Genomic DNA, 56,344 nt, shown 5'->3' on the forward strand with positions numbered 1-56,344 from the left:
TCAACATATCTGGCGTTGACTTTTGGCACGCTGTTGAGTTCTCAAGGAACGGACACTTCCTTCGAGTCACTCTCGTGAACTCTCCGGGCGCTTCGCTCTTTCGTGTTTCCAGCTTATCAGATCCGCGCCCGCCGGTTTGACCGGCGTTTGTTTCTCCGAATTCCCACTGGGGGGATTTCCTTCAACTTCGCTCCGAAGCCTATCAGAGGTTTCGGTGTGCTCAGTTCCGGGATTTACCTCTCGGGAAAGGCATTCGTAAATGCACACTGTCCCGATTCGGCGGTGTCGTAGACACTAACGCCCGAGCCAGACCGTTGTCCAGTCCGACTCAACCGTTTAAACCTACTAGTCCTGGCTCACCAAGTCAATGGTTTGCCCCGACTTCGAGAAGAGTAGCAGGTCAGGGGCTTGATCAGCACATCGCGGTCAGGCCGCCACCGGCTGGAGGTCCGCTCGATCGGGTGAATCGACGTCGCCCACCTCGCCCGCCAGGACCGCGCGGCGGCCGAGGACGAAGGCGTACGTGAGGAAGAGGCCCTCCGCCACCACGCCGATGCCGATACGCGCCCAGGTGGGCAGACCGGAGGGCGTCACAAAGGCCTCCAGGGCGCCGGCCACCATGAGCACCACCGCCAGCCCCGGTGCCATACCGATCACGGCCCGGCCCTCCTCCGCCAGTGCGGTGGAGCGGGTGCGGTGGCCGGGGTCGATGACCGTCCAGCCCAGGCGCAGGCCGAGACCGCCGGCCACGAAGATCGTGGTGAGCTCCAGCAGGCCGTGCGGGATGAGCAGGCCGAGGAAGAGATCCAGCCGTCCGGCGGAGGCCATCAGGCCCAGCCCGACACCGAGGTTGAGCACATTGCTGAAGAGCACCCAGAGCACCGGGAGGCCCAGCGCCACGCCGAACATCAGGCACTGCGCCGCGATCCACGCGTTGTTGGTCCACACCTGGGCCGCGAAGGAGCTGGCAGGTCGGTCGGAGTAGTAGCTCTCATAACTGCCGCCCGGCCTCGTCATCTCCCGGATCTGCTCCGGCGCGGCCAGGCTGTCACGGACCTCGGGGTGAGCGGCCAGCCACCAGGCGATCAGCGCGGCGCCCAGCAGGGAGAGCAGCGCGATCGGGATCCACCAGCGGCGGGAACGGTAGAGCGCGGCCGGGAAGCTGACGACGAAGTACCGGCCGAAGTCGCGCCAGCCGGTGTTCCGGCTGCCCGTCACCGCGTCCCGGCCGCGGGCGACCAGCCTGGTCAGCCGGCCCTCCAGGGTGGGATCGGGCGCGGCGGCCTGGACCTTGGCCAGGTGGCCGGTGGCCCGCTGGTAGAGGAGGACCAGCTCGTCGGCCTCCTCGCCGGTGAGCCGGCGTCGCCTGGTCAGGGCGTCCAGTCTGGCCCACTCCGCCTGGTGGGTGGAGACGAAGACGTCCAGGTCCATACGGCACGCTCCATGGTCTGCGGCAGCAAGTGGGTGGGAGAGACGGTGGAAGGCGGGAACGGAAGTGCGGGCGGGGGCTAGCTTGCCAGAGGCCGTACGGGAGTTCGCCCGTGACGGTGGACCGCACTTCCGGTGCGGGTGCGCCTCACCGTATGTTGGCGGCTGCGGACAGTGCGATCGCGGGGGGCGGTCCGCCGGGCACCCTCCACTTGGCAGGCCATGAACGGGAACGGGCGGGTGTTGTGAGCGACCTGGTGACGGGTGAGGCGGTCGTCCTCGGACTGCGGGCGGCGAAACTTCCCAGCCGGGCGTTGGCGCTCGCGTTGGACCTGGCCGTCGAGGTCGGCGCCTTCCTCCTGACGATCTTCATCTTCGCCATGACGGCGAGCAGCATCGACAGCGCGGCCCTGGCCGCCACGGTGCTCGGGATGATGGTCTTCTTCCTCGTCGCGGTGCCGGTGATGGTCGAGACGCTGTCCCGTGGGCGTTCGATCGGCAAGGCCGCCTTCGGGCTCCGGGTGGTGCGCAGTGACGGCGGGCCGGTGCGGTTCCGGCACACGCTGGTGCGGGCCCTGGTCGGCTTCTTCGAGATCGTGATGCTCAGCGGGGTCCCGGCGGCGATCTGCTCGCTGGTCTCCCCCGAGGGCAAGCGGCTCGGCGACATCTTCGCCGGCACGCTGGTGGTACGTGAGCGGGTGCCGGGCTCGGGGGGCAGCGCGGCTCCGCTGCCGCCGCTGCCGCCGCAGCTGATGCACGCGCTGAGCGGCGAGCTCACCGCGCTGGACCTGTCGGCGGTGCCGGACGGGCTGTGGCTCGCGGTCCGGCAGTTCCTCGGGCGGCTCGGGCAGCTGGACCCCGAGGTGGCGCAGGGCATGGCCGTCCGGCTGGCGGGGGATGTCGCCGCACGTACCGGCCACCCCGCCCCTGCCTCGGTGCATCCGGCGGCGTACCTCGGGGCGGTGCTCGCCGAGCGCCAGCGGCGCGAGTGGGCCCGGACGGCCGGCGCCCACCCGCAGCAGGCCGGTCAGCACGCCGCGCCGTGGGGTTCGCCGATCCCGGCGCAGGCCGGTCCGCACCCGGTCGCGCACCCGGTCGCGCACCCGGAGCCGGCAGCGGCCCCGCAGGGGCAGGCCGCCCCCGCGCGCGTCCACGCCGGCTGGGCCGCCCAGGCCGCGGCGGCCGCACCGTCCGCGCCTGCCGCACCGACCCCGATGCCTGCCGCGGCCCTGCCCGAGCAGCCCGGCCCGGCCACGCCTCCCGCCCCGGCCGCGAAGGCTCCGGACACCGGCTTCGCCCCGCCCGCCTGAACCCGCCCGCCCGAGTGCCGGGCTCCTGAGCACCGGGCGCTCGGCCCGCTCAGCCCCCGTACGACGCCGGCCACTGGTTCGGCGGCGAGGCGAGCTCCTCCAGCTCGATGCCGGCCGCGGCCAGCACCACGTCCCCGGCCAGGTGCACCACCTGCTGCTCGCCGGTCTCCAGGTCGGCCACCTGGTACCGCTCGACCAGCAGCGGGCCGGAGTCCGTCTCGTGCGTCTCGACGCTCTCCAGCAGCCAGCCCTGGTCGAAGGTGCGCGGTGCCAGCACCGGTTCGGTGAAGGCCACCAGCCGCACCCGTGCGCTCGCCCCCTGCTCCAGGCGCAGCAGCCGCGCCGTGGCCACCAGGAAGGCCGGGGAGCGTCCGGTGAAGCCGTGTGCTTGGTCGTGGCCCTCGATCGTGTGCTCGCCACCCGGGTCGGCGGCGTCCGTGCGCACCCAGGCGACCCCGTCGACCGCGCCGCCGCGCACCTGCCACCCGCCGGCCCGCAGTTCGAGGCGCAGCGGGCGGCTGCGCGAGTCCAGGGTGAGGTCGGTGGTGCCGAGCGTCTCGCCGTCCGGCCCGTACGTCTTGGAGACGTAGCGCCAGCCCGCCGGGCCGGGGGCGCAGCTGAAGCGTTCCTCCCCGAGGAGGAGGCGGTCGTGGGTGTCGTGGAGCGAGTAGCGGCCATTGGGCATGGCCCGAAGCCTACGTGGGGCGGTCGCCGGCCGAGGGCATGCAACCTTTCGCCCTGGTGCCCGCATTAGGGAGTCGGCAGGTGCGCTTGGGCACCGCCGAGACGAGGGGAGGGGGGCCATCGATGGCGAAGCAGACACGCGACGCCGAGTTCACCGAGTACGTGAGCTCCCGGGCGGGGTGGCTGCGCAAGGTGGCCTATCTGCTCTGTGCGGACTGGCACCGCGCGGACGATCTGGTCCAGGAGAGCATCACGAAGCTCTATGTGAACTGGCCGAGGGCCGGCCGGGTCGAGAACGTGGACGGCTATGCCCGAAAGGTGCTGGTCAACACGTTCCTGGCCGAGCAGCGCTCGCCGTGGTGGCGGTGGGCGGGGCGCGGCCGGGGCGGCGAGGACGCGACTCTGGACGTTGCGTCGCTGAGCGTTGATCTGGACGCCTCGCTGGACCTGCGGCAGGCACTGGGCACCCTTCCGCCGCGCCAGCGGGCGACGGTGGTACTGCGCTACTACTGCGACCTGACGGTCGACCAGACGGCCGAGGCCATGGGTTGCTCCCCGGGCAACGTCAAGAGCCAGACCTCGCGCGGGCTCGATGCCCTGCGACAGACCCTCGTCGTCCGCCCCATCGTCGCTGAGAGGACGCCATGACCAGCGAGGAGTACCCCGAATTGACCACTCGGCTCAGCGACCTGGCCGACGAGCCGGCGCCTCCGGCGGGCATCGACATCATGGGAGCTCTGCTGCGGGGCCGCTCCCGGGTCCGCCGCCGGCGGCTCGCGACGGCCGGAGCCGCGACCGCGCTGGCGCTGGTGGCGGTGGGCGGTTCGCTGGCGTTGCAGGCGTCGGGCGCGGGGGTCGGGCACACCGTCGCTCCCCCTGCGGCCACCGGCAGCGCGACGCCCGGCCCGTCGGCGTCCGCTTCACCGCCCGCCTCCCCCACTGCGACCCGCACCCCCCGCCGTGGTGACGCCGACCCGCTGACCACCGAGGTCCGGTTCGGCTGGCTGCCGGACTGGGCGGGCGGCCGGGCGGGCGTCGGGTACGAGCTCGGCTACCACGGCAACGACGCCCAGGCGCGGGGCACGGGGGAGCGGGCACCCCGGATGATTCTCAGCCTGTTCCCGGCCGGCACGGAGCCGCAGGTCGGGGATCCGAGCGGCGGCCGCACCGCCCACCGGGTCGAGGCTCCGCCCGTCGACGGGCGGACGGCGTACTGGGTGGTCTCAGACAACGCCGACGAGGCCGCCCTGGGGACACCCACGCTGCGCTGGATGACCGCCTCGGGGCGGTGGGCACAGCTGGTCTCCGAGACGGCGCTGGACGCGGGGTCGAAGGACGTCGCACTGCGGGTCGCCGCCGACGTCCGGTTCGGGAAGGCGGACGTGCCGCTCCCGGTGAAGTTCGTCGGGCTGCCGGGCACCTTCACGGCCACGGACGTGTCGCTCGACCGGCCGGCCCCCGATGAGCTCCCCTGGGACCTGTGGATGCTGCTCTCCGTGGAGGGCAAGGTCGTCTCGGTGAACGTGAACCCCGTCAGGCCCGATCCGACCGCCTCGCCGACGGGCACCGACGGCTCGCCGTACACCGACCCCAACCCGCCGCTCTGCAAGATCGACAACGGGATGCAGATCTGCGTCTCGACGCCGCAGGGCAGCACCGGGGCGGTCGAACAGCTGGGCGGCCTGCCCGGCCTGCTGACCAGGATCAAGGCACTGGGCGTGGACGACAGCACCTGGACCACCCAGGTGCTCGGCTAGGACGGGTGCTCGGCCCACCGCCGCCGGACCGGCGGCGGGTGGGCCGCCTGGAACGCCGTACGGCCGGTGCCGCGGGGGCACCGGCCGTACGGTTTCGAGCGCTGTCCTACCTCGGGGCAGGATCAGTAGCGGTACTGGTCCGCCTTGTACGGGCCCTCGACCGGGACGCCGATGTAGTCGGCCTGCTCCTGGCTCAGGACGGTGAGCTTGACGCCCAGCGCGTCCAGGTGGAGGCGGGCGACCTTCTCGTCCAGGTGCTTCGGCAGCACGTACACGCCGACCGGGTACTGCGCGGTCTTGGTGAAGAGCTCGATCTGCGCGATGGTCTGGTTCGCGAAGGAGTTGGACATCACGAACGACGGGTGACCGGTCGCGTTGCCCAGGTTCAGCAGGCGGCCCTCGGACAGCATGATGATGGTGTGGCCGTCCGCGAAGCGCCACTCGTGGACCTGCGGCTTGATCTCGGTCTTGACGACGCCGGGCAGCTTGGCCAGGCCCGCGATGTCGATCTCGTTGTCGAAGTGGCCGATGTTGCCGACGATCGCCTGGTGCTTCATCTGCTCCATGTGCGAGGCAAGGATGATGTCCTTGTTGCCCGTGGTGGTGATGAAGATGTCGGCGATCGAGACGACCTCGTCCAGGGTGGTGACCTGGTAGCCGTCCATGGCGGCCTGGAGGGCGCAGATCGGGTCGATCTCGGTGACGATGACCCGGGCGCCCTGGCCGCGCAGCGACTCGGCGCAGCCCTTGCCCACGTCGCCGTAGCCGGCGACGACCGCGACCTTGCCGCCGATCAGCACGTCGGTGGCGCGGTTGATGCCGTCGATGAGGGAGTGGCGGCAGCCGTACTTGTTGTCGAACTTCGACTTGGTGACGGCGTCGTTGACGTTGATGGCCGGGAACAGCAGCTTGCCGTCGCGGTGCATCTCGTACAGGCGGTGGACGCCGGTGGTGGTCTCCTCGGTCACGCCCTTGATGGTCGCGGCGACGTCGGTCCACTTGCTGGGGGACTCGCTCAGGGTGCGGTTGAGCAGCTCCAGGATGATCCGGAACTCGTCGTTGTCCGCGGTGGACGGGTCCGGGGCGGAGCCGGCCTTCTCGAACTCGACGCCCTTGTGGATCAGCAGGGTGGCGTCACCGCCGTCGTCCAGGATCATGTTCGGGGTCTGGCCGTCGGGCCAGGTGAGCGCCTGCTCGGTGCACCACCAGTACTCCTCCAGCGTCTCGCCCTTCCAGGCGAACACCGGGACACCGGTGGGGTTCTCGGGGGTGCCCTCGGGGCCGACGGCGATGGCGGCGGCCGCGTGGTCCTGGGTCGAGAAGATGTTGCAGGAGCACCAGCGGACCTCGGCACCGAGCGCGGTGAGGGTCTCGATCAGGACGGCGGTCTGCACGGTCATGTGCAGCGAGCCGGTGATCCGGGCGCCGGCCAGCGGCTGCTCGGCGGCGTACTCCTTGCGGATGGCCATCAGGCCGGGCATCTCGTGCTCGGCCAGCTGGATCTCCTTGCGGCCGAACGGCGCCAGGGAGAGGTCGGCGACCTTGAAGTCACCGGTGATGTTCGACGGCATGCGTCTTGCTCCTCGCTGCGTGGATGGGGCGGGCCAAGGTCCGGTGTGCGTCGCAGCACGGCGGGGCCACGGGTGCGCGGCGACGCCAGGGCTGCCGGCGGACCGGCTCCCTGCTGCACGGCACAATCCGTCGGAGGACCTCTCTCCCTCGACCGGTACGGGCGGCAGGACCGCCCGGGACCGATCGACCGCCATCAGCAGCGACGTTTGGCTCTGCGACGAATCTACACCGACGGCCCGCTCCCGAGGGCTGGGACGGACCGGATCCGGCCGCCCGATGCCGGGCGCCGAAGCCCGTCCGGACCAGGGGAGGCGGGCCGCACGCCTCAGTGCGCCGAGCCCGGACCCGGACCGCCCGGGGTGGCCCGCGGGTCGGCGCCGGCGGCCGCCTTCTCCGCGGTGTAGACGTCCGGCTCCAGGTAGATGACCCGGGCGATCGGCACGGACCGGCGGACCCTGACCTCGGCGGCGTCGATGGCACGCGCCACGTCCGCCGCGCTGTCCTCCGCGTTGACCCCGATCTTGGCGGCGACCAGCAGCTCCTCGGGCCCGAGGTGCAGCGTGCGCATGTGGATCACACCGGTGACGGCGTCGTGGTCCACCAGCGCCTCGCGGATCTGCCTGATCACCTCCGGCGCGGCGGACTCGCCGAGCAGCAGCGACTTGGTCTCCAGCGCCAGCACGACGGCGATGACCACCAGCAGCAGGCCGATGCAGAGGGTGCCGATGCCGTCCCAGACGCCGTCGCCGGTGACGACGGTGAGCGAGACGCCGATCAGCGCGAGGAAGAGGCCGACCAGCGCGCCGGTGTCCTCCAGCAACACGACGGGCAGCTCGGGCGCCTTGGCCCGGCGGATGAACTGCACCCAGCCGACGTCACCCTTGGCCTTGTTGGACTCGCTGATGGCCGTCCAGAACGACCAGCCCTCCATCAGAATGGCGAAGACCAGCACCCCGACCGCCCAGTACCAGCCGTGCAGCTCGTGCGGGTCGTGGATCTTCTCGTAGCCCTCGTAGATCGCGAACAGGCCACCGACGGTGAACAGCACGATGGAGACCAGGAAGGCGTAGATGTAGCGCTCGCGGCCGTAGCCGAACGGGTGCTCCTCGTCCGCCTTGCGCGTGGAGCGCTTGCCGCCGACCAGCAGCAGGACCTGGTTCCCGGAGTCGGCCACCGAGTGCACGCCCTCCGCGAGCATCGAGGACGAGCCGGTGAACGCGAAGGCCGTGAACTTGGCCACCGCGATCGCCAGGTTCGCGGACAGGGCCGCGACTAGTGCCTTGGTGCCGCCTTCGGTACTCATGCTGGGGTCGGTTTCCCTCCGCCGGGGCCGTGCTGCTGCGGCCGCGCTGTGCTGTGCTCTGCTTGCTTACCGGCGCATACGGTATCCCGCCCGCCCCGCACGCTCCGGCTCCGGTCACGCCTCGGGCGGGCGCCGCGCCCCCCGTTCGCCGCCGGTCAGGAGCGGTCGGCCGCCAGCCCCAGGTAGACGGCGGCGAAGTCGGTCAGGCCGACCAGTTCCGCCAGCGCGTGCAGCGGATCGGCCCGGACGCCGGCGTACTCGGTGAGCCGGACCTCGTGCGCGGCGGCCAACCGGTGGGCGCGCAGCACGCTGAAGCTGCGCGCGCCCTCGTCGTCGGCCGCCACCTCCGCCGGGCCCTGCGCTTCGCCGGGGCGGCCCGGGGTGTGGCGCAGCAGCAGCACCTGGAGCAGCAGCGGGTCCGGCTCGTCGACCCGGTCACGGAAGAAGTCGTCCGGGTCGGCGCCCGCGCCGAGGCGGCCGGTGAACATGCCGCGGTGCGCGGTGAGTGCCTGCGGCAGCAGGCCGGCCAGGGCGGGACGCCCGGCGCGGTCGGCGAGCAGCGCGGCGAAGCGGGCGGCGACGACGCCGGCGACCGGGCCCTCGGCCCAGAGCAGCGGGACGGTGCCGGCCAGCCGTCCGGCCAGGCTCTTGGCGGGGTTGGTGTACGCGGCGGCGTCGGGGCGGCAGCGGACCGCCGTCTCGTCGAGGCGGTCGGCGGTGGCGGGCAGCGAGCCCGCCGGGAGCTGGGTGACGCCGGTCTTCTCGGTGAGCGCGAGCAGCGGGGCGAGGAAGGCCCACAGCGCGCCCGGGTCCTCGGCGGGCAGGTCGGGCTCCGCGGGCAGGTCGCCGGACTCGTCCCGGTCGGGCAGCGCCGGGAGGACGTACGGCAGCGGCAGGGCGCGGACCTGGAGGGCGGCCTCGGCCAGGCGGCTGCCGGTCGGGGCGATCACCGCGATCGCGCAGCCGCGCGCGTACGCCTGCTCGGCGAGGGTGACCAGGCCCTGCTCGCCGCCGTCACCGGAGGCGATCACCAGCAGGTCGAGCGGGCCGGCCCAGCCGGGCAGCTGCCAGACGAGCCCTGCGGTGAAGGCGGGCGGCCGGACGTCCCGCCCGGCTCTGGGGACGGGGTTCGCGTCGGTGGGCGGCAGCGTGGCGATCAGGCAGCCGGTGCCGGCCAGCGCGCCGAGCATCTCGCCGGCGGCCACCGCGCTGCCGTGCCCGGCGACCAGCACACCGCGCGGGCGGCCGTCGGGCCGCAGCGCGGCGAGGCCTGCCGCGTCGGCGAGCCGCAGGGCCGTCCGCACCCGGGCGCCGGCGCCGGCCAGGGCGAGCAGCGCGTGGTCGCGGTCGGCGCGCTGGAGGGCGGCCGGGTCGTCGAGCAGGGTGTCGTCGAGCATGCGGCTGGCCTCCGACTGAGAGGTGGAGCTACCGACGGGGTGGGGTGGTCCGGGCGGCGCGCACCGCTCCGGCCGGGCAAGGTCAGGACCCGGGCCCCGGCCGGAGCCCGGCAAGGTCAGGACGGGCGGCGGGCCTCGTCGACGAGCAGCACCGGGATGCCGTCGCGGACGGGATACGCCAGTCCGCAGGTCTCACCGGTGCAGAGGAGCTCGGGCTGCTCCTCGGAACCGCCCTCGGTGAGCGCGGCCCGGCACTGGGGGCAGACCAGGATCTCCAGCAGGAAGGGTTCCAGCTTCATTGGGCGTCAGGCTCCAGATCTCGCGGGTGGGGCGGCACGGCGGTGCCCCGGCCAGTAGGAGGTTACTCGCTCGTGTCCCTGCGGGCGCTGTTGGTCCGGTGCCTCTCGGCTCGGCGCGTCCTCCGGGTGCACGGCGGCCCACCGGCCGGGGCACTGCGGGTTCGTCGGGTGGTGCGCCGCCGGGTGCGGCGCGGGGTTCGGTACGGGATTCGGTGCCGGGTGTCAGCCGCGCACGATGGCGAGCACGCCGTCGCGCAGCTCGGCCATCCGGGCCGGGTCCTTGGCCTCGACGTTGAGGCGCAGCAGCGGCTCGGTGTTGGAGGCGCGCAGGTTGAACCACCAGTCCTGGCCGGCGACGGTCAGGCCGTCCAGCTCGTCGACGGTGGTGCCCGCCAGCTCGCCGTACGCGGCCCGGACGGCGGCGGAGCGGCCGGCCTGGTCCTCGACGGTGCTGTTGATCTCGCCCGAGGCCGCGTACCGGTCGTACTCGGCGGTGAGCGCCGAGAGCGTGCCCTCCTGCCCGCCGAGGGCGGCCAGCACGTGCAGGGCCGCCAGCATGCCGGTGTCGGCGCGCCAGAAGTCCCGGAAGTAGTAGTGCGCGGAGTGCTCGCCGCCGAACACGGCGTCGGTGACGGCCATCTCCTGCTTGATGAAGGAGTGGCCGACCCGGGTGCGGACGGGCTTGCCACCGAGCTCGCGGACCACCTCGGGGACGGTCCAGGAGGTGATCAGGTTGTGGATGACGGTCGGCTCGTCCTCGCCGGCCGCCCTGGCGCGGGCGATCTCGCGGGCGGCCACCAGCGCCGTGATGGCGGACGGCGAGACCGGCTCGCCGCGCTCGTCGACGACGAAGCAGCGGTCGGCGTCACCGTCGAAGGCGAGGCCGATGTCGGCGCCCACCTCGCGGACCTTGGCCTGCAGGTCGACGATGTTCGCCGGGTCGAGCGGGTTGGCCTCGTGGTTGGGGAAGGTGCCGTCCAGCTCGAAGTACATCGGGACGAGTTCGAGCGGCAGACCGTCGAAGACGGTGGGGACGGTGTGGCCGCCCATGCCGTTGCCCGCGTCCACCACGACCTTGAGCGGGCGGATGGCGGTGAGGTCGACCAGGCCGAGCAGGTGGTCGGCGTAACCGCGCAGGGTGTCCTGGCCGGAGAGCGAACCGGGCGCCACATCGACGGCCGGGACGGTGACGCTGTCGTCCTCGTCCGTCCAGGACTCGACGAGCTCGCGGATCTCGGACAGGCCGGTGTCCTGGCCGACCGGCGCCGCGCCGGCGCGGCACATCTTGATGCCGTTGTACTGCGCCGGGTTGTGGCTGGCCGTGAACATCGCGCCGGGCAGGTCGAGCTTGCCGCTGGCGTAGTAGAGCTGGTCGGTCGAGCAGAGCCCGATCTCGACGACGTCGGCGCCGTACGCGGCCGCACCCTCGGCGAAGGCCCGGCTCAGCGAGGGCGAGGAGGGGCGCATGTCGTGGCCGACCACGATCGCGGTCGCCTCGGTGACCTTGACGAACGCGGCGCCGAAGGCACGGGCCAGCCTCTCGTCCCACTGGTCGGGCACGACGCCCCGGACGTCGTACGCCTTCACGAGCTGCTTGAGGTCGCGCACTACGGCTCCACCCTGATGATCTGATCGGAGGGCTGGTTGCCCCTGGTCACGATACGTCCCGGCACAGCACCGTTGGGTACCCGGACAGGTGGGAAGCGTACCGGGGCCCCGCCAGCCCCCCACCCGGCCGGGTACGGACAGCACACGCGGGCGGCGACCGAGCTCCGGAAGTACCGCGCGCGAGCCCCAGCAACCAGGCGAGCCGAGCTTCGGAAGTACCGCGAGCCGAGCCCTAATTGTCGGGCGACCGCAGCACCCGCAGGTGTCCGCGGCGGCCCGCCTCGGCCGGATCGCCCTCGGGGCCGCGGACCTGACGCGGCGCCTGGGGGCGGGCGGCCTCGCGGACGGCGTTGGCGAGGGCTTCGAGGTCGTCACTGCTGCGGCGCAGCGGCCCGGCCTCCGCGGCGAGGCGGACGACCTCCCAGCCGCGCGGGGCGGTGAGGCGCTCGGCGTGCTCGGCGCACAGGTCGTAGCAGTGCGGCTCGGCGTAGGTGGCGAGCGGTCCGAGGACGGCGGTGGAGTCCGCGTAGACGTACGTCAGCGTCGCGACGGCCGGCCGGCCGCACGCGGTCCGCGAACAACGACGTACAGAGCTCACGAGGGTGGACGGTACCGCACTCCCCGCCGGGTGGCGAAGACCCGCCCCCCGGTGAGTGCGCCCGTGTCGCGTCCCGTGCGCCCCCCGGCGCCCGCCGCTCTTGGGCCGGGGTGGTCCACTTCCGACCCTCCAAGGACTACGCTCGACGGTGATATGGACAGCTCCGCACCGCAGTCATCAACGGGACCGTCGCGCCGCCCCCGGCACCGCGACCGGCATGGCAGGGGCCTGCGCGGCCCGCTGGCCCCGCCTCAGGTACCGATCTCGCTCACCCGCTCCGAGCTGTTCGACGACTACGTACGAGAGTCCGTGGAGCGTCTGGAGCGGCGTTGGCCGCAGCTGATCGAGGTGGAGTTCGCCGTTCAGGAGGTGCCGCTGCCCGGGCAGGGCGAGGAGGATCCGGACGGCGGGGTGCCGCTGGGCCGGGTGATGCCGGCCAAGCAGGGGCGAAAGAGCCAGGTCGTGGTCTACCGGCGGCCGGTGGAGATCAGGGCGAAGTCGCGGGAGGACCGCGCGGCACTGGTGCACGAGATCCTGATCGAGCAGGTGGCGGAGCTGCTGGGGCTCTCCCCCGACGCCATCGACCCGCGCTACGACGAGGACTGACCCGCCGGCGGCCGGCCCGCCGCGGGCGGGCCGGCCGCCGAGGTCAGCGGACCACCACTGCCGGGTCCTGCACGGCGTGCGGGACCTTGACGGTGCTGCGGTCGTCGTGCAGCGACTGGACGGTGAACATCGGGACGTCCTTGGTGGTCACCGCGATCATCCGGGCGGCCATCACGGGGCCGCCGGACAGCGTCTCCACGGTGATCGCGAAGGTGCCGTTCAGCCCCTGCGGCTCGGGCGCCGGCAGGCCGACCGTGGCGCCCGCAGCGATCTGCACCTCCTTGGTGGCCGGGGTGCCACCGCCGGTGCCGGCGGAGGCGGTGACCCGGACGGTGCCGGCCTCGCCCGCAGAGGTCAGGTAGAGCGTGGACGCCCCGCCGCCCCGGTTGTCGGCGATGCTCGCGCGGGCGCCCACGGGAGCGGCGCCGGAGAGCCAGGCTGCGTCCGACTTGCCGTTCTGGGTGGCGCGGTCGACCCGCAGCGCGGCCACGATCGGGGTGGGGTGGTTGTCGTCGGTGGGTGACAGCCGCAGCCCGGCGACCTCGTCCCGGGTGATCTTCCCCAGGTCGACGGCGGCGACCATGCCGGCCTTGACGTGGATCGTCTCGTTGCCGGCCGGGGTGAACCAGCCGTTCTTGCCGGAGAGCTGGATCTTCAGGTCCGCGTCGTCCCGCGGGTCGGCGGCCACCACCAGGCGGGCCGAGGCGGTGTCGGCGGGCAGACCGGGCAGTACCTGGGTGGGTGCGGGATCGGCCGAGACGGGCACCCAGTCGGCGCCCTTGTTTCCGTCGGCGGCGTGCAGGGCGGCGCCGATCCGGCCGCTGCGGGCGACCACGTGCACGGCGAGGTCGGTGATCTTGTCCTTGACCAGGGTGGAGAGCAGCACGGCCTGCGAGGTGCCGGGGGCGAGGGTGATGCCGTTCGCGGCGTCGTTCTCGATCGGGCCCTTGTCGCCGCTCAGCTTGAGGTCGACCACGGCGGCGGTCGACTCGGCGTTGGTCAGGCTGACGTAGTCCGTACGGTCCCCGGCGGTGCTGGCCCCGGCGAACCAGAAGCTCGTACCGGCGGTGGCGCAGGTGACGCCGGACATGCCGAGGCCGCGCTGGTCGGTGACGGTGGTGGTCTGGCTGACGGTGAAGCCGGGCGCGTAGCCGCCGCTGGCGACGGCGGCCGAGCCAGGCGCGTTGTCGCCGTTGGCGGCGGGGGCGGTCGCCGGGACGCCGGGCTTGGTCAGCGACAGCCGGGCGTCGGCGGGCGGCGCGGCCGGGTCGGGGGCGGTGGCCGAGGGGGCCGGCGCCGCCGCGGCGCCGGCCGGTGCCGAGGGAGCCGTGGTGGGGGCGGCCGGCGGCGGGATGACGTCGCTGACCGAGCCGGTGCCGCCGGCGGCCTTGGCACCGGGCGGGGCGAAGGCGGTCAGCGCGGTGGAACCGGTCAGCCCCTGGATCGGCTGGGGGCAGACCAGAGCCGTGCGCTCGACCTCGGCCGTGGTGGCGGCGCCGGCCGCGTCCACGCCCGGGGCGGTGGCCGGCGGGCGCAGCTCGGCGATGCCGAGGACGGCGGCGAGTACGACGGCGGCGGCCAGCAGCGACTGGGTGGTCCTGGTGCCGGTCCGGCCCCCGGACGCCGGGTCGGTGGCGGCGGAGGCGGGCTTCTTGAAGGTGGGCTTCTTCATCGCGGGTCAGCTCCCCGATCCGTGGTGGTGCGGGTACTGGCCCGGCCTGTTCGGGTCGTCAGGGTGGTCCTCGTAGTACGGCTCGCCCTGCGGAGCGCCGGGCGGGTAGGGCGGCGGCTGCTGCTGCTCGCCGGCGGCGTACGGGTCGTAGCCGTACTGCGGCGGCTGCTGGTACGGCTGCTCGTAGCCGCCCTGCTCGTACCCGGCCTGCTCGTACCCGGCCTGCTGGTACTGCTGGCCGTAGCCGTCCTGGCCGCCGTAGGGGGCGGCGGCGGGCTGCTGCTGGGCCGCGTAGGGATCCCAGCCGTACGGGTCGGCCTGCTGGAAGGACTGGTCCTGGTAGGCGACGGCGTACGGCTCGGCGGCGGGCACCGGGCCCGCGCCACGCCCGGGGTCGGCCGGGGCCTCGGTGGGCTGTTGCGGGATCGCACCCGGCCGTACGCCCTCGTACACGCCGCCCTCCTCGCCGGCCTCGTCGGCGCCCTCCCCGCGCTCGGCCATCCGGCGGGCCCGGCGGCTGCCGGGGGCGGGGGCCTGCGCCTGGGCGGCGGCGGCCAGCGCGGCGGCGGCGACCACCTCCTCCGGCAGGTCGTCGTCCTTGTGGCTGCGCCGCCCGGGCAGGGCGAGCACCAGGACGGTCACGCCGAGCAGCAGCTGGGCCCAGATCCAGCCGGTGTGGGCCAGGCCGCTCTCGCGCACGACGCTGAGCTTGCCGCCGCCGGCCGGGAGCTTGAAGCCCTGCGCCCAGCCGTCCACGGTGGTCGGCTCCAGGGCGGTGCCGTCCAGGGCGGCCTGCCACTGGGGGCCGGCCTGCTCGGCCAGGCGCAGCACCCGGCCCTCGGGGCCGGCCGGGACGGTGGTGTCGAGGTCGCGCTCGCCGGAGCGGACGGCCACCGGGCGGGTGCCCGGGGCGGTGATCACCGCCCGGGTCGCCGGGACGCCGCTGACCTGCCAGAGGGCGGTGCCGCCGTCCTGGCTGACCTTGGTCAGGCCGGGGGTGGTGTCCAGGACGTCCTTGACCTTGTCGATCATCGGCTGCTCGACCAGCACGTACGCGACGCCGTACGCGGCCAGCGCGCTGGCCTGGTCGGCGCCGGAGCCGGCCAGCAGGCTGCCGACCTGGGCGGTCAGGCCGCCGGCGGCGGCGCCGGAGTCGACGGTGCCCTCGGTCTGGCCGAGGGTCAGGCCGGCGCCGCGCACCAGGGCGTACCGGATGGCGGTGGCGTTCGCGTCGCCGGTGAGGACGAGGGTGCGGGAGCGGTCGGTGCTGCCGGCCTCCTCCGCGATGAAGGCGGGGACCTGGGCGGCGGCGGTGCGCCGCAGCGGGCCGTCAGCTCCGCTGACGGCCCACCAGACGGCGGTGCCCAGCGGCGCGAGCACCGCGGAGGCCACCACCAGGGCGGCGACGGGCTGGCGCCAGCCGAAGGCGATGCCGGCCACGCGGGCGTTGGCGCCGTCGGCGCCGATCGCGGCGGCGGCCAGCAGCGCGATGCCGGTCAGCAGGGTGGCGGGGCCGGCCCAGGCGGGAACGGCGCTGCCGCCGGAGGCGGGGGTGACGCTGGTGCCGGCCACGGCGACGGCGAAGAGCATGCCTGCGCCGGCGGCGCCCCACGCGGCGAGTACGGCGCGGCGGCGGTCGGCGCGCAGCAGGGCCGCGAGCGCGGCGAGCACCACACCGGCCGAGAGCCAGACGGGCGGGACGCCGGAGCCGCCGGGGTTCACCAGGAGCAGGCCGAGCGGGCTCGCCGAAGGCCCGTTGAAGCCGGGCAGGCCGGCCTCCAGCAGCAGCCGCGAGGGGTGCGCGAGCACGTGCAGCGACCACGGCGCGAGCACCAGGACGGGTACGCCGAGCACGACCAGCACCCGCAGGCCGAGCAGCCGCAGGGCCTCCAGGCCGGAGCCGAAGGCGCCGCCACGCAGCACCGCGACGGCCAGCATGGCCAGGCAGAGCGGGACGGCCAGGGCCCAGGCCAGCGGCACGAAGGCGGTGGTGAGGGTGAGCAGCAGGACGGTCATCCAGGCGCTGCGCCAACCTGGCCGGGCGCCCTTGGCGGCGGTCTCGGCGCGGATGCCGAGGCCGGCGGTGATGGCGGCGGCGCGGGCCAGCGGCGGCAGCAGGACGGCGAGGACGGCGGTGCCGATCCGGCCCTGGGCCAGCGCGCCGGTGGCGGCGGGCAGCAGGGCGTAGGTGGCGCTGGCCCAGGCGCGGACGATCTTCGAGTCCAGCAGCGGACGTGAGACCAGGTAGGCGCTGACGGCGGCGAGCGGGATGGCGAGGACGACCAGCAGGGTGACGGCGAGGTCGGCGTGGTCGAACAGCAGCCAGGACAGCACCGAGAGCACCGCGAGGTACGGCGGTGCGGTGGCGGTCGAGCCGGTCCCGACGGGGTGCCAGGCGTCGGCGTACATGCCCCACAGGCCTGACGCGCCGTCGGCGGCGGGCAGCAGCGCGCCGCCGAGCAGGTCGCCGGAGCCGAACAGGGAGCGGCAGGCGAGGAGCGCGAAGACCAGCAGGGCGGCGAAGAGCACCGGCGCGGGGCGCCGGGCGAGCTTCTTGATCAGCGCGAACTGCTCGACGACCAGGTCCTCGGAGTCCTCGTCACCGGGCCCGGCCTCGACCGAGCCGTGCCGGCCGGCGCCGGAGTCGTCGGTACCGCCGATGCCGAGTGAGCTGATCGCACCCTCGACGGCGAGGCGGGCGGTGGCGCCGGGCGCGGGGAAGAGCGTGCGGTCGTCGAGCGGGTCGACGGACCTGGTCCTGGCGCGGCGCTTGCGCGCGAGGAGCAGTCTGGGCAGCCGGATCAGCTCGTGGCCCAGGCCCGCCAGCTCGTCGAAGGCCTGCTTGGGGTCCTTGCCGACGAGGTTGGTGAGCACCCGCAGCAGGGTGCCGAGGATGAGCCGGAGCAGGACGTACGGGAGGACCAGGCCCTTGGAGTTGGCGAGCAGGGTGTAGACGGCCCCCGCCTTGTCGACCCGGTGCGGGTGGGCCGAGGCGCAGTCGATGGCGCGGCGTTCGCGGCTGGCGGCCTCGGCGTGCCGCAGTACGGCGTCCGGGGCGATCACCACGCGGTGGCCGGCCGCGTTGACGCGCCAGCAGAAGTCGGTGTCGTCGCGCATCAGCGGCAGCGCGCGGTCGAAGCCGCCGAGCTCCTCGAAGACGTCGCGGCGCACCAGCATGCCGGCGCTGGAGACGGCGAGGACGGGGCGGACCTGGTCGCGCTGGCCCTGGTCCTGCTCGCGGCGGTCCAGGCCGGTCCAGCGGCGCCCGGAGCGGGCGATGCTGACGCCGACCTCCAGCAGCTGGCGCCGGTCGTACCAGCTGCGCAGCTTGGGGCCGATGACGGCGGCGGAGGGGGTGGAGTCGGCGACCTGGATCAGCCGGCGCAGGGCGTCGGTCTGCGGCTCGCAGTCGTCGTGCAGCAGCCAGAGCCACTCCACGGGCTGGGTCTCGCGCGGTCCGCCGCGGCCGAGTTCGTCCTCGGCGCCGAGCGGGTCCCCGAAGTCGTCCCAGCCGCCGGTGACGGGGTCGTACCCGGAGGGGTCCAGGCTGTAGGGGAGGTCGGCGGGGCGCAGCAGTGGGCTGTTGAAGACGGCCTCGGCGACGGCGGTACCGAAGCCGGCGCGGCGGCCGAGCACGATCGGGCCGCTCTCGGGCAGCCAGTCGGCAAGGGTGTCGGCGAGCAGCTGGGGCGAGGTGTCGGTGGAGCCCGTGTCGACGGCGAGGATGCGCTGTACCTGGCGGTCCTGGCCGAGCAGTCCGGCCAGGGCCTGCGGCAGCCAGCGGGCGCCGTCGTGGGAGACGATCACCGCGGTGACCAGGTGACGCGGGTACGCGGGAGGCCTGGCAGCGGAGAAGCCGCTCTGGTGGCTGTAGACAGTCATCGAGTGCGCGGGCCCCAGTTTTCAGTCGATGCAGCCGGTGGTTGAAGCCGGTGGACGGCGGAGGTGCGCGGTGCCGTCCGGTCACGCCGTTGGTACGGGGGCGGGCGGCGGTGCGCTGGCCGGGTGCGCAGCACCCGGATGGCGCACCACACTAACGGCTCCGGGTGGCGGAGATGTTCGCGGAGTCGGTGCAGGAGTTGTCGAGGGTTCCCCGCCGGGGCGCGCCGCGGCGTCCGCCCGGGGGGCCACCGGGCGCGGGCACCTGGGCGGGCGCACGGGAGAGCGGGCGCCGCGGAGAGCAGGCGCCAGGGAGGTGCGGGGGAACGGGTGCCGGGGAAAGCGAAAGCGCCCCACCGTCTGGTGAGGCGCCGGCACGGGCAGATGTGGTCGTCGGCTGCCGCGGTCTGCGCGGGGCGGCCGACGCCGGGTCAGTGGACGACCGGGATCAGACGGCGCTCTTCTTGAGCCGCCGGCGCTCACGCTCGGAGAGGCCGCCCCAGATCCCGAACCGCTCGTCGTTGGCGAGGGCGTACTCCAGGCACTCGGAGCGGACCTCGCAGGCGAGGCAAACCTTCTTGGCCTCGCGGGTGGAGCCGCCCTTCTCGGGGAAGAAGGACTCCGGGTCGGTCTGGGCGCACAGCGCGCGCTCCTGCCAACCGAGTTCCTCTTCCTCCTCCTCGATGCCGTCACCGATCAACAGCTCAAAGAGCTCGCTCATGTGGCGCGCCTCCTCTGCCCCTTTTGGCGTCCCCGTGGTTGCCGCTGCTGATGCGGCTGAACGACACGAGTGAAATTACAGTTGCGTCACTCTGGCCTAGTCAAGCCGAGCTCTGGTATTGGGCCGAGGATTCACTCCCTGGCACCAAGCTGTTACGAATAGTGTACATATCCGGACATTCCGGACTTTGCAGCTCGCGGGTGGACGAACCATCCACAACCGCCCGCCCACTGACCTGCAGTCAACAGGGGCGCAGCCGATCTTGACCACCCCCCGAGAGAGGGGACGCCGAGCGGCCCGGCAAGGTTGCCGGCCGGACGGAACCGGTCATCGCCCTGCCTTCCCGGCGATCTTCACATCAAAACCTAGAGGGTGATTTATCACCCCATCCGGTGATTCATGGCCCCTGAGCCCCGAATGTCCCAGTGATCGAGTTGACACGGCTCCTCCCGTTGCGGTCTCCTTGCACGCATGTCAGAGTTCGCCGCCCGCCGGAGCCGCCAGACCGCGCTCCGCCGTGCCGCGAGCTCTTCTCTCTGTTGTCGCCTCTGTTCCTGCTGTATCTAGGCGCACGCGTCCCACCGCGCGCCGCCCAGGAACCACAGAGGCCGCCCGCGCTCCCGCCCCAGGACATCCGCGGACCCGGCTGATCCCTTCCGAACCAGCCGTCTCCGAGGACACGCCCATGCGTATGACCCGCATCCGCCAGCGCAACCGCGATCGCACCAAACTCGCCCGCCGAGCCCTCGCCACCTCCCCGGCCGCCCGGCCCCGTACCGCCGAGGCCCCGATCGCCCGGCCGCGGTGGGCCGACGGCCTGAGCGACGTCTCCATCGCCGGCGACCCGCTGGCCTTCCCGCACCTGGGCCGCACCGACCTGCCCGCCCACCCCACCACCGTCGCCGGCCACGCCCGGCTGGTCCGCGAGATCGCCGCCGACCGCGCCCGGTGGGAACCGCTGGTCCGCTTCGACGCCCTCACCCGCTGGTACGCCCGGCTGGAGACCGGCCCCGGGTACGAGGTCTGGCTGCTCAGCTGGCTGCCCGGCCAGTCCACCGGCTTCCATGACCACGGCGACTCCTCCGGTGTCATGACCGTCGTCCAGGGCGAGCTGGTCGAGCGCTCGCTCACCGCGGCCGGCGACGGCGCGCGCACCCTGCGCCCGGGCGGGCGGCGGGTGTTCTCCTCCGGGTACCTGCACGAGGTGGTCAACGCCTCGCTGGAGCCCGCCGTCTCGATCCACCTCTACACGCCCGGCCTGACCGAGATGACCCAGTACGCCGCCGCGCAGCCCGAGCAGCAGGCGCAGCCGCAGGCCTCGGCCCTGGCCGAGCGCCGCGCCGCCGCGCAGTCCGCGGCACACTGACGCCTCGTCCGGCTCTGGCAGGATGGGCGCATGCGCATCGTGGCACTGGCAGGCGGGATCGGCGGAGCGCGCTTCCTGCGCGGCCTCAAGGACGTCGTCTCCCCGGAGGACGAGATCACCGTCATCGGCAACACCGGTGACGACATCCACCTCTTCGGGCTGAAGGTCTGCCCCGACCTGGACACCGTGATGTACACCCTCGGCGGCGGCATCCACGAGGAGCAGGGCTGGGGCCGGGCCGACGAGACCTGGTCGATCAAGGCGGAGATGAAGGAGTACGGCGTCGGCCCCGAGTGGTTCGGGCTCGGCGACCGCGACTTCGCCACCCACCTGGTACGCAGCCAGATGCTCACCGCCGGCTACTCGCTCAGCCAGGTCACCGAGGCGCTCTGCGTCCGCTGGCAGCCGGGCGTGCGACTGCTGCCGATGAGCGACGACCGGGTGGAGACCCACGTCAGGATCACCGACGCGGACGGCACCCGGGCGATCCACTTCCAGGAGTACTGGGTCCGGCTGCACGCCGCCGTCGACGCCGAGGCGATCATCCCGGTCGGCGCCGACACGGCCAAGCCCGCGCCGGGCGTGCTGGAGGCCATCGCGGCCGCCGACGTGATCCTGCTGCCGCCGTCCAACCCGGTCGTCAGCATCGGCACCATCCTCGCGGTGCCCGGCATCCGGCAGGCCGTCAGCCAGGCGTCCGCACCCGTGGTCGGGCTCTCCCCGATCATCGGCGGCGCGCCGGTGCGGGGGATGGCCGACAAGGTGCTCGCCGCCGTGGGCGTCGAGGCCACGGCGGACGCCGTCGCGCTGAACTACGGCGGCAGGGCCGCGCAGCGGGCAGGCTCCGACGAGGGTGGGGCCGGGCGGGCGGCGGGCCTGCTGGACGGCTGGCTGGTGGACACCGCCGACCAGGACGCGGTCGCGGCCGTCGAGGCGGCCGGGATCCGCTGCAGGGCCGTGCCGCTGCTGATGACCGACGCCGAGGCGACGGCGGCGATGGCCCGCGCGGCGCTGGAGCTCGCCGAGCAGGTCCGGGTATGAGCCTGCACGTCCTGCCGGTCACGGGCCTGCCGGAGATCGAGTCCGGCAGCGACCTCGCCGAGCTGATCGCCAAGGCCGGCGAGTTCGAGGACGGCGACATCCTGCTGGTCACCTCGAAGATCGTCAGCAAGGCCGAGGGGCGGCTGCTGCACGCCGCCGACCGCGAGGCCGCGATCGACGCCGAGACGGTCCGGGTGGTCGCCCGGCGCGGGCCCGCCCGGATCGTCGAGAACCGGCACGGCCTGGTGATGGCCGCCGCCGGGGTGGACGCCTCCAACACCGCGCCCGGCACCGTCCTGCTGCTGCCCGAGGACCCGGACGCCTCGGCCCGCGCACTGCGCGCCGCCCTCCAGCAGCGGACCGGCCGCCGGCTGGCCGTCGTCATCACCGACACCTTCGGCCGGCCCTGGCGCCAGGGCCTGACCGACGTGGCGATCGGCGCCGCGGGGCTGGCCGTCCTGGACGACCACCGCGGGCGCACCGACAGCCACGGCAACGAACTCGCACTGACCGTCACCGCGACCGCCGACGAACTCGCCGCCGCCGCGGACCTGGTCAAGGGCAAGGCCACCGGCACACCGGTCGCCGTCGTCCGGGGTCTGGCCGGGCTCGTCACCGCCGAGGACGGCCCCGGCACCCGCCCGCTGATCCGCCCCGCCGCCGACGACATGTTCCGGCTGGGCACCTCCGAGGCGCTGCGCCAGGCCGTCACCCTGCGCCGCACCATCCGCGCCTTCACGGGCGAACCGGTCGATCCCGCGGCCGTCCGCCGGGCGGTGGCCGCCGCCGTCACCGCGCCCGCGCCGCACCACACCACGCCCTGGCGCTTCGTCCTGCTGGAGACGCCCGAGGTCCGCACCCGGCTGCTGGACGCCATGCTCGCCGCCTGGCAGCGTGATCTGCGCGAACTCGACGGCTGGGACGAAGCGAAGATCGCCCGCCGCACGGCCCGCGGCAACGTCCTGCGCGACGCCCCGTACCTGGTCGTCCCCTGCCTGGTGATGGACGGCTCGCACGACTACCCGGACGAGCGCCGGGCCGCCGCCGAACGCGAGATGTTCACCGTCGCCATCGGCGCCGCGGTGGAGAACCTGCTGGTCACCCTCACCGGCGAGGGCTACGGCTCGGCCTGGGTCTCCTCCACCATGTTCTGCCGCGACACCGTCCGCGCCGTCCTCGACCTGCCCGCCGGCTGGGACCCGATGGGCGCCATCGCCGTCGGCCGCCCCGCCGAACCCCCGCGCGAGCGCCCGGCCCGCACCGCCGACACCTTCATCACCGTCCGCTGAACGCCCCGGGGTACGCGGCGGGTGGTCAGCGCCCGCGGCGGACGTCCGCTTCTTGACGTCCGCTTCTTGACGTCCGGCCCGATCGCGTACGGATCCATCGGCGTGGGTTCAGCGCCGCCGGTGGTCGTTCGGGGCCAGGCGGGGGCCGTAGCGGGGCGCATGGCCGGAGGTGGCGAGCAGCAGGCGGCAGACGCGGTGGCGCTGCGGGCGGTAGGGCTCCAGCAGGGCGAGCATCTGGGCGTCGTCGCTGCGCGGGCGGCCGGCCAGCGCCCAGCCGACCAGGTTGGGCAGGTGGTAGTCGCCCACCGACACCGCGTCCGGGTCACCGTTGCTGCGCTGCAGGGTCTCGGCGGCCGTCCAGATGCCGACGCCCGGGACCGAGGTCAGCCGGGCGAAGGCGGCCTCGTGGTCCAGCGCGGCGGCCTCCTCCAGGCGGGGGGCCAGCCGCGCCGCCCGGACGACGGCCGCCGAGCGCCGCGGGTCCACCCCCGCGCGGTGCCACTCCCAGCTGGGCACCATCGACCAGTCCCGCGCGGACGGCGCCACCCGCATTCCCTCGGCCGGCCCCGGGGCGGGCGCCCCGAAGTCGCGCAGCAGCACCCGCCAGGCCCGGTACGCCTCGTCGGTGGTGACCTTCTGCTCCAGGATCGCCGGCACCAGTGACTCCATCACCAGGCCGGTCCGGCCCAGCCGCACGCCCGCGGTGCGCCGCTGCGCCTCGCGCAGCGCCCCCGGCGGCAGCACCAGCGCGCCCGGGTCGTCCTCCGCACCGAGCAGTACGGGCAGTCGCTCCAGCAGCCAGTCGGCGCCCGGCCCCCAGGCGGACGCCTCGATCTCGCCCTCGGCCGGGCGCGCGAGCACCCGCAGCGTCCCGATCCCGCCCGGCGTGCGCGAGCAGCGCCAGAGGGCGCCGTCGCCGGTCGTCCGGTAGGAGGGGTCGCCCGGCCCGCGGCGCAGCGGCAGCAGGGTGCGGGCCAGGTCGAGCGGGAAGCCGGGCCGCCAGCGCCGTACCGCCTCGCCCGCCACCGCCACGCACCTCCTGCGCCGTACCGCCCCGCCTCCGCTGTACCGTCCAGCCCGGGTCGCCGACCATGGACATATGAACGATACGCGGCTACCGGAGCTCTCCACCGCCGACGAGGGCGCGGTGCGCGCGCTCTACCACCGGGTGCTGGAGGGCTGGAACGCACGCGACGGCTCGGCCTTCGCCGGGCCGTTCGCCGAGGACGGGGTGGTGATCGGCTTCGACGGGAGCCGGTACGCGGGCAGGTCGGCGATCGCCGCCGAGCTGAGCCGGATCTTCGCCGCCCACGAGACCCCCGAGTACGTGGCCAAGGTCAGGCACGTACGCCCGCTGGCCCCGGGGGTGGCACTGCTGGAGGCGGTGGCGGGCCTGGTGTCGGACGACAGCGCGGACCTCGATCCGACGCTCAACGCCCTGCAGACGGTGGTCGGTGTCAACCACGGCGCCGGCTGGCGGATCGCCCTGCTGCAGAACACCCCCGCCCAGTACCACGGGCGCCCGGAGGTGGCCGAGGCCCTGACGCAGGAGCTGCGCGCCCTGCTGAGCCGGGCCCCCGGGCCGGCCGCCTGATCGCGGCCGGCCCCGCCGCGTTCAGCTGCGGCCCTGCAGGTGTGCCGCCCAGACGCGGATGTCCCCCAGGCGGGCGTAGAGCGCGCTGCCCGGGCACTCGGTGGCGAAGCCGTCCCGGTGTCCCGAGATGGTGTTGAAGGTGACGGTGGTGCCGGCGGGGTAGCGGCTGCCGGAGGAGCCGGAGACCAGGGTGGTCTCACCGCCGGCGTCCTGGCCGGTCAGGCCGAGCTTCCAGGCCGCGATCTTGGAGACCCCGTCCGCCAGCGGCTGCGGCACCGTCCCGGAGATGAACGTGCCGAGCGCGGCGACGCCCGCGGAGTTGGTGTTGAAGCCCAGGGTGTGGGCGCCGAGCACCGGGTTGGCGACGCCGCCGGCCCGGCCCTCGTAGATGGTGCCGCACTTGTCGACCAGGAAGTTGTAGCCGATGTCGCGCCAGCCGTTGGTTTTGACGTGGTAGGTGTAGATCGACCTGATCATGGCCGGTGAGTCGCTGCACGCGTAGTCGTTGGTGGTGTCGGTGTGGTGGACGAAGACGGCCTTCACCTGACCGGTGTAGACGTAGCCGGGCTCGCGGATCGACTCGTCGGCGCCCCAGCCCGAACGGGTGACGATGCCCGGCCGGGGGGCCTCGTTGTCGGCCGGGGTGCCGCTCTCGGCGGGCAGATCGCGCGGGGCACCCGCGGCGACGCCCGTGCCCGGGTCGACCAGCTCGGCGCGCAGCCCGGCGGGCAGGGCGCCGCGGCCGGGGGTGACCTTGACGGCCACGCCGTCGCTGGGCCCGGTCCACAGCGGGGCGGTTGCGCCCCGGGTGCCGGGGCCGGTGTGTTCGGCCGCCTCGGGGTCGGGAGCGTCGTCGTTGTCGGCGGAGAGCTGGTGCCAGTCGCTCCACACGCCGGTGGCGGCGTCACGGGTGCGGACCTGGACCACGCCGCCGTCCAGGTCGGCGCGGGGGTCGTCCCAGCTGACGCCGACGAGGGTGAACGAGCCGGTGGTCCGCGGCTCCAGGGTGCGTTCGCCGGTCGCGGAGCGCTGCTGCGAGGTGCCGATGGCGATGGTCGTCACGCCGCCGGCTCCCGTCGATATCGCATGCCGCGCCGTCAGGTCGGCCCCCGCGCCGGAGGCGGCGGGTTGAAGGATCAGGGCGGCGGTCGAGGCAGCCCCGAGGACGGTCAGAATCGAGAAGTCCATAAATGGGATATTGGCGGCAAATCAATTGTGACGCCACGCCAGGCGCAGTCGGCCGACACCCGCCGGACACCCCTCCCGGTGGCCACCCCCGAGGCCGTAGGCTGGGGCGCACCATGACTGCGCCATTCGCTGCCGATGCCCGCACCCCCGTCGAGCTGCTGCACGCATACCTGCGAGGCGGCACTCCCGCTGCGGACCCCTCACTCCCGCTGGTGACCTTCTACGACGACGCGACCGGCGAGAGAGTCGAGCTCTCCGCCCGGACCTTCGACAACTGGGTCGCCAAGACCGCCAACCTGCTCCAGGACGAGCTCAACGCGGGGCCCGACGACCGGGCCGCCCTACTGCTCCCGGCCCACTGGCAGAGCGCCGTCTGGCTGCTCGCCTGCTGGTCCGTCGGAGTGACGGCCGCCCCCGGCGGCGACCCGGCCGAGGCCGACCTGGTGGTCAGCGGGCCGGACGGGCTGGAGGCCGCACAGGCCTGCTCCGGCGAACGGGTGGCGCTCGCGCTGCGCCCGCTCGGCGGCCGCTTCCCGCAGCGCCCGGACGGCTTCCTGGACTACGCCGCCGAGGTGCCCGGCCAGGGCGACCGCTTCGCGCCGTACTCCCCCGTCGCGCCGGACGCACCCGCGCTGGAGACCGAGGTGGACGGCCTGCCGCTGAAGCTGACCGGTGAGCAGACCGTCCAGCTGGCCCGCGAGGGCGCCGTACGGCTCGGCCTGTCGACCGGCGACCGGGTGCTCTCCACGCTCTCGTACGAGGACTGGGCCGGACTGGAGGCCGGGCTGCTGGCCCCGCTGGCGGCGGGCGCCTCGGTGGTGCTGTGCCGCAACTCCGACTCGCTGACGGCCACTCAGTGGGAGAAGCGGCTGGAGTCCGAACGGGTGACTCTGCGCCTGGGGTGACCCCGGCGGCCCGGCCGGGCGGGTAGGGATCCCTGCCATGGCCGAGGACGATGACACCCGGAACTCCCCGACTGAGCGCACTCCCCCGACCAGCCAGGACGACACCCCGACCACCCAGGACCCCCCGGGCGGGCACGGCCCGCCCGGGGACACTGCGACCAGGACCGGGCGAAGGCGCCGGCGGTGGCTGCCGATCACCGCCGGCGCCCTCGCCGTCCTCCTGCTCACCTGCGGTGCGCTGCTGTGGATCGCGTACCGCAAGCTCGACGGCAACATCGAGACGGACACCGCCACCGACCGGCTGCTGGCCCGCCTGGAGGCCGACCGGCCCAGCCGTACGGCGGGCGCGCAGGGCGTCGAGAACATCCTGCTGATCGGCAGCGACGACCGGACGGGTGCCAACACCGGTTACGGCGTGGCCGGCGGCCAGCGCTCCGACACCACGATCCTGCTGCACATCGCGGCGGACCGACGGCACGCGACCGCGGTGAGCATCCCCCGCGATGTGATGGTCAGCGTGCCGGTCTGCGAGCTGCCGGACGGCACCCGTACCAAGCCCCGGCTGGTCCAGTTCAACTCGGCGTTCGAGACCGGCGGCGCCTCCTGCGCGATCCGCACCGTGGAACAGCTCACCGGCATCCGGATCGACCATCACATGATCCTGGACTTCTCCGGCTTCAAGGCGATGGTGGACGCCGTCGACGGGGTGGAGGTCTGCGTCCCGAACGCGATCCACGACCGGGACGCCAAGCTCGACCTGCCCGCCGGGCGGCAGATCCTGCACGGGGAGCAGGCCCTGGGCTACGTCCGGGCCCGGGAGAGCCTGGGCGACGGCAGCGACACCCAGCGGATGGGGCGTCAGCAGCAGTTCCTGGCCTCGCTGATCCGCAAGGTGCAGTCGCAGGGCGTCCTGCTCAACCCGACCAAGCTGTGGCCGGTGCTGGACGCCGCCACCTCCTCGATCAAGGCGGACTCCGGGCTGTCCTCACTCGGCTCGCTCTACGACCTCACCCAGGACCTGCGCGCCATGCCGGCCTCCGATGTGGTCTTTCTCACCGCACCCCGCCGCCCGTACCGGCTCGACAACGACCGCGACGAATTCGTACAGCCGCAGACCGCACAGCTGTTCACGGCGCTTCGAATGGACCGGCCGATCGCCGTCCGCGCCCCCGTCGCGCCCCCCGTGAGCCGCCCGGGCTCCGGCCCCGGCCCGAGCCCGGGCGTCGGCGCGGGACGCGGCACCAGCACCCCCGACGGCTCCGCCGACACGGCCGCCGACACCGCCGCATACCGGGTCACACCAGGGCCGACGTCGGTTCCGACCGCCTCGCCGACCTTCGAGGGCCGGACGGCCGACGTGGACGCCTGCGCCGCCCAGTGACCAAGATTTGTGCACATAGCAAGAGCTCCGACAAATCGTCAGCCTGCCGCCGCGTAATCCCCGAATGGGTAAGCGGGTTGACGCTCGGATGCCATTCCACGGGAATTGCCAGGGCTTTGTCCGAATTGCCCGGAGTAAAGGGATGGCCGCGATCACAGTACGGTCAATGCCCCCGCCGGGCTCGTCTAGGGTGTCCGGGTCGGCCGCAATCCGCGCGCCGCCCCGACACCGGCCGGACGGAGGCAACCCGTGCAGGACACCCCGCAGGAGGTCGACCCCGCCGACCAGTGGGTGCTCGACCCGGACACCGGGCAGTACCGCCTCGACCTCGGCAGGACCGTACCCGACCCCCGCCGCGCGCCCGCCGGGCCGGTACCGGCCGCCGGGCCCTCCGCTCCCGTACCGGGTGGTGGACGTGCCGCCCGGCGCCGCGGCGCGCCCGCCGGGCGGGGCCGGCGGCGGGCGCTGAAGTGGACGGCGGGCGTGGGCGCGCTGGTCCTGGTCGCCGGCTGCGGCGGGGCGTTGTACGCGTACCAGCACTTCAACAGCAACATCACGGCCGTCAAGGTGCAGCTGGGCAGCGAGTCGGAGCGTCCGCAGCCCGCCGGGGACGCGCTGAACATCCTGGTGCTCGGCACCGACAGCCGGGAGGGCCTGGGCAGCTCGTACGGCGACGAGGGCAGCACCGGGCACGCCGACACCACGCTGCTGTTCCACATCGCCAAGGACCGCAGCAACGCGACGGTGATCAGCATCCCGCGCGATCTGATGGTGCCGATTCCCGAGTGCCAGAGCGGCCGGAAGACGATCCCGGGCGAGGCCCGCGCGATGTTCAACACCAGCCTCGGCCAGGACGGCCGCGACGCCGGCTGCAGCTGGAAGACCGTCGAGAAGGTGACGGGCATTCGGATCGACCACTTCGTGATGGTCAACTTCGAGGCGGTCAAGAGCCTGTCCACCGCGGTCGGCGGGGTGGAGGTGTGCGCCGCCAAGGACATCAACGACCCCGACTCGCATCTGCGGATGACCCGCGGCAAGCACGTCGTCCAGGGTGACGAGGCACTGGCCTTCGTCCGCACCCGGCACGCCGTCGGCCTCGGCGGCGACCTGACCCGCATCCCGCTCCAGCAGCAGTTCATCAGCTCGATGATCCGCAAGATGAAGAGCGGCGACACCCTGACCAGCCCGACCAAGGTGTGGAACCTCGCCGACGCCGCCACCAAGGCGCTCACCGTCGACTCGGGCCTCAACAGCGTGGACAAGCTGAAGGACCTCGCGCTGGACATCAGCAAGGTGGACACCAAGAACATCACCTTCGCGACCGTCCCGGTGCTCGACGACCCCAGGGACGAGAACCGGCTGGTGCTCAAGCAGCCCGACGCCGGACAGGTGTTCTCGCTGATCGCCGCCGACCGCTCGCTCACCGACTCCCCCGAGCCGGCCGCCGGCTCGGGGGAGCCGACGGGCGCGCCCTCCGCCGGCGCCCCGTCCGCGGCGCCTTCGGCCGCGTCGTCGACTGCACCGTCGGCCGCCGCCGTGGACGCCAAGGACATCCGGGTCACCGTCCGCAACGGCAGCGGGGCCCCCGGGCAGGCCCAGAAGACCGTGGACCGGCTCCAGGCGCAGGGCTTCACCCGGGCCGCCACCGCCGCCAACGCGCCGGCCACCGCCACCAGCACGCTCTCCTACCCGGCCGGCCGGGCCGAGCAGGCGGCCGCGCTGGCCGGCGCTCTGGGGCTGCCGGCCGGCGCGATCAAGCAGGACGCCCGGGCCGGGGCCAAGGACCCTCTGGTCCTGGTGCTCGGCTCGGACGCACCGACCGCCGGCGCCTCCTCCTCCACACCGGCGGTCACGGCCGCGGAGGCGCCCAAGGACCTCCAGCGGGTCCAGGCGGACGACACCGACATCTGCGCCAAGTGACTGGTACCCGGCAGTGCTGATCATGCGACACGGCTGACGCGCACCGGGCCGGGGGCCCTGGGCCGGGCCGGGTGGCCGCTCACCGGCTGGGCGTCAGCACCCCGTCCTGTTCCAGGTACTCCTCCCCGGTGCGGGGACAGCACCAGCGCCCCTCCCCGGCCGGGATCAGCGGTTCACCGGCCCGGCCCACCCACCTGATCCGCCTGGCCGGCACCCCTGCGACCAGCGCGAAGTCCGGTACGTCGCGGTGCACCACCGCACCGGCCGCCACCAGCGCCCAGCGGCCGACCGTCACCCCGGCGACCAGCACCGCCCGCCCGCCGATCGAGCAGCCGTGACGCAGCGTCACCCCCCTGGCGTGCCAGTCGCCGCCGCGCTTGAGCCTGCCGTCGACGTCGACCGACCGGGGGTAGAGGTCGTTGGTGAGCACCGCGGCGGGGCCGACGAAGACACCGTCCTCGATCACGGCGGGCTCGTAGACCAGGGCGTGGTTCTGCAGTTTGACGCGGTCCCCGATCCGGACGCCGGGCCCGACGTAGGCGCCGCGGCCGATGACGCACTCGGAGCCGATCACCGCGTCCTCGCGCACCTGGGCCAGGTGCCAGACCGTGCTGCCCGCACCGATGCTCGCCCGCGCGTCGACGTCCGCGCTCGACTCGACACGTGCGCTCCGCCCGTCCTGCGGCCCGTCGGTCGGCTCGCCCCGCCCGTCCCGTCCGCCCTCGGCTGTCCCCATGGGCCAGAAGATAGCGCCCGGCCGGCCGGCCCGGCCGGGAAACGGCGAACCCCCTCCCGGGCGGGGAGGGGGTTCGGCGCTCGGTGGTTCGCGGGTCGCCCGGGGCGTACGCGGGCGGCCTCGGCCGACCTCGGCCAACGGCCGGCCTTGGTCAGCCGGCGTGGGTCAGCCCGACTCGCCCACCGGGCTCAGCCGCGCCGGCGAGCTGCTGCCGATCACCTTGCGGGCCAGCGAGCGAGGGGAGGTGAGGAAGCCGAAGCCCCAGCTGAGATGCATGGTGGCGAAGGCCACCGGCAGCTGGGCGCGGGCCTTGAGGGACAGGCCGCGACCCTCGACCACCGCTCCGCCGAGGATGCCGAGCAGGTACGCGGCCGGCAGCGCCAGGAAGGCCGGGTGGACGGCGCTGAGCGCCAGGCCCAGCAGCACGGCCAGGAAGGCGGTCGGCGGGGCGAGGTAGCGCAGGTTGACCGAGCCCCGGTGGTAGCGGGTCACCACCCGGCGCCAGCGGCCGTAGTCCTTGTACTGCTTGGCCAGCGCCCGCACGCTCGGGCGGGGGCGGTAGGTGACGCGCAGCTGGGGGGTGAACCAGATCAGGCCGCCGTCCTGGCGGATGCGGTAGTTCAGCTCCCAGTCCTGGGCGCGGACGAACTCCTCGTTGTAGCCGCCGAGGCGCTCCAGCACCTCGCGGCGGAAGACCCCGAGGTAGACGGTGTCCGCCGGGCCGGCCAGGCCTCCGGTGTGGAAGGCCGCGTTGCCGACACCGATCTTGGAGGTCATGGCGGCGGCGACCGCCTTCTCCCACTCGGTCTCGCCCTCGGCGTACATGATGCCGCCGACGTTGGCCGCCTCCATCTCGCCGAGCAGCCGGACGGCGGTGGTGATGTAGCCCGGGGTCAGCAGGCCGTGCCCGTCGACGCGCACCACTATCGGGTGGCTGGAGCCCCGGATCGCCGCGTTCAGCCCGGCGGGGGTGCGCCCGGTGGGGTTGGGCACCGTACGGACCCGGGGGTCCTCGGCGGCCAACTCTGCGGCGATTTCGGCCGTCCGGTCGGTGGACGGGCCGAGGGCGATCACCACCTCCATCGGGCCGGCGTACTCCTGTTCCAGGATGTGCCGGACCGCGGTACGCAGGTGTCGTTCCTCGTTGAGCACCGGCATGATCACAGAGACCGCCGGCAGCTCCTCAGCAGCCTTGGTGTTCATCGAGGCCAACCGTACCGGTGCGGATGGGCTGCCGTCTTGTCCCGGTCTGGGTACCTCCCCGAACCCTCCACCGGAGGAACGTTTCGGCGGTCCGGGGTCACCGTACCCGTCGGGCCCGGCGTGCCCTCACCCGGCCCGGCCATCGGCGGCCCTACCATCCAGAGGATGCCCCTCCGCCCGAGCTCCGCAGCCGCCGAGCCCCGCCACCGCTGGGCCCGCCGGCTGGCCGGCGGCTTCGCGTTCGCCGTCCTCGCCACCTCGGGCGGCGGCTGGGCGGCACTGAACGGGCTGGGCCGCTCGATCGACCGGGTGGACGCGTTCAGCGGGGACCACGCCCGGCCGGCGGAGGACGGCGCGAGCACCTTCCTGGTGGTAGGCACCGACGACCGCGAGGGCATCCCGGAGCACACCCTGAAGGACGTGCTGCACGCGGGCGGCGAGTCCTGCCACTGCACCGACACCATGATGATCGTCCAACTCGCCGGCGACGGCGGCCGGGCCACCGTGATCAGCATCCCGCGCGACTCCTACGTGGACATCCCCGCCCACTGGGACGAGGTGACCCGCCGGCAGGTCCCGGCCGGCAAGGGCAAGATCAACGCGGCGTACGGCATGGGCGGCGCCCCGCTGGCGGTGCGCACGGTCGAGCAGAACACCGGCCTGCGGATCGACCACTACCTCCAGATCAACTTCCAGAGCTTCGTCTCCACCGTCGACGCCCTCGGCGGCGTCCAGGTCTGCACCGCCAAACCGCTGAAGGACGACTACGCGGGCCTCGACCTGCCCGCCGGGACCAGCACCCTGGACGGCGTGGCGGCGCTGAAGTACGTCCGGGCCCGGCATCTGGACGGCAGCGCCGACCTCGGCCGGATGCACCGCCAGCAGAGGTTCCTCGCCCAGCTGCTGCACCAGGCCACCACGGCCGGCACCCTGCTCAACCCGGTCAAGCTAGCCCGGGTGACCGACAGCGTGCTCAGCTCGGTCAAGGCCGACCAGGAGGTCACCGCGGACGAGCTGCTGGCCCTGGCGAGCCGGATGAAGGAGCTCTCGGGCGGCGACGCCGAGTTCGCCACCGTGCCGCTGGCCGACGTGGACAAGCCGGTGGCCGGCTGGGGATCCACGGTGGTCTGGGACAAGGCCGGCGCCCGTGCCCTCTTCGACGCCGTACGGGCGGGCCGGCCGCTCACCGGGCCGGCGGCGGGCGGTTCGCCCTCCGCAGCCGCGGCGGAGACGAGCGCGCCGGGGACGGCGGGGGCGAGCGGGCCGGCCGTCGCGCCCGGGCGGATCCGCGTCCAGGTGCTGAACGGCTCCGGGGCGGCCGGCCTCGGCGCCCGGGTGGACGGCGACCTGCGCCGGGCCGGCTTCGCGACCACCGGCACAATCGCCAACGCGAGCGGCCCGGTGGCCGCCCGGACGGTGGTGCGCTACGACCCGCGCTGGGACCAGTCGGCCAGGACGCTGGCCCTCGCACTGCCCGGCGCCGAACTCAACCCCGTCCCCGGCCTCGGCGGGACCCTCCAGGTCGTCGTGGGCGGGGACTACCAGGGCCTGGCCTCCCTCCCCGCCGTGGCGCCCTCCGCCGCGGCGGCCGCCCCGTCACCCGCCGCCTCCCCCTTCGCCTCCCCCTCGACCGCGCCGACCGCCTCGACCGCCGCCGAGATCGGCTGCCCCTGACCGCTCGGTCACGCCCGGCGGGACCCGGGCGTGACCGGGCGTCGCGAGCCCGGCCTGCGTGGCAGGGCGGTCAGCCGAAGAAGTGCGCCACGACGAAGACCACGTACCCCGTCAGCGCCAGCCGGTTGAGCAGCAGCTGGGGGCTGGCCAGGCTGTCCCGGCGCTCCGCCACCGGCCGCCGCCCCGGCAGTTGGGCCGCCGTGCCGATGGCCGCGGCCGCCGCCGCGGGGTCGTACGGACCGCCGAGGTGGCGGCTGAGCAGGCGGGCCGGCCGGCTGCCGATCTGCAGTTCGCGGCCGTCGGTGAGCTGTACCACCAGCCGGTGCCGGTGCACGGCCGCCGCGTTCACCCGCTGCCAGGGCACCCGGCGGCTGCTCAGCGCCGAGACCACGGCGACCCCGGCAGCGTCCACCTCGGCCTGCCAGCCGAGCGCCCCCGCCATGCCCAGGAAGGCGGGTATGCCGATCAGCAGCGGCTGGAGCAGGCCGCGCCACCAGGAGTCCGTCCCCACCAGCTGCACGGCCAGCGCCAGCAGCACCGCCACCAGCGGCCCGGCGGCGAGCCGCAGCGGCAGCGGCATCTCCCAGCGCTGCGCGGGGATCGGCGGGCCGTCCGCGGGCTGCTCCGCGACGGTCTGCGCGGTCAGGGCGGCGACGGCGAGCTCGTCCTCCAGGTACCGGCCGCGGCGGCCGCCGTGCTGCGGCATGACGGCGCGCTCGCGGCAGACCGCGGCGACCCACCCGGCCGCCGGGTCGTCCGCCAGCAAAGGGGGCCGCACCAGCAGCTGCGCGTGCGGGCCGTCGGGCCCGCCGTAGAGCAGCGCCCGCACCGGCCGGTTGGCCGCCTCCAGGACCTCGGCGGCGGCCTGCGGAGGCACCGCCCGGTCCACCGGAGCGGCGTCCTCGCGCGGCTCGTCCTCGCCCGCCCCGTCGTCCCCGTCCGCTCCTGCGAGCTCCTCGGCGTACAGCTCGCCCTCGTGCACCCACGCGGGGCGGTCGGGGTCGGGACCGATCCAGACGTAGCTCTCCTGCTCGCGCAGCCGCCACAGCGCCGGGTCGCCCTGCGCTGCGGCGTCCACCGGCTTGACCAGCAGATCGCCCTTGCCGTCCGGCTGGACGAGCACGCTCAGGGCCGGCGCGCCGGGCGCCGCGAAGCCCTGGCGGCTGCGTGCCGAGCCGCGGGCGGAGCCGAGCAGCAGTGTCCCGAGCAACGCCAGCAGGGCGCCGCCCAGCACCCAGTCGGTCGGGTTGTAGGGGACCCGCGCCACCTGGACCCAGTCCTCGCCGTCGACCAGCAGCGCCAGGTTCGCCCCGGGCTCGGGCAGCGGGCTCCACGGGATGTCCAGCTCGACGCTGCGCTGCTGGTGCGTGTCCGCCGGCTGGTAGCCGATCCTGGCGGTGGACTCCGCCTCGTCGACGGAGAGCACCACGCCCGGCACGGTGGTGGCCCCGGCCGCCCTGCGGTCGTACTCGTCCTGGCGGGCGAGGCCGACCAGGGCCAGCAGTACGGCGAGGGTGATCAGCAGCCAGCCCAGGATGCGCCGCCCCGGGCGGCGGCTCGGCGCGTCCACCGGGCAGGGCGAGCCGGCGACCGTCCAGGGGTAGGGCACCGCGGGGCCCATCAGGGCGTCGAGCTGTTGTCTGGCCCGGCGCCGGCCGAGTTCGGCGCCGATCAGTACGGCGGCGAGCAGCCCGTGCACGAGCAGCGCCGTCCAGCGGCAGATGTCGTTCTGCGGGCCGTCCGGCAGGTACCAGAGCAGGGTCAGCACGATTGGCGGCACGAGGGCGACCAGGCGGGGTCTGGCGAGCAGCAGGATCGCCTCGGCGATCACCGCGTAGGTGGCCAGCGCGCTGCCCCAGGACACCGGGCAGGGCCGGTCGGGGGCACAGATCGTCGCGGCGGGCTCCAGCGCGCCGGCGAGCAGGAAGAACGCCACCGGCACGAGGGCCGGCCACCGGCCGTCAAGTACCCAGACGGTACGGGCGGCGCGCCAGCCGGTGGCGGCCGCGGCGGTGAGCGGCGGTGCGGCGGGCAGGGGCGGTGAGTCCTGGCTGGGCATCCCGCGATGATCTCAGCCGCCGCCGCGCGCCTGGCGGGCGGGCGGCGGCGTCCGCCCGCCGGGGACGGGGTGGGGATGAGGATGGGACGGGGCGGGGACGCGGCGAAGGGGCCGGGTGCGTGTGCACCCGGCCCCTTCGCTCCCCCCGGAAATGCGGTCCGTCAGTCCGTCGCGATCGCCGCGAGGACGTTCATCCGGCCGGCCCGGAAGGCCGGCACCAGGGCGGCGATCAGGCCGATCAGCACGGCGGCGATCATGGTCGCCACGATGGTGCCGGTCGGGACCGCCAGGGTCTGCAGGCCCTGGTCCTTCAGCACCTGCTGGACGGTGATGCCCCAGCCCAGCCCCAGGCCGGTGCCGAGGACGGCACCGAACAGGGCGATCACCACGGACTCCAGCCGGATCATCCGGCGCAGCTGGCGGCGGGAGAGCCCGATCGCCCGCAGCAGGCCGATCTCGCGGGTCCGCTCGACCACCGACAGCGCCAGGGTGTTGACCACACCGAGCACCGCGACGACGATCGCCAGACCGAGCAGGCCGTAGATCATGTACAGCAGGGTGTTGATCTGCTGCTGGACGAGCTCCTTGTAGCCGGCCTGGTCCTTGATCATGAGCTGCGGGTACTCCTTGAGGGAGTCCTCCAGCGCGGTGAGCGTCCTGGCGACGTCGGCGCCGGCCTTGGCCTTGCCGAAGAGCGCCACGTCGAGCGGCTGGTCCGCGACCGGGACAGCCTTGGTGACGGTGTCGACGGTGGCCAGGAAGGCCCCCTGGAAGAGCGAGTCGCTCTTGGCCGTGATCAGGCCGACCGGCAGGGACTGGGTGCGGCCCTTGCCGTAGTCGACGGTGATCTGGTCGCCGAGCTTGAGGTTGTGGTCCTTGGCGAAGTTCTCGCCGACCGTGACCGAGCCCTGCTTGATGGACTCCGCCGTACCCGACTTCGCGGTGAGCCGGAAGTCGTCGGTGAACTGCGGTGTCACCGCCGAGATGCCGACGTCCTCGGTCTTCTTGCCGTCCGGCGTGGTGAAGACGGCCGGCAGGAACCTCTGCTCGACGATGTGGTCCAGGCCGGGGGTGTTCCGTGCGGCGTTGACCATCTCTGCGGTGAGACCGGTGCGGCCGCCGTCGATGATGTAGTCCGCGCCGACGGACTTGTCGATCTGGTCGTTGGTGGACTTGATCGCCGAGGAGGTGAAGACCGAGGCGCCGATCACCAGCGCGAGTCCGATCATCAGCGCGGCGGCGGTGGCGCCGGTACGACGCGGGTTACGCATCGCGTTGCGCTGGGCGAGCTTGCCGGACGGGCCGAACACCGCCGGCAGCGCCGCGCCGAGCACCCGGACCACGGATGTCGCCAGCAGCGGGCCGAGCACGACGAAGCCGACCAGGGTGAGCAGCACGCCCAGGGCCAGGAGCTGGCCACCGGTGCCCGCCGTGTCCGCGTTGGCCGCGAGCACCAGGAGGGCCGCGCCGCCGCCGGTGAGCACCACGCCGATGACGGTCCGCACCAGGGTGGAGCGGCCCTCGGACGGGTTGCCGTGGTCGCGCAGGGCGGCGATCGGCGCGATCTTGCTGGCCCGGCGGGCCGGTATCCAGGCGGCCAGCACGGTGATCAGGATCCCGACCGCGTACCCGGTGATCGGCACGTTCGCGCCGATGACCAGGTCGGAGGAGAGGTTCATCCCGGCGGCCTTCATCAGCCGGATCAGGCCGAGGGCCAGGCCCAGGCCCGCGGCGATGCCGAGCGTCGAGCCGATCACGCCGAGCAGCAATGCCTCGACCAGCACCGACTGGTTGACCTGCCGGCGGCTGCCGCCGACGGCACGCAGCAGGCCGATCTCCCGGGTGCGCTGGGCGACCAGCATCGAGAAGGTGTTGATGATCAGGAAGCCGCCGACCAGGAGCGAGACACCGGCGAAGCCGAGCATCGCCTTCTCCATGAAGCCGAGGAAGGAGCCGACGCCCTTGTTCTTCTCCTCCTTCTGCTCGGCCGCCGTCTTGACCTCGTAGCCGCCGCTCAGCGAGCCGAGCGCGTCGGCCTTGAGCTGCTCGTTGGACTTGCTTCCGTCGCCGAAGGCCTCGACGGAGGTGTAGGCGTTCTCCCCGAGCAGGACCCGCTGGGCGGTCGGGGTGTCCAGGAAGGCCAGCGCCGCACCGGGGTTGGTGGTCTTGAAGGTGGCGATGCCGGCGATGGTGAAGTCGTGCTTGCCCGCGTTGAGCACCCGCAGCTTGCTGCCGAGGCCCAGGCCCGCCTTCTTGGCGGTGTCGGCGTCCAACACGACCTGGTCGGAGCCCTGCGGTGCGTGCCCGGAGGTGATCTCGACCGAGTTGCGCGGGGTGTCCGTCCAGTTGCCGGTGATCGTCGGGGCACCGCTGGTCGGGCCGACGGCCTTGTTGGTGTCCGGGTTGACCAGGGTGGTGTTCTCGACGATGACTCGGCCGAGGGCGGTCTTCACGCCCGGCTGGGCGGCGACCTTGGCGACGGTGTCGACCGGCAGCGTGGCGGCCTTGCCGCGCTGGTCCTCGTCGTCACCGCCGATGCCGGTCTTGGCGGGCTGGACGGAGATGTCGGAGGCGGTCGAGGCGAACAGTCGGTCGAAGGTGCTGGTGGCGGTGTTGGAGAACACCAAGGTCCCGGAGACGAACGCGACCGAGAGCACGACGGCGATCAGCGAGAGCGCCATCCTGCCCTTGTGCGCGAAGAAGCTCCGCAGTGAGGTCTTGAGCAGCATGAGTCCGATTCCCCGCTCAGCTGGTGCGCTTGCCGTCGAAACGGCGCATGCGTTCGAGGACGGAGTCGGCGGTCGGCGCGTGCATCTCGTCGACGATCACGCCGTCGGCGAGGAAGAGCACGCGGTCGGCGTAGCTCGCGGCGACCGGGTCGTGGGTGACCATCACGATGGTCTGGCCCAGTTCGTCGACCGAGCGGCGCAGGAAGGTCAGCACCTCGGCGCCGGCCCGGGAGTCCAGGTTCCCGGTGGGCTCGTCCCCGAAGATGATCTCGGGGCGGGCGGCCAGCGCCCGGGCCACCGCGACCCGCTGCTGCTGGCCGCCGGAGAGCTGGGTCGGCCGGTGCTTGAGCCGGTCGGCGAGGCCCACCGTGCGGACCACCTGGTCCAGCCAGGCGGCGTCCGGCTTGCGGCCGGCGATGTCCATCGGCAGCGTGATGTTCTCCAGCGCGCTGAGGGTCGGCAGCAGGTTGAAGGCCTGGAAGATGAAGCCGATCTTGTCCCGGCGCAGCTTGGTGAGCTGCTTGTCCTTGAGGCCGGTGATCTCGGTGTCGCCGATCCAGATCCGGCCCTCGGACACCGTGTCCAGACCCGCCAGGCAGTGCATCAGGGTCGACTTGCCGGAGCCCGAGGGGCCCATGATGGCGGTGAACCGCCCGCGCTGGATGTCCACGTCGACCGCGTCCAGCGCGGTGACCCTGGTCTCCCCCGCACCGTAGGCCTTGGTCACCTGCCGCGCCGAGGCCGCCACGGCGGCCTCGCCGCCCGGAAGCTGAGGGTCGTACACGGCTGCTGCTGCCGTCGTCACTGGTGTCTCCTAGAAAGTGGCCCGCCCGTTGTACCCCAGCTTGGCCGCCGGCACCTGTCCCCCGACATGGTGTTGGTAGGTGTATCGACCCTGGGGCTAGCCCCACCCCCCGTTGCGTACGGGCGGGGATAAGGACCACGTTAGGAGCGCCCGGCGAGCAGATCGTCATCCGCCGGGAGGAAGCGGCCCGACCCCGGATGTACGGGCCGGGGGGCACCTCCCCCTAGGGGTTGGCGCCACTCCGGTCAGGGTCGGGGCGCTCCGACGGGCCGTCAGTGCACCAGCACCGGCTCGGTGCGCCGCTCGACGGCCAGCGCGAACGCCTCCACGACCGGCGTCAGCTGGGCGTCCGTCCCGAGCTCGATCAGCGTGCTGCCGTCCTCCCGGAGGCTGATGTGGCGGTCCAGGACGAACCAGCCCTGGGTGATGTGCCCGGCCCCCATCGAGCTGAGCACCGGGCGCAGCGCGTAGTCCACCGCGAGGACGTGCGCGGTGGAGCCTCCGGTGGCCAGCGGGAGGACGGCCTTGCCGGCCAGGGCGTACTGCGGAAGGACGTCCAGCAGGGTCTTGAGCAGGCCGGAGTAGGCCGCCTTGTACACCGGCGTGCCGATCACCACCGCGTCGGCACGCTCGAAGAGCTCCAGTGCGGCGGCGATCTCGGGGTGCGAGGTGTCGGCGGCGAGCAGGGCCTCGGCGGGCAGGCTGCGGACCTCGAAGGGCAGGACCGTGTGACCGCGCTCGGCCAGCAGGCCGTCGACGTGACGCAGCAGGCGGGTGGTGCGGGAGGTGCGGGAGGGAGAGCCGGAGACGGACAGGATGGTGGCCATGGAGTTCACCTCGGAGCAGGGCGGCGTCGCGGGGGCGCGCCGGGCAGGATGAGCGCGGGGGTGCGTGGGGGCGCTTGGGGGCTGAGCTGGGCGCGCGGGATGCGGATGCGCTGAGTGCGGCTGTACGGGGATCCGCGGGGGCGCGGGGTCGCCGGGAGCCGTGCCTCAGGGGCGTCGGCGGGGGGCGAAGGTGAAGGTCAGCGGCGGCGGCGAGCGGTCAGCCGCGACACAGCGAACAGGACACACGCTGAAGGTCGACGTGCCGCCGACGCGTGAGGGTCCATCGCTGTTCCATGGCGGTCATGCAAACACGCGGCGTTCCGGCAGGTCAAGGTTCGTTCCGCCCGGTGAAGATACGGCGGTACGATCCGCCCCTTGCATCAGGTCTGCTACAAGAGGGCTGGTGAGGACCCCGGGTGGAGTCACCGAGGCAGGCGTCGGGCATCCTCTCCCACATGAACACGTGGCAGGAGGGCCGCCCGAGCGGCGGTGGCAACCCGTACGGCGGCGACAGCGGCGGCACGTACGGGCAGAGCGGTGGCACGGCGGGCGAGCCGCCGCTGCCGGCCTCGTTGAACCCGCGCGGCCCCTCGGCGCCCTCGCCGCGGCGCCCCCCGCAGCCCGGCGGGCAGCCGGCCGCGGGCGCGCAGCAGCAGCCCTACGGGCAGCCGACGCCTTACGGCCAGCCCTCCTCGTACGGGCAGCCGGCCCGGCCCGGTGCGATCCCGCAGCAGGGGCCCGGGGCGCCGGTCGGCCCCGGCGGTGCGGGCGGCCCCGGCGGTCCGCGCGGTCCGATAGCCCCGGGCGGCGCGCAGCCGTCCGCCGCCCGCTCCCGCGGGCCGATGATCAAGCGGATCCTGAAGATCACGGCCATCGTGCTGCCGATCGCCCTGGTGGCGACCGGCGTGGGCACCTGGTTCTGGGCGGACTCCAAGCTCAACCACGAGAACGTGCTCGCCTCGTACCCGGGCCGGCCCGCCGAGGGCAAGGGCACCAACTGGCTCATCGTCGGCTCGGACAGCCGCAACGGCCTCAGCGACTCCCAGGAGGAGGACCTGCACACCGGCCACGCCGGCGGCAAGCGCAGCGACTCGATGATGGTCCTGCACATCGGGGACAACGGGAACACCCTGATGAGCATCCCGCGTGACTCCTGGGTGCCGATCCCCGAGCACACCGGTGACAACGGCAAGCCGGTGAAGGCCGTCACCACGAAGATCAACGCGGCCTTCGCGAGCGGCGGCGGCAAGCTGCTGGCGCAGACCGTGGAGACCAACACCGGCATCCACATCGACCACTACGCCGAGATCGGCTTCGCCGGCTTCGTCGGCATCGTGGACTCCATCGGCGGCGTGGAGATGAACATCGAGCAGGACGTCAAGGACAAGGACTCCGGCCTGGACCTCAAGGCCGGCACCCAGACCCTCAACGGCACCCAGGCGCTCGCCTTCGTCCGCCAGCGCCACCAGATGGCCGACCAGGACCTCGGCCGGATGCGCAACCAGCAGAAGTTCCTGGGCGCCCTCGCCAAGCAGGCCGCCTCACCGGTCACCGTGCTCAACCCGTTCACCCTCTACCCGCTGATCAGCTCGGGCCTCGGCACGCTGATCGTGGACGAGGACGCCGGCCTGACCGACCTCGGCTCGCTCTTCCTGGCCATGAAGGACGTCAACGGCGGCAGCGGCAAGAGCATCACCGTGCCGATCGGCAACCCCGACTTCCGCACCTCGACCGGCGAGTCGGCCGTGAAGTGGGACTCCGCCAAGGCCAAGCAGGTCTTCGACGCCTTCAAGAACGACACCGCGGTACCGGACGTCAAGTAGCGCCCACGCGACCCGCGACCCGCGACCCGGCTGCGCCGTACTCACCCGTACGGCGCAGCTTTCGCGCTCGCGCCGACACATTGCGCGACCGGGCGGTCACAATGTGCTGCATGTCTCTGATGACCTCCCTCATCTACCGCCGCCGCCACCGCGTTCTCGGCCGACTCGTCCAGGAGCTGCTGGCGCTGTACGGCATGGAGGTGCCGGCGGCCGCCGAGATCGGGCCGGGGCTGGCCGTGTTTCACCGCGGCTTCGGCACCGTGCTGCACCCGTTCACCACGCTGGGCGCGGACGTCACGCTCTACAACGGCGTCACCATCGGCCGCGCCGACCCCTGGGTCCCGCAGGAGCTGAGCCGGATGCGGCGGGTGGTGCTCGAGGACGGCGTGGTGGTCTGCGCCGGAGCGAAGGTCATCTGCAAGGAGGGCGTCCTGACCGTCGGCGCCGGCACCGTCATCGGCGCCAACGCCGTCCTCACCCGCTCCACCGGCCCCGGCGAGATCTGGGCCGGCGCCCCGGCCCGCCGGATCGGCCTGCGCACCCCGGTCCCCGCCCGCCGGATCGGCTGAGCCGTCCACTCGCCCGACGCCCGGCCCCCTCGCCCCGTCCCGGCTCGTTCAGGCGTCCTCGTTCAGACCCGGGCATGCGCAAGCCCCCGCGTCCGGAGGTGGACGCGGGGGCTTCGCGGGCACGGCCAGGGAGTCAGGCCTACGGCAGGTTGCGGGCCATGACGATGCGCTGGATCTGGTTGGTGCCCTCGTAGATCTGGGTGATCTTGGCGTCCCGCATCATCCGCTCCAGCGGGTAGTCGCGGGTGTAGCCGTAGCCGCCGAGGAGCTGGACGGCGTCCGTGGTGATCTCCATCGCGGCGTCCGAGGCGAAGCACTTGGCGGCCGCACCGAAGAAGGTGAGGTCACCGTCGGTGCGCTGGGACTTGGCGGCGGCCGCGTAGGTGAGCTGGCGGGCGGCCTCGAGCTTCATCGCCATGTCGGCGAGCATGAACTGGATGCCCTGGAAGTCGCCGATCGGCTTGCCGAACTGCTTGCGCTCCTTGACGTACGAGGCGGCGTAGTCGAGCGCACCCTGGGCGATGCCGAGCGCCTGAGCCGCGATGGTGACCCGGGTGTGGTCCAGGGTCTTCATGGCGGTGGCGAAGCCGGTGCCCTCGGCGCCGATCATGCGGTCGGCCGGGATGCGCACGTTGTCGAGGTAGACCTCGCGGGTCGGCGAGCCCTTGATGCCGAGCTTCTTCTCCGGCGCGCCGAAGGAGACGCCCTCGTCGCCCTTCTCCACGACGAAGGCGGAGATGCCCTTGGAACGCTTCTCGGGGTCCGTCACGGCCATCACCGTGTAGAACTCGGAGACGCCCGCGTTGGTGATCCAGCGCTTCACGCCGTTGAGGACGTAGAAGTCGCCGTCACGCACGGCGCGCGTCTTCATCCCGGCGGCGTCCGAACCGGCGTCCGGCTCGGAGAGGCAGTACGAGAACATGCCCTCGCCACGGGCCAGCGCGCCCAGGTACTTCTGCTTCAGCTCCTCCGAGCCGGAGAGCTGGACCGGCAGCGAGCCGAGCTTGTTGACCGCGGGGATCAGCGAGGAGGACGCGCAGACCCGGGCGACCTCCTCGATCACGATCACGGTGGCCAGCGCGTCCGCACCGGCGCCGCCGTACTCCTCGGGGACGTGCACGGCGTGCAGGTCGTTCGCCTGCAGCGCCTCCAGCGCCTCGTTCGGGAAACGGCCCTGCTCGTCCACCTCGGCCGCGAACGGGGCGATCTTCGCCTCGGCCAGCGAGCGCACCGCCTCCCGGAGCATGTCGTGCTCCTCGGTGGTACGGAAGAGGTCGAAGTCCGCTCCTGAGCTGCTCGCCATGATGCCTCGCTCGCCTAGTTAATTACTGTTAAGTAGATCCTAATTCTAGGGTTGAACACTGCCTAGGCCTGACGTGACATGCGCGACACCGTCAGCCGCTCAGCGGACGTCCGCACCCAGCGTGTCACCGGCCCGGTGTTCCCGGAAGTACTGCACCATCCGGTCGTTGCGCAGCGCCTCCCACAGCTGCGCGGCCGGCTTCTCGTCCAGCAGCACCACATCCTGCCCCGCGACGGTGTCGAAGCCGCCGAACGGCGCGTTCATGAAGCGAACGTCGTCCGCCCGCACCGAGCGCAGGCTCCACACCAGGTCGTACAGGTCGGAGTTGCCCAGCCGGTCGTCCACGCTGACCATCTCGCCCACCGACCGGAGCAGGGCGCCCAGCCGACCGGGGCTGGTCAGCGTGCCCGAGCTCATCACCTGGAGCATCAGCGAACGCAGGAAGTTCTGCTGGCGCTTGGTGCGGTCCAGGTCGCCGCCCGGCAGGCCGTACCGCTCCCGGACGTAGAGCAGCGCCTGGGCGCCGTCCATGTGCCGGGTGCCGGCCTCCCAGCGGCGGGCCTCGCCGACCGCCTCGATGGTGCGCGGGATGGTGATGTCCACGCCGCCGACGGCGTCGGTGAGCGCGCGGAAGCCGTTCCAGTCGATCACCGCGATGTGGTCGATCCGGATGCCGGTGAGGTTCTGCACCGTCTCGGTCATCAGCGCCGGGCCGCCCCAGGAGTACGCGGCGTTCAGCTTGGCCCGGCCGTGACCGGGGATGTCCACCCAGGTGTCGCGGGCCAGCGAGACCAGCGAGGCGCCTCGGCGGTCCTCGGACAGGTGCAGCAGCATCATGGTGTCGCTGCGGGCCGCGCCCTCCCGCCAGGCCGGGGCCTTGGCGCCGCTGCCGGTGGTGGCGGAGTCCGAGCGGGCGTCCAGGCCGACCAGCAGGAAGTTCAGCCCGCTGCCGGGCACCGGGCGCGGCTGCGCCGACTCCGGGACGCCGGGGAAGGCGTGCGGGATGCGGGCGACGGAGGAGGCGTAGTGCTCGGCCGTCCAGTAGAGGCCGCCGACCGCGGCGGCGGTCAGTGACAGCAGGGTGGCCAGGACCCAGCCGAGCACCCGCCGGGTACGGCGCCGGCGGCGGGCCGGGGCCGTACCCGGCCGGACGGGCGCCCCCTCCTCGTCCCCCTCGCCCTGGGCCTCGTCATCCCCCTCGGCGGCGCGGCCTTCGAACAGGCTGAGCCGGGCACGGCCCTCGGCGCCGCCCGGCGCGCGGGCAGGGCCGTCGGCCGCCGCAGCAGCCGGGCCGGGGGCGGTGGTGCGGAACTCGTCCGGCTCGTCCTGGATTTCGGCCTTCGGCTCCATGGGGGCATTGTGCCGACGGTCACACCGGGCCCGCCCGCCGCTCACGGATATTGCCGCCCGGCCCCGCCGCTCGGGCCGCATGGATTCGAACAGATTGCTCCCGAATGTCCCTCGGCCCGGGCGCGGCTACTGCGCCCGCGCGCGGGCGGCTAGCATCAGTGCTTGCACCCAGCCAGCGCAGGCGACGATGCCCGCCAGGTCGACATTCCGCAAAGGGGAACCCGTGGCCCTCCGCATCTCAGTGATCGGCACCGGCTACCTCGGCGCCACGCACGCCGCCTGCATGGCGGAGTTCGGCTTCGAGGTGCTCGGCCTGGACATCGACCCTGAGAAGATCGCCACCCTGACCGCCGGCCAGGTCCCGATGTACGAGCCCGGGCTCTCCGAGCTGCTGGTCAAGCACGTCGCCGGGCACCCCGGTTCGACCGGCCGGCTGCGCTTCACCAACTCGCCGCAGGAGGCCGCCGAGTTCGGCGACGTCCACTTCATCTGCGTCAACACCCCGCAGCGCAAGGGCGAATTCGCGGCCGACATGAGCTACGTCGACACCGCCATCGACTCGATCGCCCCCTATCTGACCCGTCCCACGCTGGTGGTCGGCAAGTCCACCGTCCCGGTGGGCAGCGCGGGCCGGCTCGCCGAGCGGCTGACCGCGCTCGCCCCCGTGGGCGAGGGCGCGGAGCTGGCCTGGAACCCGGAGTTCCTGCGCGAGGGCTTCGCCGTGGGCGACACCCTGCGCCCCGACCGGATCGTGGTCGGCGTACGCACCGAGCGGGCCGAGGAGCTGCTGCGCGAGGTCTACGCGACGCCGATCGGGCAGGGTGTGCCATTCGTCGTCACCGACTTCGCCACCGCCGAGCTGGTCAAGGCCGCCGCCAACTCCTTCCTCGCCACCAAGATCTCGTTCATCAACGCGATGGCCGAGGTCTGCGAGAGCGCCGGCGCCGACGTCACCCAGCTCGCCAAGGCGCTCTCCTACGACGAGCGGATCGGCGGCAAGTTCCTCAACGCCGGACTCGGCTTCGGCGGCGGCTGCCTGCCCAAGGACATCCGGGCGTTCATGGCCCGCGCCGGGGAGCTGGGCGCCGACCAGGCGCTGACGTTCCTGCGCGAGGTCGACTCGATCAACATGCGGCGCCGGTCCCGGATGGTGGAGCTGGCCCGCGAGCAGTGCGGCGGCGGCTTCCTGGGCCGGCGGGTGGCCGTGCTCGGCGCCGCCTTCAAGCCCAACTCGGACGACATCCGGGACTCGCCCGCCCTCAACGTGGCCGCGCAGATCCAGCTCCAGGGCGCGCAGGTCACCGTGTACGACCCCAAGGCGATGGACAACGCCCGCAAGATGTTCCCCAGCCTCTCGTACGGCACGTCCGCCCTGGAGACGGCCGAGGGCGCGCACGTGGTGCTGCACCTCACCGAGTGGCAGGAGTTCCGCGAGCTCGACCCGGCCGCCCTGGGCGCCGTCGTCGCCGAGCGCAGGATGATCGACGGCCGCAACGTGCTGGACGGCGCCCGCTGGCGCGCGGCCGGCTGGACGTACCGCGCCATGGGCCGGCCCAGCTGAGGAATGGCCGCCGCTGCGCCGTCGTTGGAGCCGGCATGACGACGTACGGAGACGACGAGACCGTCCGCAGGATCCTCACCGCCACGGGCGACACCTGGGCCGTGGTCGGCCTGTCCAACAACACGGCGCGCGCGGCGTACGGGGTGGCCCGGGTGCTCCAGCGCTATGGCAAGCGGATCGTCCCGGTGCACCCGAAGGCGGAGACCGTCCTCGGCGAGCCGGGGTACGCCACGCTCGCCGACATCCCGTTCGAGGTCGACGTGGTGGACGTGTTCGTCAACTCCGAGCACGCCGGCGTGGTGGCGGACGAGGCCGTGGCGGCGGGCGCGAAGGCCGTCTGGTTCCAGCTCGGCGTCATCGACGAGGCCGCCTACGAGCGGACCAGGGCGGCCGGCTTGGACATGGTGATGGACAAGTGCCCGGCCATCGAGATCCCGCTGCTCTGAGACCTCGACCCGGCGATCAGCAGCAGGTGGCGTACCGGTCGAGTCCGTCACTGCTCAGTCTGGAGACATAAGCGTAGTCACTCGCTCAGTGAGATGGTCTTGCGGGCGATGGCACCGATGCCGGCGCCCACGGTCACGGCACCCTGACGCAGCCTCGCGGGAAAGCCGGTCGACCGCACGGACGGGTCTGCCTACGCTGCACTACGTGATCCCCGCACTGCGCGTCCGCCGACTGTTCCACGCCGTGGAGAACCACCAGGGCGTGGACGTCTCCCCCGCGGTCGTCGAACCGTCGCTGAACGAGCACACCGACGCCGTCCGGGAGGCCCTCGCGCCGCTGGCCGCCTTCGGCGGATGGAAGCGGACCGAGTACGAGTTCGGCGATCCCCTACAGACGGCGTACGCGCTCAGCCGCGTGAGCGACGCACTGATCTACAAGTTCCAGCCGCTGTTGCCGCCGGGCTCTGAGATCCCCTGGGCGCATGACATCCACCAGCCCGAGTGCTGGCCGCAGATCACCCGTGACCAGTACCTGGCCGCCTTCGCCCGGCTCGGCATGGCCCCGATCGGCGACGTCGCATTCGAACCGTTCTTCCACGAGGTCGTCCACGTCGAGCAGGACGAGCACCCGGAGGCGCCGGTCGAGATCACCGGGACGGTCTGGCCGGGCCTGATGTTCGGGGAGATGCTGTTCAGCCGCGCTGGTGTGACGGTGCGTGCCGGCGCCCGGCACCTGGTCGCGGGCATCGCGGACCGGTCGCCGCTCCACGACGTGTTCATGCGCCGCTACCGGGAGGAGACCTTCGACGGGTCGCTGGCCTGGGGCAGCAACTCGCAGTGGGAGACAGACTTCCGCCGCGACTACCTGACCGACACCGCCTTCCACTTCGCCATCGACGCGGACCCCGACTCGGACCGGGACAGCCTCGGCAAGCCGAGGAGGCTGACTCCGGCCGAGCGATCGGACCTGGTGCGGCACCGCTGCGTGACCCGTCCCCTCCAGGATCCGGATGCCTGGCGCAGCGCCTACCCGGGCGGGCGACTCACCCTCTCGCGGCGTCCGAGCTGACCTGCCGTACGCCGGTGGTCATTACCCCGGCGAAGTCGGGACGAGCCCACGGAACATGGACGGGGGCGCACCCAGGTCGGGCGGCTGTGCCATGGCGGGTCGCCTTCCGGCTCGCCGCTGTGCCGCGAACCGTACGCGCCGGGCGCGGGGATCACGAACGCAAAGGCGCCACCTGTCACTTGGCGGGCCGGCGGCCTCCTCCGGCGTTCCCCACCTGTCGGGTGAGGGCATGTGGCCATCGGCGGGCGGCGACGGGTCAAACTAGGGCGGGGATAGGTGGATCGGTGAGCACAATCGGTCAGAACCGGTGCGTACGCGCAGGATTTGGGCGACTCGGCGCCGTCGGGACCGGCGAGGTGCTACGTTCCGTCACCGGAACGTCACACAGTTGACCCCGGCGGTGCGCCAACACCCCGGGGTCCGGCAACAGGAGCAAGACCTCCCAATGCGTGTCCATCGTAGCGCCCACGTGCGCGACTTCACGGTGCTGCCGAACGGGTTTCTTCAAGCCCGCAGGCTCAGTTACACCGCCCGGGGCCTGCTGGCCGACCTGCTCTCGCGCCCCGACGGGTGGCGGGAGGACGCGCGGCAGATGGCCGACTCCAGCCCGCAGGGCCGCGGGGCGATCCGCCGGGCCCTCAAGGAACTCACCGAGGCCGGGTACTACCGGGTCGACAAGGTACGGATGTCGGACGGCACCGTACGCTCGGAGTCGCACGTGTTCGACCTCCCGCAGCTGATGGCGCCGGGTGTCGCCCGCCCGGTCCCCGGTGAGGCGGGCGCCGGTCGCGCTGACACCCCTCTTGTAAAGAACCGGGTGGAAGAACCCTCCCTCCCTGTCGAGCGGGCCGGGGACACCGGGCAGACCACGGGGGTTCCGGGGGACGAGCAGACCCGCGCGGCGGTCGCCACGCTGTACCGGGTGACCCGGCCGGAGCCGCGCCTGCACATCGGCGAGGCCGAGGCGGTACGACTGGCACCGCTGGTGACGCAGTGGTTGGAGCGCGGCAGCAGCCCCGGCCGACTGGCCCAGGCCCTGCTGGAAGGCCTGCCCGCGACGGTGCACTCCCCCGTCGGCGTGCTCCGCAGCCGACTCGAACGCAAGATGCCTCCCGTCCAAGCCCCCGAGCAGCCGCCGGGGCGGGGGTACGCCGAGTGCGGCCGGTGCCACGACCCGGTGCCGGAGGCCGGCATCTGCCGGGCGTGTGCCGGCCTCGGCGCCCGCCCGGTCGCCGTCGGCGGCGGGGCCGCCGCAGCCCCCGGCGGCGCGAACCGCGCCCGGGCCGCGATGCAGGCCGCCAGAGCCGCCCTGGACGGGAGGCCCGCGCCGGACCTGCTCGGCTCGGGGTGAGCGATGCGGCAGGTGGGCGGGGCCCCGGGCGGGTGGTGGCCCGCTGCGGGGGCGGGTGCGCAGTCGGGCCACCAGGAGGTGATCGGGCGTCAGCGTGCCGTCTCGTCGCGGGCAACGCGTAGGGCGGCTCCGAGTACGTCCGTGCGCAGCGGGTCGCGTTCGGCCAGGCCCTCGGCCACCGTCACGGCCTCTGCGAGCAGTGCCGCCCGCGCCTCGGGGCCGCTGCGTGCGGCGAGCTTCACCAGCAGCCGCGAGAGCTTCGTCCGGTACACCGCCGGGCTGACGTGGACGAGCACCCGGTAGGCCCGCAGCCGCTCGGCCGTGCTCAGCTCGCCGGAGCCGAGCAGCAGCATCCGGGCCCGGAGCACCTCATCGTGGTTCATCGATCCCCCTCGTTCCTCCACCCTCGTGCGGCGCCCTCCGGCACGCGGGCAGCGCGACGGGCGCGACCGCATCTCCGGGGAGAGTGCGGCCGCGTGGGCAGGGGTGGATGGATCGAGTCTGAGGGGCGCCGCCGGGCCCGAGCAAGATCGAACGGGCGTGCTCTCGGTCCTACCGCCGGGCAGGCTGACGAGGCATGATGGACTCGACACTCTCCCGGCGGCGCTCCTCGGGCCGGCCACCGGCGGGCAACTGACCGGCGGTCAGTGCGCCTGCGGGCCGTCCAGCTGCTCGATGGTGGCGATGGACGGGCGCCGGGTCCGCCGGAGGGTGCGGGCGACGGACTCGGCCTCGCGCAGCACCCGCACCGCGTTGTGCCAGGTGAGCTTGGCGAGGTCGGCCTCGGACCAGCCCCGCCCCAGCAGCTCGGCGATCAGGTTGGGGTAGCCGGAGACGTCGTCCAGGCCCGCGGGCAGGAAGGCGGTGCCGTCGAAGTCGCCGCCGATGCCGATGTGGTCGATGCCGGCCACCGCCCGCATGTGGTCCAGGTGGTCGGCGACGGTGGCGGCGGTGGCCTCCGGACGGGGGTGGGCGGCCTCGAAGGCGCGCTGGCGGTCCATCGCGGCGGGCGTGGCCTCCAGGGGGTGGAAGCCGTGGGCCCGCATGTTCTCGTCGGCCGCGACCGTCCACTCGATGGCGGCGGGCAGGATGAACTTGGGGACGAAGGTGGCCATCGCGACGCCGCCGTTGTCGGGCAGCTGGGCCAGCACGTCGTCGGGGACGTTGCGCGGGTGGTCGCAGACGCCGCGCGCGGAGGAGTGCGAGAAGAGCACCGGCGCCTGCGTCACCCGCAGGGCGTCGCGCATGGTGTCGGCGGAGACGTGCGACAGGTCCACCAGCATGCCGAGCCGGTTCATCTCCCGGACGACCTCCTCGCCGAAGCGGGTCAGCCCGCCGACGGCCGGCTTGTCGGTCGCCGAGTCGGCCCAGGGGAGGTTGTCGTTGTGGGTGAGCGTCATGTACCGCACGCCCAGCTGGTACAGGGCCCGCAGGGTGGCGAGCGAGCAGTCGATGCTGTGGCCGCCCTCGGCGCCCATCAGCGAGGCGATCCGGCCCTCGGCGCGGGCCGCCTCCATGTCGTCGGCGTCGAGCGCGAGCCGCAGCCGGTCCGGGTAGCGCTCGGTGAGCGTCCGCACGAAGTCGATCTGCTCCAGGGTGGCGCTGACCGCGTGGTCGCCGGCCAGGTCGGAGCGGACGTAGACGGACCAGAACTGCGCACCGACCCCGCCCGCCCGCAGGCGGTCGAGGTCGGTGTGCAGCCGGGCGCGCTGGTCGGCCGTCAGGTTGATGGCGTCCAGGTCGTAGCCGACCTGCTCGCGCATCGCCCAGGGGAGGTCGTTGTGGCCGTCCACCACCGGGGTGTCGCGGAGCAGGGCCAGCGCTCGGTCGAACAGCTCAGAAGTCATGCAGCTGTTCTATCCAGGCGGGCTACTTCCCAAAGCCGAACGAGGAGGAACCCGCCACCTTGGCCCTCAGCTTCTTACCCTTCTCGGTGGCCTGGCTGTTCAGCTCGGCCTGGAAGTCGGTCATCCGCTCGGTCAGCTCCGGGTCGAAGGCGGCGAGCATCCGCACCGCGAGCAGCCCGGCGTTGCGGGCGCCGGCCACCGAGACGGTGGCGACGGGCACGCCGGCCGGCATCTGGACGATCGACAGCAGGCTGTCCATGCCGTCCAGGTAGCGCAGCGGCACCGGCACGCCGATGACGGGCAGCGGGGTGACGGAGGCCAGCATGCCGGGCAGGTGGGCGGCGCCGCCGGCCCCGGCGATGATCGCCTTCAGCCCGCGCCGGTGCGCGTTCTCGCCGTACGCCACCATCTCGCGCGGCATCCGGTGGGCGGAGACGACGTCGACCTCGTAGGGGATCTCGAACTCGTCGAGCGCCTGGGCGGCGGCCTCCATCACGGGCCAGTCGGAGTCCGAGCCCATGACGATGCCGACGACGGGAGCAGTGGGGGTGCTCGTGCTCATCATTCGGTGATGGTTCCTCGCAGGTAGGCGGCCGCGTGGCGGGCGCGCTCGCGGACGTCGTCGAGGTCGTCCCCGAAGACGTTGACGTGGCCGACCTTGCGGCCGGGCTTCACGTCCTTCCCGTACATGTGGATGCGCAGGCCGGGGTCGCGGGCCATGCAGTGCAGGAAGGCGTGGTACATGTCCGGGTAGTCGCCGCCGAGGACGTTGACCATGACGGTCCATTTGGCGCGCGGCCGGGGGTCGCCGAGTGGGAGGTCGAGGACGGCCCGCAGGTGGTTCTCGAACTGCGAGGTGACGGCGCCGTCCATCGACCAGTGGCCGGAGTTGTGCGGACGCATCGCCAGCTCGTTGACGAGGATCCGGCCGTCGCGGGTCTGGAACAGCTCGACGGCCAGGTGGCCGGTGATGTCCAGGTCGCCGGCGATCCGCAGGGCGAGGGCCTGGGCCTCGGCGGCCATCGCCGGATCGAGCTCGGGGGCCGGGGCGGTGACCTCGGCGCAGACGCCGTTCTCCTGGAGGCTCTCCACCACGGGGTAGGCGACGGCCTGGCCGCTGGGCGAACGCACCACGTTGGCGGCCAGCTCGCGCAGGAAGTCGACCTTCTCCTCGGCCAGCACCGCGACGCCCGCGAGGAACGGCGCGTGCGCCTCCTCCTCGCTGTCGACGACCCAGACGCCCTTGCCGTCGTACCCGCCGCGGACCGTCTTCAGGACCACCGGGTAGCCGGCGCCCTCCTCGGCGAAGGCGGTCACGTCGGCCGGGTCGGCCACCAGGCGGTGCCGGGGGCAGGGGACGCCGATCGAGTCGAGCTTGGCCCGCATCACGCCCTTGTCCTGGGCGTTGACCAGGGCGTCCGGGCCGGGGCGGACGGCGATGCCGTCGGCCTGCAGCGCCCGCAGGTGCTCGGTCGGGACGTGCTCGTGGTCGAAGGTGATGACGTCGCAGCCGGCCGCGAAGCGGCGCAGGGTGTCGAGGTCGCGGTAGTCGCCGAGGACGACGTCGGAGACCACCTGTGCGGCGGAGTCCTGGGGGGTGTCGGCGAGGAGCTTGAACCTGACCCCGAGCGGGATGCCCGCCTGGTGCGCCATACGGGCCAGCTGCCCGCCGCCGATCATGCCCACCACTGGAAAGTTTGCGTTGCCCGGGAAAGTCACGCTGCCCAGGATATCCGGGCCGGTGGGGGGCGGCGGAACGCGCGACCCGCGGGGGCGGGCGCGAGGGAGGTGAGGTGGGGGGTGCGGGTGCTCCCGGCCGGCGGTGCGGCGCCCCCGCGGGGGCGCGGCAGCCCAGCGGGAGCAGGGGCTGCGGCGGAACGAGAGCCTCCGCCTCGGGGCTCTCCCCCTCGGGCTGATCCGGTTGGCCGAACGGGGTAGCCTGGATGGCCGGGTCCAGTTGCGCTGATGTGATTGTGTGCGCGCGTGCAGGACTCCAGGGAGCTGTGCAGCCGCGCAGGCACTCTCGTCCCGCAGGCACAGGAGACAGCCGGGTATGACGACGAACGCCACATCGAGCACCTCCCTGGTCCAGCGACTGCGCGGGCTCTCCGGCGAGGTGGTCAAGTTCGGTGTCGTCGGCCTGGGCGGCGTCTTCGTGAACTTCGGCGTCTCCAACGCCGTGCTGCACCTGACCGGCTGGGCACCCGTCCGCTGCTCGGTGATCGGCACCCTGGTGGCCATCGCCGCCAACTACCTCGGCTACCGCTACTGGGTCTACCGCGACAGCGACGCCGCCTCGCGCCGACGCGAGATCACGCTGTTCCTGATCTTCAGCGGCATCGGGATGCTGATCGAGAACGGCACGGTCTGGTTCGCGACGTACACCCTGGGCCTGCACGGGCCGCTGGCGTACAACATCTCCAAGGCGTTCGGCACCGGCCTGGGCACGCTGTTCCGCTTCTTCTCGTACCGGACCTGGGTCTTCAAGGCGATGCCCGAGGTCCCGGCAGCCGAGCCCGCACCGGGGACCAACCCGGCGACCTCCCCCGGCGCTCAGACGCCCGCGGTCGTCGAGCAGGCCGAACTGCTGCTCGCCACCGAGGAAGTCCACCACTACGCGAAGTAGGCCGGGGCGAGAACCGGCCCCGACGCAACGCGGACCTGGGGCGACGCGGACCCGGGGCCACCCGGACCCGGGCGTCCGCCCCCGCGAGCGGACGGGCGCTACCCCTTGTTGTGGCTGCGGCCCATGAAGAGGGCGAACACCGGCGGGCGCAGCTGGAGCAGTTCGAGCCTGCCGCCGTCCGCCTCGGCCAGGTCGCGGGCGACGGCGAGGCCGATACCGGTGGAGTTGCGGCCGCTGACCGCCCGCTCGAAGACCCGGTTGCCCAGTTCCAGCGGGACGCCGCTGCCCTCGTCCTGGACCTCGACGACGATCGAGGTGCCGGAGGGGCGCACCCGCAGCGTGATCATCCCCGCGCCGTGCATCAGCGAGTTCTCGATCAGGGTGGCCAGCACCTGCGCGACCGTGCCCGGGGTGCCGACGGCGGCGACCCCGCGCAGGCCCTCGACCTGAAGCGTCCGGCCGGTGTCGCGCAGCGACGGCCCCCACTCCTCCACCTGCTGCTTGATCACATCGTCCAGGTCGAACGCGACGGCGGCCGGGCTGCGCGGATCGCGCTGGTTGGTGAGCAGCCGCTGCACCACGTCGGTGAGCCGTTCGACCTGCTGGAGCGCGATGTTCGCCTCCTCCTTGACCGTCTCCGGCTCCTCGGCGAGGGAGGTGATCTCCTCCAGCCGCATCGAGAGGGCGGTCAGCGGGGTGCGCAACTGGTGTGAGGCGTCGGCGGCGAGCCGGCGCTCGGCGGTGAGCATCCGGGCGATCCGCTCGGCGCTCTGGTCCAGCACCTCGGCGACCCGGTCGAGTTCGGGTACGCCGTAGCGGCGGTCGCGCGGGCGCGGGTCGCCGGAGCCGAGCCGTTCGGCCGTCTCGGCGAGGTCGGTGAGCGGGCGGGCCAGCCGCTTGGCCTGCCAGACGGCGAGGGCGACGGCGGCCTGTACGGCGAGCAGGGCGACCACGCCGAGCAGCAGCAGCATGTTGCCGATCTCGTGGTCGACGGTCGCGCGGGACTGCTCGACGATCACCGTCTCGCCGCTCGCGCCGACCTCCACCGCCTTGAGCAGGTGGCTGCCGCTGGGGCGCTGGCCGGTGGAGACGGCCGGGCGGCCGGGGATGTCGACCTCGACGTAGCTGCCCTCGGTGACCTGGTTGGCGAACTTCTCGCCGGTGACGGGCTCGCCCGCCGCGAGCCGGTTCTCCACCAGGGCGAGCACCCGGACGGCGGCCGCGTCCACCCGGTCCTGGGCGGAGTTGACGATGGTGCGCTTCTCGACTAGGGCGAGCGGGACGCAGAACACCGTCACCACCACCAGGACCACGCCGAGCAGCGAGTTGATCATCCTGCGTTTCACGCTGCGGCTCCAGACGCCCTTGCTCGTCCTGCTGTCCTAGCGGGTCAGTTCTTCTCGAACCGGAAGCCGACCCCGCGCACGGTGGCGATGTAGCGGGGGTTGGTCGCGTCGTCGCCGAGCTTCTTGCGCAGCCAGGAGATGTGCATGTCCAGCGTCTTGGTGGAGGTCCACCAGGTGGTGTCCCAGACCTGGCGCATGATCTCCTCGCGGGTGACCACCCGGCCGGCGTCCCTGACCAGGACCCGCAGCAGCTCGAACTCCTTGGCGGAGAGGGTGAGCTCCTCCTCGCCGAGCCAGGCGCGGTGCGACTCGATGTCGATCTTCACGCCGTGCGCGCCGGTGGTCAGCTGGTCTACGTTGCCGCGGCGCAGCAGCGCCCGGACCCGGGCCAGCAGCTCGGCGAGGCGGAACGGCTTGGTGACGTAGTCGTCGGCGCCCGCGTCCAGGCCGACCACGGTGTCCACCTCGTCCGCGCGGGCGGTGAGCACCAGAACGGGGCAGCTCTTGCCGTCCGCGCGCAGCCGGCGGCAGACCTCCAGGCCGTCCATCTCGGGCAGGCCGAGGTCGAGGACCACCAGGTCGACCTCCTCGGTGAGCCCGGCGGCCAGCGCGGTCGGGCCGTCCTCGCGGACGAGCACCTCGTAGCCCTCGCGTCGCAGGGCCCGCGCCAGCGGCTCGGAGATCGCCGGGTCGTCCTCGGCAAGCAGCACACAGGTCATGGGGCGATCGTAGTCCGCCCGGATGGCGGCCATGACGCCGTGAGCTAGTTCACAGACGGTGATCGTTATACAAAGCGTCACCATGATCCGCACTTCCGGGGTGAACCATCTCTTCGTCGAAGATCCTACGATTCGATCTTGCGTTTGAAGGAACAGATGCCGAGCTACCATCGATAGCCACGCCGGGGCAGGTAACGGCTTTACCTCCTTGATACCAATTTCGCGTGCTTTGTCATCCGATGTTCCCAAAAGTCGCCACGTACAGTGGTTCAGTCCCCGTCCGCCTGCAACCCCCCTCGGCGGACGATGTCTGGCAAGGAACCACTCTTCATGGCGTCTACCACCCTGGATGCCGGCATACAGTCGGCCCCTCCCAGCGGCAAGACCTTCCTCGGGCACCCCCGCGGCCTCGCCACCCTCTTCATGAGTGAGATGTGGGAGCGCTTCAGCTACTACGGCATGCGTGCCCTGCTGGTGCTCTACATGACCGCCGCCACCACCGATGGCGGACTCGGCATGAAGGTCGCGGTCGCCACCGCCGTCTACAGCGTGTACACCGCGATGGTCTACCTGCTGGCCCTTCCGGGCGGCTGGATCGCCGACCGATTCATCGGCGCCCGCAAGACCGTCGCCCTCGGCGGCGTGATCATCATGGCCGGCCACTTCATGCTGGCCGTGCCGGCCCAGGTGTCCTTCTTCGTCGGCCTGGTGTTCATCGCCGTCGGCTCCGGCCTGCTCAAGGCCAACATCTCCACGATGGTCGGCCACCTGTACGACGGCCCG

At 73.1% G+C, this 56,344-nt stretch carries 48 protein-coding genes (1 of these 48 cut by a window edge); 20 read left to right on the forward strand and 28 right to left on the reverse strand.

The window, feature by feature from the left end:
• Positions 1–426 precede the first annotated feature (426 nt).
• On the reverse strand, positions 427–1,431 hold the full coding sequence (locus ACIBH3_RS12160) for a stage II sporulation protein M (protein WP_396311855.1): 1,005 nt from the start codon (positions 1,429–1,431) through the stop codon (positions 427–429).
• A gap of 242 nt (positions 1,432–1,673) precedes the next feature.
• Between ACIBH3_RS12160 and ACIBH3_RS12165 the strand changes: the two genes are divergently transcribed.
• Positions 1,674–2,738, forward strand: a complete 1,065-nt coding sequence (locus ACIBH3_RS12165; protein ID WP_396311856.1) for an RDD family protein — start codon at positions 1,674–1,676, stop codon at positions 2,736–2,738.
• Between the two features lie 49 nt (positions 2,739–2,787).
• Here ACIBH3_RS12165 and ACIBH3_RS12170 read toward each other — a convergent pair whose 3' ends face one another.
• On the reverse strand, positions 2,788–3,423 hold the full coding sequence (locus ACIBH3_RS12170) for a hypothetical protein (RefSeq protein ID WP_396311857.1): 636 nt from the start codon (positions 3,421–3,423) through the stop codon (positions 2,788–2,790).
• Between the two features lie 122 nt (positions 3,424–3,545).
• On the opposite strand from ACIBH3_RS12170, the gene ACIBH3_RS12175 reads away from it, so the two are divergent.
• Both ACIBH3_RS12175 and ACIBH3_RS12180 read left to right on the forward strand, forming a co-directional pair.
• Positions 3,546–4,070 (forward strand): SigE family RNA polymerase sigma factor, encoded by a 525-nt coding sequence (locus ACIBH3_RS12175; protein WP_396311858.1) that lies wholly within the window; start codon positions 3,546–3,548, stop codon positions 4,068–4,070.
• Positions 4,071–4,090: 20 nt separating this feature from the next.
• Positions 4,091–5,179, forward strand: coding sequence for a hypothetical protein (locus ACIBH3_RS12180; RefSeq protein WP_396311859.1), 1,089 nt, complete (start codon positions 4,091–4,093; stop codon positions 5,177–5,179).
• Between the two features lie 122 nt (positions 5,180–5,301).
• On the opposite strand, the gene ahcY is transcribed toward ACIBH3_RS12180, so the two are convergent.
• The 6 genes from ahcY to ACIBH3_RS12210 form a co-directional block, all read right to left on the reverse strand.
• Positions 5,302–6,750 (reverse strand): adenosylhomocysteinase, encoded by a 1,449-nt coding sequence (ahcY, locus tag ACIBH3_RS12185; protein WP_396311860.1) that lies wholly within the window; start codon positions 6,748–6,750, stop codon positions 5,302–5,304.
• Positions 6,751–7,076: 326 nt separating this feature from the next.
• Positions 7,077–8,054 carry a cation diffusion facilitator family transporter gene (locus ACIBH3_RS12190; protein ID WP_396311861.1) on the reverse strand — a complete coding sequence of 326 codons (978 nt, stop codon included), beginning with the start codon at positions 8,052–8,054 and terminating at the stop codon, positions 7,077–7,079.
• Positions 8,055–8,209: 155 nt separating this feature from the next.
• A complete protein-coding gene (locus ACIBH3_RS12195; protein WP_396311862.1) occupies positions 8,210–9,451 on the reverse strand; it encodes an SIS domain-containing protein in 1,242 nt (413 codons plus the stop codon).
• Positions 9,452–9,567: 116 nt separating this feature from the next.
• Positions 9,568–9,750 carry a Trm112 family protein gene (locus ACIBH3_RS12200; RefSeq protein WP_396311863.1) on the reverse strand — a complete coding sequence of 61 codons (183 nt, stop codon included), beginning with the start codon at positions 9,748–9,750 and terminating at the stop codon, positions 9,568–9,570.
• Between the two features lie 222 nt (positions 9,751–9,972).
• Positions 9,973–11,358, reverse strand: a complete 1,386-nt coding sequence (locus tag ACIBH3_RS12205; RefSeq protein ID WP_396311864.1) for a phosphomannomutase/phosphoglucomutase — start codon at positions 11,356–11,358, stop codon at positions 9,973–9,975.
• Positions 11,359–11,590: 232 nt separating this feature from the next.
• Positions 11,591–11,956 (reverse strand): DUF3499 domain-containing protein, encoded by a 366-nt coding sequence (locus ACIBH3_RS12210; RefSeq protein WP_396311865.1) that lies wholly within the window; start codon positions 11,954–11,956, stop codon positions 11,591–11,593.
• A gap of 153 nt (positions 11,957–12,109) precedes the next feature.
• On the opposite strand from ACIBH3_RS12210, the gene ACIBH3_RS12215 reads away from it, so the two are divergent.
• Positions 12,110–12,562: a metallopeptidase family protein gene (locus ACIBH3_RS12215; protein WP_396311866.1), complete on the forward strand. Its 453-nt coding sequence runs from the start codon at positions 12,110–12,112 to the stop codon at positions 12,560–12,562.
• Between the two features lie 43 nt (positions 12,563–12,605).
• On the opposite strand, the gene ACIBH3_RS12220 is transcribed toward ACIBH3_RS12215, so the two are convergent.
• From ACIBH3_RS12220 to ACIBH3_RS12230, 3 genes are all read right to left on the reverse strand, one after another.
• Positions 12,606–14,234: a DUF5719 family protein gene (locus ACIBH3_RS12220; RefSeq protein WP_396311867.1), complete on the reverse strand. Its 1,629-nt coding sequence runs from the start codon at positions 14,232–14,234 to the stop codon at positions 12,606–12,608.
• Positions 14,235–14,240: 6 nt separating this feature from the next.
• Positions 14,241–18,116, reverse strand: coding sequence for a glycosyltransferase (locus ACIBH3_RS12225; RefSeq protein ID WP_396311868.1), 3,876 nt, complete (start codon positions 18,114–18,116; stop codon positions 14,241–14,243).
• Between the two features lie 445 nt (positions 18,117–18,561).
• A complete protein-coding gene (locus tag ACIBH3_RS12230; protein ID WP_148644569.1) occupies positions 18,562–18,834 on the reverse strand; it encodes a WhiB family transcriptional regulator in 273 nt (90 codons plus the stop codon).
• Positions 18,835–19,651: 817 nt separating this feature from the next.
• Here ACIBH3_RS12230 and ACIBH3_RS12235 point away from each other — a divergent pair.
• The 3 genes from ACIBH3_RS12235 to ACIBH3_RS12245 are packed head-to-tail and all read left to right on the forward strand — an operon-like array spanning position 19,652 to position 22,530.
• The gene (locus tag ACIBH3_RS12235; protein ID WP_396312072.1) at positions 19,652–20,200 is read left to right on the forward strand and encodes a cysteine dioxygenase; all 549 of its coding nucleotides are present in this window, start codon (positions 19,652–19,654) and stop codon (positions 20,198–20,200) included.
• Positions 20,201–20,230: 30 nt separating this feature from the next.
• Entirely contained in the window at positions 20,231–21,241 is a 1,011-nt protein-coding gene (gene cofD, locus ACIBH3_RS12240; RefSeq protein ID WP_396311869.1) for a 2-phospho-L-lactate transferase, read from the forward strand.
• Positions 21,238–22,530, forward strand: coding sequence for a coenzyme F420-0:L-glutamate ligase (locus ACIBH3_RS12245; RefSeq protein WP_396311870.1), 1,293 nt, complete (start codon positions 21,238–21,240; stop codon positions 22,528–22,530). The genes cofD and ACIBH3_RS12245 overlap by 4 nt, the downstream gene beginning before the upstream one ends.
• A gap of 108 nt (positions 22,531–22,638) precedes the next feature.
• Here the strand turns inward: ACIBH3_RS12245 and ACIBH3_RS12250 are convergent, their stop codons facing one another.
• Entirely contained in the window at positions 22,639–23,562 is a 924-nt protein-coding gene (locus ACIBH3_RS12250) for a DNA-3-methyladenine glycosylase family protein (protein WP_396311871.1), read from the reverse strand.
• Between the two features lie 67 nt (positions 23,563–23,629).
• Here ACIBH3_RS12250 and ACIBH3_RS12255 point away from each other — a divergent pair, with 67 nt between their 5' ends.
• The gene (locus ACIBH3_RS12255; RefSeq protein ID WP_396311872.1) at positions 23,630–24,124 is read left to right on the forward strand and encodes an SgcJ/EcaC family oxidoreductase; all 495 of its coding nucleotides are present in this window, start codon (positions 23,630–23,632) and stop codon (positions 24,122–24,124) included.
• A gap of 21 nt (positions 24,125–24,145) precedes the next feature.
• Here ACIBH3_RS12255 and ACIBH3_RS12260 read toward each other — a convergent pair whose 3' ends face one another.
• Positions 24,146–25,312, reverse strand: a complete 1,167-nt coding sequence (locus tag ACIBH3_RS12260) for a peptidoglycan recognition protein (protein WP_396311873.1) — start codon at positions 25,310–25,312, stop codon at positions 24,146–24,148.
• Positions 25,313–25,425: 113 nt separating this feature from the next.
• On the opposite strand from ACIBH3_RS12260, the gene ACIBH3_RS12265 reads away from it, so the two are divergent.
• From ACIBH3_RS12265 to ACIBH3_RS12275, 3 genes are all read left to right on the forward strand, one after another.
• Positions 25,426–26,217 (forward strand): TIGR03089 family protein, encoded by a 792-nt coding sequence (locus ACIBH3_RS12265; RefSeq protein ID WP_396311874.1) that lies wholly within the window; start codon positions 25,426–25,428, stop codon positions 26,215–26,217.
• Between the two features lie 37 nt (positions 26,218–26,254).
• Positions 26,255–27,598, forward strand: coding sequence for an LCP family protein (locus ACIBH3_RS12270; protein WP_396311875.1), 1,344 nt, complete (start codon positions 26,255–26,257; stop codon positions 27,596–27,598).
• Positions 27,599–27,847: 249 nt separating this feature from the next.
• Positions 27,848–29,518 (forward strand): LCP family protein, encoded by a 1,671-nt coding sequence (locus ACIBH3_RS12275; RefSeq protein ID WP_396311876.1) that lies wholly within the window; start codon positions 27,848–27,850, stop codon positions 29,516–29,518.
• A 79-nt stretch (positions 29,519–29,597) separates the two neighbouring features.
• Here the strand turns inward: ACIBH3_RS12275 and ACIBH3_RS12280 are convergent, their stop codons facing one another.
• Complete coding sequence (locus ACIBH3_RS12280; protein WP_396311877.1) at positions 29,598–30,254, reverse strand: acyltransferase; 657 nt, start codon at positions 30,252–30,254, stop codon at positions 29,598–29,600.
• A 165-nt stretch (positions 30,255–30,419) separates the two neighbouring features.
• Positions 30,420–31,457 (reverse strand): glycosyltransferase family 2 protein, encoded by a 1,038-nt coding sequence (locus ACIBH3_RS12285; protein WP_396311878.1) that lies wholly within the window; start codon positions 31,455–31,457, stop codon positions 30,420–30,422.
• A gap of 165 nt (positions 31,458–31,622) precedes the next feature.
• On the opposite strand from ACIBH3_RS12285, the gene ACIBH3_RS12290 reads away from it, so the two are divergent.
• The gene (locus ACIBH3_RS12290) at positions 31,623–33,131 is read left to right on the forward strand and encodes an LCP family protein (RefSeq protein WP_396311879.1); all 1,509 of its coding nucleotides are present in this window, start codon (positions 31,623–31,625) and stop codon (positions 33,129–33,131) included.
• A gap of 70 nt (positions 33,132–33,201) precedes the next feature.
• Here the strand turns inward: ACIBH3_RS12290 and ACIBH3_RS12295 are convergent, their stop codons facing one another.
• The 5 genes from ACIBH3_RS12295 to ACIBH3_RS12315 all read right to left on the reverse strand — a co-directional run bounded on the left by ACIBH3_RS12295 (position 33,202) and on the right by ACIBH3_RS12315 (position 39,855).
• Complete coding sequence (locus ACIBH3_RS12295; protein ID WP_396311880.1) at positions 33,202–35,190, reverse strand: hypothetical protein; 1,989 nt, start codon at positions 35,188–35,190, stop codon at positions 33,202–33,204.
• A gap of 161 nt (positions 35,191–35,351) precedes the next feature.
• Complete coding sequence (locus ACIBH3_RS12300) at positions 35,352–37,919, reverse strand: ABC transporter permease (RefSeq protein ID WP_396311881.1); 2,568 nt, start codon at positions 37,917–37,919, stop codon at positions 35,352–35,354.
• 16 nt (positions 37,920–37,935) lie between these two features.
• Positions 37,936–38,667 carry an ABC transporter ATP-binding protein gene (locus ACIBH3_RS12305; RefSeq protein ID WP_396312073.1) on the reverse strand — a complete coding sequence of 244 codons (732 nt, stop codon included), beginning with the start codon at positions 38,665–38,667 and terminating at the stop codon, positions 37,936–37,938.
• Positions 38,668–38,996: 329 nt separating this feature from the next.
• The gene (gene ssuE / locus ACIBH3_RS12310) at positions 38,997–39,551 is read right to left on the reverse strand and encodes an NADPH-dependent FMN reductase (RefSeq protein ID WP_396311882.1); all 555 of its coding nucleotides are present in this window, start codon (positions 39,549–39,551) and stop codon (positions 38,997–38,999) included.
• A gap of 217 nt (positions 39,552–39,768) precedes the next feature.
• The gene (locus tag ACIBH3_RS12315) at positions 39,769–39,855 is read right to left on the reverse strand and encodes a putative leader peptide (RefSeq protein WP_396312074.1); all 87 of its coding nucleotides are present in this window, start codon (positions 39,853–39,855) and stop codon (positions 39,769–39,771) included.
• Positions 39,856–40,006: 151 nt separating this feature from the next.
• Between ACIBH3_RS12315 and ACIBH3_RS12320 the strand changes: the two genes are divergently transcribed.
• Positions 40,007–41,374, forward strand: coding sequence for an LCP family protein (locus tag ACIBH3_RS12320; protein WP_396311883.1), 1,368 nt, complete (start codon positions 40,007–40,009; stop codon positions 41,372–41,374).
• A gap of 110 nt (positions 41,375–41,484) precedes the next feature.
• Positions 41,485–41,943 (forward strand): serine O-acetyltransferase, encoded by a 459-nt coding sequence (locus ACIBH3_RS12325; protein WP_396311884.1) that lies wholly within the window; start codon positions 41,485–41,487, stop codon positions 41,941–41,943.
• 139 nt (positions 41,944–42,082) lie between these two features.
• Here the strand turns inward: ACIBH3_RS12325 and ACIBH3_RS12330 are convergent, their stop codons facing one another.
• Positions 42,083–43,246, reverse strand: coding sequence for an acyl-CoA dehydrogenase family protein (locus tag ACIBH3_RS12330; RefSeq protein ID WP_396311885.1), 1,164 nt, complete (start codon positions 43,244–43,246; stop codon positions 42,083–42,085).
• Between the two features lie 99 nt (positions 43,247–43,345).
• A complete protein-coding gene (locus ACIBH3_RS12335) occupies positions 43,346–44,596 on the reverse strand; it encodes an LCP family protein (protein ID WP_396311886.1) in 1,251 nt (416 codons plus the stop codon).
• Positions 44,597–44,819: 223 nt separating this feature from the next.
• Here ACIBH3_RS12335 and ACIBH3_RS12340 point away from each other — a divergent pair, with 223 nt between their 5' ends.
• The 4 genes from ACIBH3_RS12340 (at position 44,820) to ACIBH3_RS12355 (ending at position 49,023) form a co-directional block, all read left to right on the forward strand.
• A complete protein-coding gene (locus ACIBH3_RS12340; protein ID WP_396311887.1) occupies positions 44,820–46,157 on the forward strand; it encodes a UDP-glucose dehydrogenase family protein in 1,338 nt (445 codons plus the stop codon).
• Positions 46,158–46,192: 35 nt separating this feature from the next.
• Entirely contained in the window at positions 46,193–46,603 is a 411-nt protein-coding gene (locus tag ACIBH3_RS12345) for a CoA-binding protein (RefSeq protein ID WP_396311888.1), read from the forward strand.
• 205 nt (positions 46,604–46,808) lie between these two features.
• The gene (locus ACIBH3_RS12350) at positions 46,809–47,672 is read left to right on the forward strand and encodes a hypothetical protein (RefSeq protein WP_396311889.1); all 864 of its coding nucleotides are present in this window, start codon (positions 46,809–46,811) and stop codon (positions 47,670–47,672) included.
• Between the two features lie 445 nt (positions 47,673–48,117).
• On the forward strand, positions 48,118–49,023 hold the full coding sequence (locus tag ACIBH3_RS12355; protein ID WP_396311890.1) for a hypothetical protein: 906 nt from the start codon (positions 48,118–48,120) through the stop codon (positions 49,021–49,023).
• An 89-nt stretch (positions 49,024–49,112) separates the two neighbouring features.
• Here the strand turns inward: ACIBH3_RS12355 and ACIBH3_RS12360 are convergent, their stop codons facing one another.
• The 4 genes from ACIBH3_RS12360 to ACIBH3_RS12375 form a co-directional block, all read right to left on the reverse strand.
• A complete protein-coding gene (locus ACIBH3_RS12360) occupies positions 49,113–49,406 on the reverse strand; it encodes a hypothetical protein (RefSeq protein ID WP_396311891.1) in 294 nt (97 codons plus the stop codon).
• 261 nt (positions 49,407–49,667) lie between these two features.
• A complete protein-coding gene (locus tag ACIBH3_RS12365; protein WP_396311892.1) occupies positions 49,668–50,870 on the reverse strand; it encodes a dipeptidase in 1,203 nt (400 codons plus the stop codon).
• Between the two features lie 22 nt (positions 50,871–50,892).
• Positions 50,893–51,432 (reverse strand): 5-(carboxyamino)imidazole ribonucleotide mutase, encoded by a 540-nt coding sequence (gene purE / locus ACIBH3_RS12370; protein ID WP_396311893.1) that lies wholly within the window; start codon positions 51,430–51,432, stop codon positions 50,893–50,895.
• Positions 51,432–52,598, reverse strand: coding sequence for a 5-(carboxyamino)imidazole ribonucleotide synthase (locus tag ACIBH3_RS12375; RefSeq protein WP_396312075.1), 1,167 nt, complete (start codon positions 52,596–52,598; stop codon positions 51,432–51,434). The genes purE and ACIBH3_RS12375 overlap by 1 nt, the downstream gene beginning before the upstream one ends.
• Positions 52,599–52,923: 325 nt before the next feature.
• Between ACIBH3_RS12375 and ACIBH3_RS12380 the strand changes: the two genes are divergently transcribed.
• Positions 52,924–53,496: a GtrA family protein gene (locus ACIBH3_RS12380; RefSeq protein WP_396311894.1), complete on the forward strand. Its 573-nt coding sequence runs from the start codon at positions 52,924–52,926 to the stop codon at positions 53,494–53,496.
• A 98-nt stretch (positions 53,497–53,594) separates the two neighbouring features.
• Here ACIBH3_RS12380 and ACIBH3_RS12385 read toward each other — a convergent pair whose 3' ends face one another.
• Together ACIBH3_RS12385 and ACIBH3_RS12390 are read right to left on the reverse strand one after the other, a co-directional pair.
• Positions 53,595–54,842 carry an ATP-binding protein gene (locus ACIBH3_RS12385; protein WP_396311895.1) on the reverse strand — a complete coding sequence of 416 codons (1,248 nt, stop codon included), beginning with the start codon at positions 54,840–54,842 and terminating at the stop codon, positions 53,595–53,597.
• Between the two features lie 44 nt (positions 54,843–54,886).
• Positions 54,887–55,561 (reverse strand): response regulator transcription factor, encoded by a 675-nt coding sequence (locus ACIBH3_RS12390; protein WP_396311896.1) that lies wholly within the window; start codon positions 55,559–55,561, stop codon positions 54,887–54,889.
• A gap of 330 nt (positions 55,562–55,891) precedes the next feature.
• Here ACIBH3_RS12390 and ACIBH3_RS12395 point away from each other — a divergent pair, with 330 nt between their 5' ends.
• On the forward strand, positions 55,892–56,344 hold the beginning of the coding sequence (locus ACIBH3_RS12395; RefSeq protein WP_396311897.1) for a peptide MFS transporter. Its footprint extends 1,053 nt past the window's final position; the window shows 453 of its 1,506 coding nt (coding positions 1–453); it begins with the start codon at positions 55,892–55,894; its stop codon lies beyond the right edge, outside the window.

This window comes from Kitasatospora sp. NPDC050543, from assembly GCF_044457565.1.
In the GTDB taxonomy this organism is placed as follows: domain Bacteria; phylum Actinomycetota; class Actinomycetes; order Streptomycetales; family Streptomycetaceae; genus Kitasatospora.

What these genes read in the sequence shown, in the direction of transcription:
- ACIBH3_RS12260 (WP_396311873.1), bottom strand. Translation starts at nt 25,312, where the DNA reads ATGGACTTCTCGATTCTGACCGTCCTCGGGGCTGCCTCGACCGCCGCC.
- cofD (WP_396311869.1), top strand. Translation starts at nt 20,231, where the DNA reads ATGCGCATCGTGGCACTGGCAGGCGGGATCGGCGGAGCGCGCTTCCTG.
- ACIBH3_RS12325 (WP_396311884.1), top strand. Translation starts at nt 41,485, where the DNA reads ATGTCTCTGATGACCTCCCTCATCTACCGCCGCCGCCACCGCGTTCTC.
- ACIBH3_RS12160 (WP_396311855.1), bottom strand. Translation starts at nt 1,431, where the DNA reads ATGGACCTGGACGTCTTCGTCTCCACCCACCAGGCGGAGTGGGCCAGA.
- ACIBH3_RS12225 (WP_396311868.1), bottom strand. Translation starts at nt 18,116, where the DNA reads ATGACTGTCTACAGCCACCAGAGCGGCTTCTCCGCTGCCAGGCCTCCC.
- ACIBH3_RS12215 (WP_396311866.1), top strand. Translation starts at nt 12,110, where the DNA reads ATGGACAGCTCCGCACCGCAGTCATCAACGGGACCGTCGCGCCGCCCC.
- ACIBH3_RS12195 (WP_396311862.1), bottom strand. Translation starts at nt 9,451, where the DNA reads ATGCTCGACGACACCCTGCTCGACGACCCGGCCGCCCTCCAGCGCGCC.
- ACIBH3_RS12255 (WP_396311872.1), top strand. Translation starts at nt 23,630, where the DNA reads ATGAACGATACGCGGCTACCGGAGCTCTCCACCGCCGACGAGGGCGCG.
- ACIBH3_RS12320 (WP_396311883.1), top strand. Translation starts at nt 40,007, where the DNA reads ATGAACACGTGGCAGGAGGGCCGCCCGAGCGGCGGTGGCAACCCGTAC.
- ACIBH3_RS12365 (WP_396311892.1), bottom strand. Translation starts at nt 50,870, where the DNA reads ATGACTTCTGAGCTGTTCGACCGAGCGCTGGCCCTGCTCCGCGACACC.
- ACIBH3_RS12190 (WP_396311861.1), bottom strand. Translation starts at nt 8,054, where the DNA reads ATGAGTACCGAAGGCGGCACCAAGGCACTAGTCGCGGCCCTGTCCGCG.
- ACIBH3_RS12220 (WP_396311867.1), bottom strand. Translation starts at nt 14,234, where the DNA reads ATGAAGAAGCCCACCTTCAAGAAGCCCGCCTCCGCCGCCACCGACCCG.
- ACIBH3_RS12280 (WP_396311877.1), bottom strand. Translation starts at nt 30,254, where the DNA reads ATGGGGACAGCCGAGGGCGGACGGGACGGGCGGGGCGAGCCGACCGAC.
- ACIBH3_RS12315 (WP_396312074.1), bottom strand. Translation starts at nt 39,855, where the DNA reads ATGACCGCCATGGAACAGCGATGGACCCTCACGCGTCGGCGGCACGTC.
- ACIBH3_RS12360 (WP_396311891.1), bottom strand. Translation starts at nt 49,406, where the DNA reads ATGAACCACGATGAGGTGCTCCGGGCCCGGATGCTGCTGCTCGGCTCC.
- ACIBH3_RS12230 (WP_148644569.1), bottom strand. Translation starts at nt 18,834, where the DNA reads ATGAGCGAGCTCTTTGAGCTGTTGATCGGTGACGGCATCGAGGAGGAG.
- ACIBH3_RS12295 (WP_396311880.1), bottom strand. Translation starts at nt 35,190, where the DNA reads ATGCCCAGCCAGGACTCACCGCCCCTGCCCGCCGCACCGCCGCTCACC.
- ACIBH3_RS12355 (WP_396311890.1), top strand. Translation starts at nt 48,118, where the DNA reads ATGCGTGTCCATCGTAGCGCCCACGTGCGCGACTTCACGGTGCTGCCG.
- ahcY (WP_396311860.1), bottom strand. Translation starts at nt 6,750, where the DNA reads ATGCCGTCGAACATCACCGGTGACTTCAAGGTCGCCGACCTCTCCCTG.
- ACIBH3_RS12170 (WP_396311857.1), bottom strand. Translation starts at nt 3,423, where the DNA reads ATGCCCAATGGCCGCTACTCGCTCCACGACACCCACGACCGCCTCCTC.
- ACIBH3_RS12335 (WP_396311886.1), bottom strand. Translation starts at nt 44,596, where the DNA reads ATGGAGCCGAAGGCCGAAATCCAGGACGAGCCGGACGAGTTCCGCACC.
- ACIBH3_RS12390 (WP_396311896.1), bottom strand. Translation starts at nt 55,561, where the DNA reads ATGACCTGTGTGCTGCTTGCCGAGGACGACCCGGCGATCTCCGAGCCG.
- ACIBH3_RS12380 (WP_396311894.1), top strand. Translation starts at nt 52,924, where the DNA reads ATGACGACGAACGCCACATCGAGCACCTCCCTGGTCCAGCGACTGCGC.
- ACIBH3_RS12175 (WP_396311858.1), top strand. Translation starts at nt 3,546, where the DNA reads ATGGCGAAGCAGACACGCGACGCCGAGTTCACCGAGTACGTGAGCTCC.
- ACIBH3_RS12200 (WP_396311863.1), bottom strand. Translation starts at nt 9,750, where the DNA reads ATGAAGCTGGAACCCTTCCTGCTGGAGATCCTGGTCTGCCCCCAGTGC.
- ACIBH3_RS12290 (WP_396311879.1), top strand. Translation starts at nt 31,623, where the DNA reads ATGCCCCTCCGCCCGAGCTCCGCAGCCGCCGAGCCCCGCCACCGCTGG.
- purE (WP_396311893.1), bottom strand. Translation starts at nt 51,432, where the DNA reads ATGAGCACGAGCACCCCCACTGCTCCCGTCGTCGGCATCGTCATGGGC.
- ACIBH3_RS12345 (WP_396311888.1), top strand. Translation starts at nt 46,193, where the DNA reads ATGACGACGTACGGAGACGACGAGACCGTCCGCAGGATCCTCACCGCC.
- ACIBH3_RS12245 (WP_396311870.1), top strand. Translation starts at nt 21,238, where the DNA reads ATGAGCCTGCACGTCCTGCCGGTCACGGGCCTGCCGGAGATCGAGTCC.
- ACIBH3_RS12270 (WP_396311875.1), top strand. Translation starts at nt 26,255, where the DNA reads ATGGCCGAGGACGATGACACCCGGAACTCCCCGACTGAGCGCACTCCC.
- ACIBH3_RS12300 (WP_396311881.1), bottom strand. Translation starts at nt 37,919, where the DNA reads ATGCTGCTCAAGACCTCACTGCGGAGCTTCTTCGCGCACAAGGGCAGG.
- ssuE (WP_396311882.1), bottom strand. Translation starts at nt 39,551, where the DNA reads ATGGCCACCATCCTGTCCGTCTCCGGCTCTCCCTCCCGCACCTCCCGC.
- ACIBH3_RS12285 (WP_396311878.1), bottom strand. Translation starts at nt 31,457, where the DNA reads ATGAACACCAAGGCTGCTGAGGAGCTGCCGGCGGTCTCTGTGATCATG.
- ACIBH3_RS12330 (WP_396311885.1), bottom strand. Translation starts at nt 43,246, where the DNA reads ATGGCGAGCAGCTCAGGAGCGGACTTCGACCTCTTCCGTACCACCGAG.
- ACIBH3_RS12265 (WP_396311874.1), top strand. Translation starts at nt 25,426, where the DNA reads ATGACTGCGCCATTCGCTGCCGATGCCCGCACCCCCGTCGAGCTGCTG.